The organism is Streptomyces pinistramenti (assembly GCF_020564935.1).
Classification (GTDB): domain Bacteria; phylum Actinomycetota; class Actinomycetes; order Streptomycetales; family Streptomycetaceae; genus Streptomyces; species Streptomyces pinistramenti.
In genome coordinates, this window is the sequence record NZ_JAJCXB010000038.1 from 1 (window position 1) to 55,704 (window position 55,704).

55 protein-coding genes, 3 tRNA genes and 1 riboswitch (1 of these 59 only partly in view) are annotated in these 55,704 nt (G+C 72.7%); of the genes, 37 read left to right on the plus strand and 21 right to left on the minus strand.

Going from position 1 to position 55,704, the window contains the following annotated elements:
• Positions 1-108: 108 nt before the first annotated feature.
• Positions 109-576, minus strand: a complete 468-nt coding sequence (bcp, locus tag LIU39_RS23300) for a thioredoxin-dependent thiol peroxidase (protein WP_227048805.1) — start codon at positions 574-576, stop codon at positions 109-111.
• 230 nt (positions 577-806) lie between these two features.
• Between bcp and LIU39_RS23305 the strand changes: the two genes are divergently transcribed.
• The 3 genes from LIU39_RS23305 to LIU39_RS23315 all read left to right on the plus strand — a co-directional run bounded on the left by LIU39_RS23305 (position 807) and on the right by LIU39_RS23315 (position 2,033).
• Positions 807-1,127, plus strand: a complete 321-nt coding sequence (locus tag LIU39_RS23305) for a DUF3618 domain-containing protein (RefSeq protein ID WP_227048806.1) — start codon at positions 807-809, stop codon at positions 1,125-1,127.
• A gap of 97 nt (positions 1,128-1,224) precedes the next feature.
• Positions 1,225-1,527 carry a GroES family chaperonin gene (locus LIU39_RS23310; protein ID WP_227048872.1) on the plus strand — a complete coding sequence of 101 codons (303 nt, stop codon included), beginning with the start codon at positions 1,225-1,227 and terminating at the stop codon, positions 1,525-1,527.
• Between the two features lie 86 nt (positions 1,528-1,613).
• Positions 1,614-1,681, plus strand: a riboswitch (guanidine-III (ykkC-III) riboswitch).
• Between the two features lie 31 nt (positions 1,682-1,712).
• A complete protein-coding gene (locus LIU39_RS23315; RefSeq protein WP_227048807.1) occupies positions 1,713-2,033 on the plus strand; it encodes a DMT family transporter in 321 nt (106 codons plus the stop codon).
• A 20-nt stretch (positions 2,034-2,053) separates the two neighbouring features.
• Here the strand turns inward: LIU39_RS23315 and LIU39_RS23320 are convergent, their stop codons facing one another.
• A complete protein-coding gene (locus LIU39_RS23320; RefSeq protein WP_227048808.1) occupies positions 2,054-4,270 on the minus strand; it encodes a transglycosylase domain-containing protein in 2,217 nt (738 codons plus the stop codon).
• Between the two features lie 345 nt (positions 4,271-4,615).
• On the opposite strand from LIU39_RS23320, the gene LIU39_RS23325 reads away from it, so the two are divergent.
• The 3 genes from LIU39_RS23325 to LIU39_RS23335 all read left to right on the plus strand — a co-directional run bounded on the left by LIU39_RS23325 (position 4,616) and on the right by LIU39_RS23335 (position 7,332).
• Positions 4,616-5,413, plus strand: a complete 798-nt coding sequence (locus tag LIU39_RS23325; protein WP_227048809.1) for an ABC transporter permease — start codon at positions 4,616-4,618, stop codon at positions 5,411-5,413.
• 115 nt (positions 5,414-5,528) lie between these two features.
• Entirely contained in the window at positions 5,529-6,293 is a 765-nt protein-coding gene (locus LIU39_RS23330; RefSeq protein ID WP_227048873.1) for an ABC transporter permease, read from the plus strand.
• A gap of 55 nt (positions 6,294-6,348) precedes the next feature.
• Positions 6,349-7,332 (plus strand): ABC transporter ATP-binding protein, encoded by a 984-nt coding sequence (locus LIU39_RS23335; RefSeq protein ID WP_264483157.1) that lies wholly within the window; start codon positions 6,349-6,351, stop codon positions 7,330-7,332.
• A gap of 198 nt (positions 7,333-7,530) precedes the next feature.
• Here the strand turns inward: LIU39_RS23335 and LIU39_RS23340 are convergent, their stop codons facing one another.
• Positions 7,531-7,734 carry a hypothetical protein gene (locus tag LIU39_RS23340; RefSeq protein WP_227048877.1) on the minus strand — a complete coding sequence of 68 codons (204 nt, stop codon included), beginning with the start codon at positions 7,732-7,734 and terminating at the stop codon, positions 7,531-7,533.
• Between LIU39_RS23340 and LIU39_RS23345 the strand changes: the two genes are divergently transcribed.
• Positions 7,715-8,233, plus strand: coding sequence for a DUF5753 domain-containing protein (locus LIU39_RS23345; protein WP_264483158.1), 519 nt, complete (start codon positions 7,715-7,717; stop codon positions 8,231-8,233). The genes LIU39_RS23340 and LIU39_RS23345 overlap by 20 nt on opposite strands.
• Positions 8,230-8,436 (plus strand): DUF397 domain-containing protein, encoded by a 207-nt coding sequence (locus tag LIU39_RS23350; RefSeq protein WP_227048811.1) that lies wholly within the window; start codon positions 8,230-8,232, stop codon positions 8,434-8,436. The genes LIU39_RS23345 and LIU39_RS23350 overlap by 4 nt, the downstream gene beginning before the upstream one ends.
• Before the next feature lie 95 nt (positions 8,437-8,531).
• On the opposite strand, the gene LIU39_RS23355 is transcribed toward LIU39_RS23350, so the two are convergent.
• A complete protein-coding gene (locus tag LIU39_RS23355; RefSeq protein ID WP_227048812.1) occupies positions 8,532-9,842 on the minus strand; it encodes an SGNH/GDSL hydrolase family protein in 1,311 nt (436 codons plus the stop codon).
• Between the two features lie 341 nt (positions 9,843-10,183).
• Between LIU39_RS23355 and LIU39_RS23360 the strand changes: the two genes are divergently transcribed.
• The 8 genes from LIU39_RS23360 (at position 10,184) to LIU39_RS23395 (ending at position 18,380) form a co-directional block, all read left to right on the plus strand.
• Positions 10,184-11,500, plus strand: a complete 1,317-nt coding sequence (locus LIU39_RS23360; protein WP_227048813.1) for a DUF445 domain-containing protein — start codon at positions 10,184-10,186, stop codon at positions 11,498-11,500.
• A 69-nt stretch (positions 11,501-11,569) separates the two neighbouring features.
• Positions 11,570-12,346, plus strand: a complete 777-nt coding sequence (locus LIU39_RS23365; protein ID WP_227048814.1) for a class E sortase — start codon at positions 11,570-11,572, stop codon at positions 12,344-12,346.
• 46 nt (positions 12,347-12,392) lie between these two features.
• Positions 12,393-12,626, plus strand: coding sequence for a DUF3311 domain-containing protein (locus LIU39_RS23370; RefSeq protein ID WP_227048815.1), 234 nt, complete (start codon positions 12,393-12,395; stop codon positions 12,624-12,626).
• Complete coding sequence (locus tag LIU39_RS23375) at positions 12,623-14,155, plus strand: sodium:solute symporter family protein (protein ID WP_227048816.1); 1,533 nt, start codon at positions 12,623-12,625, stop codon at positions 14,153-14,155. Before LIU39_RS23370 ends, LIU39_RS23375 begins: the two co-directional genes overlap by 4 nt.
• 208 nt (positions 14,156-14,363) lie before the next feature.
• Positions 14,364-14,669 (plus strand): DUF6412 domain-containing protein, encoded by a 306-nt coding sequence (locus LIU39_RS23380; RefSeq protein ID WP_227048817.1) that lies wholly within the window; start codon positions 14,364-14,366, stop codon positions 14,667-14,669.
• Positions 14,670-14,793: 124 nt separating this feature from the next.
• Positions 14,794-15,567 (plus strand): YidC/Oxa1 family membrane protein insertase, encoded by a 774-nt coding sequence (locus LIU39_RS23385; RefSeq protein WP_227048818.1) that lies wholly within the window; start codon positions 14,794-14,796, stop codon positions 15,565-15,567.
• A 152-nt stretch (positions 15,568-15,719) separates the two neighbouring features.
• Positions 15,720-16,577, plus strand: coding sequence for a fumarylacetoacetate hydrolase family protein (locus LIU39_RS23390; protein WP_227048819.1), 858 nt, complete (start codon positions 15,720-15,722; stop codon positions 16,575-16,577).
• Between the two features lie 144 nt (positions 16,578-16,721).
• On the plus strand, positions 16,722-18,380 hold the full coding sequence (locus LIU39_RS23395) for a choice-of-anchor A family protein (RefSeq protein WP_227048820.1): 1,659 nt from the start codon (positions 16,722-16,724) through the stop codon (positions 18,378-18,380).
• A 108-nt stretch (positions 18,381-18,488) separates the two neighbouring features.
• Here LIU39_RS23395 and LIU39_RS23400 read toward each other — a convergent pair whose 3' ends face one another.
• Positions 18,489-19,613: a Gfo/Idh/MocA family oxidoreductase gene (locus LIU39_RS23400; RefSeq protein ID WP_227048821.1), complete on the minus strand. Its 1,125-nt coding sequence runs from the start codon at positions 19,611-19,613 to the stop codon at positions 18,489-18,491.
• 55 nt (positions 19,614-19,668) lie between these two features.
• On the opposite strand from LIU39_RS23400, the gene LIU39_RS23405 reads away from it, so the two are divergent.
• From LIU39_RS23405 to LIU39_RS23460, 12 genes are all read left to right on the plus strand, one after another.
• The gene (locus LIU39_RS23405) at positions 19,669-20,841 is read left to right on the plus strand and encodes an ROK family transcriptional regulator (protein WP_227048822.1); all 1,173 of its coding nucleotides are present in this window, start codon (positions 19,669-19,671) and stop codon (positions 20,839-20,841) included.
• A 169-nt stretch (positions 20,842-21,010) separates the two neighbouring features.
• Positions 21,011-22,069, plus strand: coding sequence for a hypothetical protein (locus LIU39_RS23410; RefSeq protein WP_227048823.1), 1,059 nt, complete (start codon positions 21,011-21,013; stop codon positions 22,067-22,069).
• A gap of 34 nt (positions 22,070-22,103) precedes the next feature.
• A complete protein-coding gene (locus LIU39_RS23415) occupies positions 22,104-22,874 on the plus strand; it encodes a GntR family transcriptional regulator (RefSeq protein WP_227048824.1) in 771 nt (256 codons plus the stop codon).
• Positions 22,875-23,011: 137 nt separating this feature from the next.
• Positions 23,012-24,133: a TIGR03364 family FAD-dependent oxidoreductase gene (locus LIU39_RS23420; protein ID WP_227048825.1), complete on the plus strand. Its 1,122-nt coding sequence runs from the start codon at positions 23,012-23,014 to the stop codon at positions 24,131-24,133.
• Positions 24,134-24,138: 5 nt separating this feature from the next.
• Positions 24,139-24,843 (plus strand): phosphonatase-like hydrolase, encoded by a 705-nt coding sequence (locus LIU39_RS23425; RefSeq protein ID WP_227048826.1) that lies wholly within the window; start codon positions 24,139-24,141, stop codon positions 24,841-24,843.
• 1 nt (position 24,844) lies between these two features.
• Positions 24,845-25,957: an ABC transporter ATP-binding protein gene (locus tag LIU39_RS23430; protein ID WP_227048827.1), complete on the plus strand. Its 1,113-nt coding sequence runs from the start codon at positions 24,845-24,847 to the stop codon at positions 25,955-25,957.
• Positions 25,950-26,816 (plus strand): 2-aminoethylphosphonate ABC transporter permease subunit, encoded by an 867-nt coding sequence (locus LIU39_RS23435; RefSeq protein WP_227048828.1) that lies wholly within the window; start codon positions 25,950-25,952, stop codon positions 26,814-26,816. The genes LIU39_RS23430 and LIU39_RS23435 overlap by 8 nt, the downstream gene beginning before the upstream one ends.
• Entirely contained in the window at positions 26,803-27,600 is a 798-nt protein-coding gene (locus LIU39_RS23440; RefSeq protein WP_227048829.1) for an ABC transporter permease, read from the plus strand. The genes LIU39_RS23435 and LIU39_RS23440 overlap by 14 nt, the downstream gene beginning before the upstream one ends.
• A gap of 41 nt (positions 27,601-27,641) precedes the next feature.
• Positions 27,642-28,706: a 2-aminoethylphosphonate ABC transporter substrate-binding protein gene (locus LIU39_RS23445; RefSeq protein ID WP_227048830.1), complete on the plus strand. Its 1,065-nt coding sequence runs from the start codon at positions 27,642-27,644 to the stop codon at positions 28,704-28,706.
• Between the two features lie 184 nt (positions 28,707-28,890).
• Positions 28,891-29,670, plus strand: coding sequence for an HAD-IIA family hydrolase (locus LIU39_RS23450; protein WP_227048831.1), 780 nt, complete (start codon positions 28,891-28,893; stop codon positions 29,668-29,670).
• 148 nt (positions 29,671-29,818) lie between these two features.
• Positions 29,819-30,154: a hypothetical protein gene (locus tag LIU39_RS23455; RefSeq protein WP_227048832.1), complete on the plus strand. Its 336-nt coding sequence runs from the start codon at positions 29,819-29,821 to the stop codon at positions 30,152-30,154.
• Entirely contained in the window at positions 30,144-30,836 is a 693-nt protein-coding gene (locus tag LIU39_RS23460; RefSeq protein WP_227048833.1) for a sortase domain-containing protein, read from the plus strand. The genes LIU39_RS23455 and LIU39_RS23460 overlap by 11 nt, the downstream gene beginning before the upstream one ends.
• A 69-nt stretch (positions 30,837-30,905) precedes the next feature.
• Here the strand turns inward: LIU39_RS23460 and LIU39_RS23465 are convergent.
• Positions 30,906-30,979, minus strand: a tRNA-Lys gene (locus LIU39_RS23465).
• 640 nt (positions 30,980-31,619) lie between these two features.
• Between LIU39_RS23465 and LIU39_RS23470 the strand changes: the two genes are divergently transcribed.
• From LIU39_RS23470 to LIU39_RS23485, 4 genes are all read left to right on the plus strand, one after another.
• Entirely contained in the window at positions 31,620-32,039 is a 420-nt protein-coding gene (locus LIU39_RS23470) for an SsgA family sporulation/cell division regulator (RefSeq protein WP_227048834.1), read from the plus strand.
• The gene (locus LIU39_RS23475) at positions 32,039-33,325 is read left to right on the plus strand and encodes a hypothetical protein (RefSeq protein WP_227048835.1); all 1,287 of its coding nucleotides are present in this window, start codon (positions 32,039-32,041) and stop codon (positions 33,323-33,325) included. Before LIU39_RS23470 ends, LIU39_RS23475 begins: the two co-directional genes overlap by 1 nt.
• Positions 33,326-33,525: 200 nt before the next feature.
• Positions 33,526-34,119, plus strand: a complete 594-nt coding sequence (locus LIU39_RS23480; RefSeq protein WP_227048836.1) for a lytic polysaccharide monooxygenase auxiliary activity family 9 protein — start codon at positions 33,526-33,528, stop codon at positions 34,117-34,119.
• A gap of 246 nt (positions 34,120-34,365) precedes the next feature.
• Entirely contained in the window at positions 34,366-36,126 is a 1,761-nt protein-coding gene (locus LIU39_RS23485) for an AMP-binding protein (protein WP_227048837.1), read from the plus strand.
• 67 nt (positions 36,127-36,193) lie between these two features.
• Here LIU39_RS23485 and LIU39_RS23490 read toward each other — a convergent pair.
• From LIU39_RS23490 to ehuB, 6 genes are all read right to left on the minus strand, one after another.
• Positions 36,194-36,267, minus strand: a tRNA-Lys gene (locus LIU39_RS23490).
• Positions 36,268-36,407: 140 nt separating this feature from the next.
• A complete protein-coding gene (locus tag LIU39_RS23495) occupies positions 36,408-37,166 on the minus strand; it encodes an IclR family transcriptional regulator (protein ID WP_227048838.1) in 759 nt (252 codons plus the stop codon).
• A 349-nt stretch (positions 37,167-37,515) separates the two neighbouring features.
• Positions 37,516-38,286: an ectoine/hydroxyectoine ABC transporter ATP-binding protein EhuA gene (ehuA, locus tag LIU39_RS23500; protein WP_372464025.1), complete on the minus strand. Its 771-nt coding sequence runs from the start codon at positions 38,284-38,286 to the stop codon at positions 37,516-37,518.
• Between the two features lie 34 nt (positions 38,287-38,320).
• The gene (gene ehuD / locus LIU39_RS23505; RefSeq protein ID WP_227048840.1) at positions 38,321-38,974 is read right to left on the minus strand and encodes an ectoine/hydroxyectoine ABC transporter permease subunit EhuD; all 654 of its coding nucleotides are present in this window, start codon (positions 38,972-38,974) and stop codon (positions 38,321-38,323) included.
• Complete coding sequence (gene ehuC / locus LIU39_RS23510; RefSeq protein ID WP_227048841.1) at positions 38,971-39,699, minus strand: ectoine/hydroxyectoine ABC transporter permease subunit EhuC; 729 nt, start codon at positions 39,697-39,699, stop codon at positions 38,971-38,973. The genes ehuD and ehuC overlap by 4 nt, the downstream gene beginning before the upstream one ends.
• The gene (ehuB, locus tag LIU39_RS23515; protein WP_227048875.1) at positions 39,696-40,625 is read right to left on the minus strand and encodes an ectoine/hydroxyectoine ABC transporter substrate-binding protein EhuB; all 930 of its coding nucleotides are present in this window, start codon (positions 40,623-40,625) and stop codon (positions 39,696-39,698) included. The genes ehuC and ehuB overlap by 4 nt, the downstream gene beginning before the upstream one ends.
• Before the next feature lie 342 nt (positions 40,626-40,967).
• On the opposite strand from ehuB, the gene LIU39_RS23520 reads away from it, so the two are divergent.
• The gene (locus LIU39_RS23520; RefSeq protein ID WP_227048842.1) at positions 40,968-41,468 is read left to right on the plus strand and encodes a DUF3830 family protein; all 501 of its coding nucleotides are present in this window, start codon (positions 40,968-40,970) and stop codon (positions 41,466-41,468) included.
• Here the strand turns inward: LIU39_RS23520 and LIU39_RS23525 are convergent.
• Positions 41,449-42,864 (minus strand): amidase, encoded by a 1,416-nt coding sequence (locus LIU39_RS23525; RefSeq protein WP_227048843.1) that lies wholly within the window; start codon positions 42,862-42,864, stop codon positions 41,449-41,451. The genes LIU39_RS23520 and LIU39_RS23525 overlap by 20 nt on opposite strands.
• A gap of 98 nt (positions 42,865-42,962) precedes the next feature.
• Complete coding sequence (locus LIU39_RS23530) at positions 42,963-43,928, minus strand: D-2-hydroxyacid dehydrogenase (RefSeq protein ID WP_227048844.1); 966 nt, start codon at positions 43,926-43,928, stop codon at positions 42,963-42,965.
• A gap of 207 nt (positions 43,929-44,135) precedes the next feature.
• Here LIU39_RS23530 and LIU39_RS23535 point away from each other — a divergent pair, with 207 nt between their 5' ends.
• From LIU39_RS23535 to LIU39_RS23545, 3 genes are all read left to right on the plus strand, one after another.
• Entirely contained in the window at positions 44,136-45,032 is an 897-nt protein-coding gene (locus LIU39_RS23535) for a maleate cis-trans isomerase family protein (protein ID WP_227048845.1), read from the plus strand.
• 124 nt (positions 45,033-45,156) lie between these two features.
• Positions 45,157-45,888 (plus strand): maleate cis-trans isomerase family protein, encoded by a 732-nt coding sequence (locus LIU39_RS23540; RefSeq protein ID WP_227048846.1) that lies wholly within the window; start codon positions 45,157-45,159, stop codon positions 45,886-45,888.
• Between the two features lie 140 nt (positions 45,889-46,028).
• Positions 46,029-47,144, plus strand: coding sequence for an LLM class flavin-dependent oxidoreductase (locus tag LIU39_RS23545; protein WP_227048847.1), 1,116 nt, complete (start codon positions 46,029-46,031; stop codon positions 47,142-47,144).
• 99 nt (positions 47,145-47,243) lie between these two features.
• Here LIU39_RS23545 and LIU39_RS23550 read toward each other — a convergent pair whose 3' ends face one another.
• Positions 47,244-49,088 (minus strand): putative bifunctional diguanylate cyclase/phosphodiesterase, encoded by a 1,845-nt coding sequence (locus LIU39_RS23550; RefSeq protein WP_372464024.1) that lies wholly within the window; start codon positions 49,086-49,088, stop codon positions 47,244-47,246.
• Positions 49,089-49,449: 361 nt separating this feature from the next.
• Between LIU39_RS23550 and LIU39_RS23555 the strand changes: the two genes are divergently transcribed.
• On the plus strand, positions 49,450-50,691 hold the full coding sequence (locus tag LIU39_RS23555) for a M6 family metalloprotease domain-containing protein (RefSeq protein ID WP_227048849.1): 1,242 nt from the start codon (positions 49,450-49,452) through the stop codon (positions 50,689-50,691).
• A gap of 57 nt (positions 50,692-50,748) precedes the next feature.
• Here LIU39_RS23555 and LIU39_RS23560 read toward each other — a convergent pair.
• The 6 genes from LIU39_RS23560 to LIU39_RS23585 all read right to left on the minus strand — a co-directional run.
• Positions 50,749-50,822 (minus strand) — tRNA-Lys (locus LIU39_RS23560).
• A gap of 68 nt (positions 50,823-50,890) precedes the next feature.
• On the minus strand, positions 50,891-51,601 hold the full coding sequence (locus LIU39_RS23565) for a bifunctional DNA primase/polymerase (protein WP_505016424.1): 711 nt from the start codon (positions 51,599-51,601) through the stop codon (positions 50,891-50,893).
• Positions 51,602-51,730: 129 nt separating this feature from the next.
• Positions 51,731-52,114 (minus strand): DUF8844 domain-containing protein, encoded by a 384-nt coding sequence (locus LIU39_RS23570; RefSeq protein WP_227048851.1) that lies wholly within the window; start codon positions 52,112-52,114, stop codon positions 51,731-51,733.
• Positions 52,115-52,200: 86 nt separating this feature from the next.
• Positions 52,201-53,583 carry an AAA domain-containing protein gene (locus LIU39_RS23575; RefSeq protein ID WP_227048852.1) on the minus strand — a complete coding sequence of 461 codons (1,383 nt, stop codon included), beginning with the start codon at positions 53,581-53,583 and terminating at the stop codon, positions 52,201-52,203.
• Positions 53,580-55,124, minus strand: coding sequence for a hypothetical protein (locus tag LIU39_RS23580; protein ID WP_227048853.1), 1,545 nt, complete (start codon positions 55,122-55,124; stop codon positions 53,580-53,582). Before LIU39_RS23580 ends, LIU39_RS23575 begins: the two co-directional genes overlap by 4 nt.
• On the minus strand, positions 55,115-55,704 hold the 3' end of the coding sequence (locus LIU39_RS23585) for a hypothetical protein (protein ID WP_308409408.1). 709 nt of this gene lie beyond the right edge of the window; 590 of the gene's 1,299 nt are visible here — the last part of the coding sequence; its start codon lies off the right edge, out of view; its stop codon occupies positions 55,115-55,117. The genes LIU39_RS23580 and LIU39_RS23585 overlap by 10 nt, the downstream gene beginning before the upstream one ends.

The window sequence follows — 55,704 nt, forward strand, 5'->3', positions numbered from 1 at the left end:
CTCCCCCGTAGGGGGAGAGGGGGGAGGGGGCGGGGGGAGCCGCACGGCGTCGAGAGGCTCACGGCCCAACAGGCTCGCAGCCCCAACAGCCTTACAGCCGCAACAGCCTTACAGCCCCAAGTCCTTGATGATCTTGGCGACGTGGCCGGTGGCCTTGACGTTGTAGAGCGCGCGCTCGACCTTGCCCTCCTCGTCGACGATGACGGTGGAGCGGATGACGCCGGTGACGGTCTTACCGTAGAGCTTCTTCTCGCCGAAGGCGCCGTATGCCTCCAGGACCTGCTTGTCGGGGTCGCCGACGAGGGTGACCTTGAGGTCTTCCTTCTCGCGGAACTTCGCGAGCTTCTCCGGCTTGTCGGGGGAGATGCCGATGACGTCGTAGCCGTGGCCGGCGAGGAAGTCGAGGTTGTCGGTGAAGTCGCACGCCTGCTTGGTGCAGCCGGGGGTCAGTGCGGCCGGGTAGAAGTAGACGATGACCTTGCGGCCCTTGTGGTCGGCGAGCGAGATCTCGTTGCCGTCCGCGTCGGGGAGGGTGAAGGCGGGGGCGGTGTCACCGGTCTGCAGTCGCTCGCTCATGTCTCTCCTTCGGATGGTTCGTACGCCCCCGAGATTACGGCTTCCGGAGGGCCGGCGGTGCGGTGCGGTGGAAGCCGCGGCTGCGCGGAACGGGGGTGCTGTGGGGCGCGGGCGGGTGCGAGCTGACAGACTGTCCTTCACGAATCGGCACGGACAGGATCTTGGCCGGTTCCGTACGGGGCTCGTGCCCGGTCCTGTACGCATCGGCCCGAGACGACGGAGGCAGCGCGGTGTCGGAAGCCAGGACCCCTGCGCAGATCGAGGCGGACATCGTCCGCCGGCGGCAGGATCTCGCCGTGACGCTGGACGAGATCGGTGTGCGGCTGCACCCGAAGACGATCATCGGTGAGGCGAAGGCGAAGACCGCCGAGGTGGTGGACCGGACGGCGGGGCGTGCGTATGTGGCCGCCAACCGCGCGGTCTCGGACGTGCGGGCCCAGCTGGTGTCGGAGGACGGCGCACCGCGGCTGGAGCGGATCGTTCCGGTTGCCATGGTCGGGGTGGGCGTGGTGGGCCTGCTGGTGATGCGCGCCAAGCGGCGTCGCGCCTGAACGGCGCCCGGCGGCCCGGCCGCTGTCCGGGTGCGGGTACGGTCGTGCCGTGAGCCCGAATAACACCAAGGACACCCACGACAAGCTGCCGATCCGGATGCTGCACGACCGCGTGCTGGTGCGGACGGACATTCCCGAGGGCGAGCGGCGCTCGACCGGGGGCATCGTCATTCCGGCGACCGCTGCCGTCGGCCGCCGTCTGGCCTGGGCGGAAGTGGTCGCCGTGGGCCAGAACGTGCGGACCGTCGAGGTGGGCGACCGGGTGCTGTACGACCCGGAGGACCGGGCCGAGGTCGAGGTGCGCGGCGTGGCGTATGTGCTGATGCGGGAGCGGGATCTGCATGCGGTGGCCGCGGAGCGTCTTGAGGGCTCGGACGATGCGACCGGGCTGTATCTGTAGTCGTCCGCAATCTGCGTCCGCAATCTGTAGGCATCCGTAGTTCTCGTTGACGATCGGGCGGTGACCGAGGTCACCGCCCGTTGTGCTGGGCTTTTGCTAGCCTCGAAGACACCCGACGAGACGCGCCGTACCGGGCAGGACAAGACGACGCACCCCTGTTGAAGGTCTTTCACGGAGGTGCCGTCATGGCATGGATTCTGCTGCTCGTCGCCGGCCTGCTGGAGGTCGGCTGGTCGATCGGGATGAAGTTCACCGAGGGGTTCACGCGCCTGTGGCCCAGTGTGTTCACAGGCGCGGGCATCATCGCGAGCATGCTGCTGCTGTCGATCGCCGCGCGGTCCCTGCCGATCGGCACGGCGTACGGCGTGTGGGTCGGTATCGGCGCCGCGGGTGCGGCGGTCGTCGGCATGCTGGTGCTCGGTGAGCCGGCCACCGCGGCGCGGATCTTCTTCATCTGTCTGCTGCTGGTGTCGGTGGTGGGGCTCAAGGCGACGTCAGGTCACTGAGCCGACGGCCAGGTCCTCGTTCAACGGCGGCCCGGCGGGCCTTCGTTGCCGCCGTACGGGCCCACGGTCGGGAAGTCTTCGGTGGGTGCGCCGGTCGGCGGTGCGGTGTCGGTCGGGAGGGTGCCGGTGGGTTCGGGCTCGCCGGGGCCGGTGTCCGTGGGCTCGCCTTCGCCCGGCTGCGGGGTGGTGGATCCGGAGTCCGATGGGTTGGGTTCCTGGGCGCCTGGCTCCAGTTGGAGGTCGAAGTCGCGGACCGGCTGTCCGTCGAGGACGGTCGCGGTGTAGTCGGCCCAGATCTCGGCGGGGAAGCCGCCGCCGTTGACCCGTGGCAGCCCGGCGGCGCCGTAGAGCGGTTCCTGGGCGGCGGTCTTGGGGTTCTGGCCCAACACGGCGACGACGGTGGCGAGTTCGGGCGTGTAGCCGGCGAACCAGGCGGCCTTGTCCCCTTCCGCTGTGCCGGTCTTGCCCGCCGCCGGGCGGCCCGCTGACTGCGCCGCGGTGGCGGTGCCGCCCTCGACGACGCTGCGCAGGATGGACGTGGTGGTGTCGGCCGCCGCCCGCCCGATGGCGGTGGCCTGGGGGCGTTCGGGGAGCGGGACGTCCGCGCCGGCCTTGGTGAGCTTGTCGACGAGGGTGTACGGGCGCTGTCGGCCGTGGTTGGCGAGGGTGGCGTACACCTGCGTCATGTCGAGGACGCTGGGGGTGGCGGTGCCCAGTGAGATGGCGCCCTGGGAGGTGGCGAGGCTGGGGGTGCCGGGCGGGATTCCCAGGCCGACGGCGGTGCTCTTGACCTTGTCGGGGCCGACGTCGATGCCCATCTGTGCGTAAACGGCGTTGACGGACTTGTCCATGGCCTCGGTGACGGTGATCGGGCCGTAGGAGCGGTCGTCCTCGTTGGCGGGGGCGAAGCCGGTGGGGCGGCCGTTGCTGAGGGTCATGCGTTTGTTGGTGCCGTCGTAGACGGTCTGGGGGGTGATGGGGCTGCCGTCCTGGGTGGTGGAGCCGTTCTGCACAGCGGAGGCGAAGACGATCGGCTTGAAGACGGAGCCCACTTGGTAGTCACGCCGGGTGGCGCCGTTGACGTACTGCTCGGCGTAGTCGATGCCGCCGTACATGGCGACGACCCGGCCGGTTTCCGGGGCGATGGAGGCGCCGCCGGCCCGGACGTAGGAGTCGGCCTTCCGGGTGTCGCTCAGCCGGTCCATCAGCCGGGTGTCGACGGCGTCGGTGAACGCCTCCTGGCGGTCCTTGTCGAGGGTGGTGGTGATGCGGTAGCCGCCGGAGCGCAGGGTGTCCTCGTCGACGATCTTGTGGTCGGTCAGGTAGTCGGTGACGGCCTTGACGACGTAGCCGCGCTGGCCGCTGAGTCCGGTGGGGGCCTTGGTGCGGCTGGGCGGGGGGAAGGTCATGGTGGCCCGGTCGGCGCGGCTGAGCCATTTCTTCTTCACCATGCCGTCCAGGACGTAGTTCCAGCGCGCCAGGACCCGTGCCTTGTTCTCGGGATGGGCGGTGATGTCGAAGGCGCTGGGGGAGTTGAGGAGGGTGGCCAGGTAGGCGCCCTGGGAGGTGGTGAGTTCGTCGGAGTTCTTGCCGTAGTACGCCTGGGCCGCGGCTTGGATGCCGTAGGCGTTGCGGCCGTAGTAGCTGGTGTTGAGGTAGCCCTGGAGGATCTTTTCCTTGCTCACCTCGCGGTCCAGCTTGATGGCGATGAAGAACTCCTTGGCCTTGCGGGTGACGGTCTGTTCCTGGCCGAGGTAGTAGTTCTTGACGTACTGCTGGGTGATGGTCGAGCCGGACTGTTTGCCCTTGCCGGTGGCGGTGTTCCAGGCGGCGCGGAGCATCGCGCCGGGGTCGACGGCCGATTCGGAGTAGAAGTCGCGGTCCTCGGCGGCGAGCACGGCCCGCTGGACGGTCCTGGGGATCTGGCTGAGCGGGACGTTCTCGCGGTTGACGTCGCCGTCGCGGGCCAGTTCCGTGCCGTCGGAGTAGAGGTAGACGTTGCTCTGGGCCTTGGCGGCGCTGTTGGCGGGCGGGATGTCGACGAGGAGGTAGCCGGCGATCAGGCCACCGCCGCCGACCAGCAGGATCACCAGCAGCGTGCCGAGGAGCAGCCGCCAGCCGGGGAGGAGGCGACGCCAGCCGGTGCGCCGCGGGCGGCGGCGGGGGCGCTCGGCCCAGGCGGCCGCCGGGTCGGAGGGCCCGTCGTGCTCCGGGCCGTGCTGCGGCTCTTCGCTCATGTCTGGTGGGACTCCTCTGCCGCCGCCGGGAGTGGTGCTGCGGCGGATCGGTGCCGTGTGGGGGATGCGCGCTACGTCGTGACAAGGCTTACCCGCCCCGGGACGTACTGTCGCATCATCTGTTCCTGTCCCGAGGGGTGGCACGCGCCCGGGACCGCTCCGCGCCCGGCCGGATGGGCCCCCTGTCTCGCCCGTACGGGTGATAAATCGATGGTGGTCGCTCCGGTTGCCGCAGTACGCTCCGGTGCTTTGCCGCCGTCCGCCGGCCGGTGCCGCGTTCGTCGGCCGGCCGACGGGCCCGCCGCTCGGGCGGCCGCGGCACCGAGAAGGAGAGGGAGCGCGCCGATGCTGTACACGGCCGTGGCGGCCGGCGGCTTCCGGCGGTACGCCACGTACCGGGTCGCCACCGCGGCCGGGGTGTTCACCAACACCGTCTTCGGCTTCATCGTCGCCTACTCGTACATCGCGCTGTGGAACGAGCGGCCGCACCTGGGCGGCTATGACCAGGCGCAGGCGCTGACCTTCGCCTGGACGGGGCAGGCGTTGCTGGCCGCCACCGCGATGATGGCGGGCGGCGGGATCGCCGAACTTCAGGAGCGGATCCGCAACGGGGACATCGCGGTGGATCTGCACCGGCCTGCCGACCTCCAGTCGTGGTGGCTTGCGGCGGATCTGGGGCGGGCGGGGTTCCAGCTGATCGGCCGCGGGGTGGTGCCGATGGCGGTGGGCGCCTGCTTCTTCGACCTGGCGCTGCCCGGGGAGGCGTGGACGTGGGGGCTGTTCCTGCTGTCGGCCGGGCTGGCCGTGGTGGTGAGTTTCGCGTTGCGCTATCTCGTCGCGGTGGCGTCGTTCTGGCTGCTGGACGGCTCGGGGCTGGCGGTGATCAGCGGGCTCGCGGCGATGTTCTTCTCCGGGATGGTGCTGCCGCTGCGGATCTTCCCGGACGGGTTCGGCCAGGTGGCGCAGTTGCTGCCGTGGGCGGCGCTGCTCCAGGTTCCGGCGGATGTGCTGCTCGGCGCGCGGACCGGGGGCGCGGTGGTGCGGGGGCTGGTGTTCCAGGCGGGCTGGGCGGTGGTGCTGCTGGCGCTGGGGCGGCTGATGCAGTCGGCGGCCACCAGGAAGGTGGTGGTGCACGGTGGTTGACGTCGACCCGGTACAGGCCGCCGTGACGGGGGAGTCGGCCGCTGCTCCGGGACGCGGCGGCGGGCGGGCCGCCGTGGTGGCGCAGGGGCTGCGGGTTTACGGGCTGATCGTGTGGATGTGGGTGCGTTCGACGCTCGCCTACCGGGCGTCGTTCGTGATGGCGGCGCTGGGCAACTTCGCGGCCAGCGCCCTGGACTTCGTCGCGCTCGTGCTGATGTTCTCCCGTATCGACGCGCTCGGCGGTTTCTCGCTGGCGGAGGTCGCCTTCCTGTACGGCACGGCCAGCACCTCGCTCGGGCTGGCCGATCTGCTGCTGGGCAGCATGGACCGGCTCGGCAGCCGGATCCGTGACGGCACCCTCGACATCTTGCTGCTGCGTCCGGTGCCGGTCTTCGCGCAGCTCGCGGCGGACCGTTTCGCGCTGCGCAGGCTGGGCCGGATCTCCCAGGCGCTGCTGGTGCTGGGGTGGTCGCTGGGCCGTCTTGACGTGGACTGGACGGCCGGCCGGGTGCTGATGGTGCCGCTGACGGTGGTGTGCGGCGCGGCCATTTTCGGGGCGGTCTTCACGCTGGGGGCCGCGTTCCAGTTCTGGGCCCAGGATGCCGCCGAGGTGCAGAACTCGTTCACGTACGGCGGCAACGCCATGCTGCAGTTCCCGCCGACGGTGTTCGCCAAGGATCTGGTGCGCGGGGTGACGTTCATCGTGCCGCTGGCGTTCGTGAACTGGCTGCCTGCGCTGTGGCTGCTGGGGCATGACGACCCGTTGGGGCTGCCGGGGTGGGTGGACTTCCTGGGGCCCGCGGTGGCCGTGGTGCTGTGGATGGTGGCGGGGCTTGCCTGGCGGTACGGGGTGCGCGCGTACCGGAGCACGGGGAGCTGAGGTGGTGCGGGAGACGACAGGAGGAGGAGCGGTGAGTGGTGCCGTAGGGGAAGCGCTGATCGAGGTGGCGGACGTCGAGAAGGTCTTCTCGGTGCGCCGCAAGGCGGGGCGGCTGCGGCGGGTGCGGCAGGAGGTGCGGGCGGTGGAGGGGCTGACGTTCACCGTGCCGCGTGGCGAGATGGTCGGCTACATCGGGCCGAACGGCGCGGGCAAGTCGACCACGATCAAGATGCTGACGGGCATTCTGACGCCCAGCGGCGGCCGCCTGCGGGTGGCAGGACTCGACCCCTCGCGCGAGCGCACCCGGCTCGCCCGCCGGATCGGGGTGGTGTTCGGACAGCGCACCACCCTGTGGTGGGACCTGCCGCTGAAGGACTCCTACGAGCTGGTGCGCCGGATGTACCGCGTCCCGGACGCCGCCTACCGGGCGAATCGCGAGCGGTGCGTGGAGCTGCTGGATCTGGGGCCGCTGCTCGATGTGCCGGTGCGGCAGCTGTCGTTGGGGCAGCGGATGCGCGGCGACATCGCGGCGGCACTGCTGCACGACCCCGAGGTGCTGTATCTGGACGAGCCGACGATCGGGCTCGACGTGATCAGCAAGGCGAAGGTGCGGGAGTTCCTGCGTGAGGTGAACACGGAGCGCGGCACCACCGTCCTGCTGACCACCCACGACCTGACCGACATCGAGCAGCTGTGCCGCCGGGTGATGGTCATCGACCACGGGCGGCTGGTGTACGACGGGCGGCTCGACGGGCTGCGGGCGGCCGGTGAGGGGGAGCGGACGCTGGTGGTCGACCTGGAGCGGGAACTGCCGCCGATCGACGGGCTGCCGGGGGCCCGTACGGTCAAGGTGGCCGGGCCGCGGCAGTGGCTGGCGTTCCCCGCGGGGCAGAGCGCGGCGCCGCTGGTCGCGGCGGTCGCCGCGCGCTATCCGCTGGTGGATCTCTCGATCCGCGAGCCGGACATCGAGGACGTCATCGCGCGGCTGTACGCGGGCGGTGTGCCGGGCGTGGCCGCCCCGCCCGCGGCCGGACGGTGAGGCACCGGGCCCGCCGCCCGGCCCGGCATTGCGGCGAGGTGGGGGCCGCCCGCTACCGGCAGTCCTGGCAGTTCACCGCACGCAGCTACCGCACGGCCGGCACGGGGGAGATCGTCCAGAGGGTGCCGAGGATGTGCGCGGCCACGTCGTCGGACCCGAATGGCCTTCTGCCGACCCGCACTTCCGCGAGGTAGCCCGTCACAGCACCTCACCCCGGCTCCGCGCGTTCACGAGGGCGATACCGGCGATCAGGTCGACGGCCTTCGGCTTCACGGGGGCCGCGGAGCCGTTCGAGCGCGCGTGGGGGGAGATCAGAAACGGGAGCTTGCTGGAGGGGTTTCCGGAGTACGTCACGCACGAGGCGCGGGCGGTCGAAATCCGGATGTTCCAGATCGGGGTCATCCCCGGCCTTCTTCAGACGCCCGCGTACGCAAGCGCTCTGGCGGGAGGTGGCGTACGTCGAGGGCCATCACACACGAACAGGATGCTGGACGCGTCTCGGTGCTGGCGGAGCGGCAGGCGACGCTGGTGCGCGCCAGGTCCCCCCACGATGCTTGTGGTGATGGATGAGAGTTGCATCCGTCGCCCGGTCGTCGGAGCCGAGGTCATGGACGAGCAGCTTCAACGCCTCGTGGAGTTCGCCGGGTTGCCGAACTCGATGCTTCAAGTTGCCCCGTACGACATAGGTGAGCGGCGCTCCTTCAACCTGTCGATCAATCTATTGACGTTGCCGGACCGGTCCGTGATCGCGTATGCGGAGTCCCGAGCCCAGGGGCACTTGGACCGCGAAGCGACCTTCGTACTGTCCGCGCTGTCCGCCTACCGTCAGTTGCAGGCCGAGTCGCTGTCCCAGGCGGAATCCGTGGCCGTGATAAGGCAGTTGAGAAAGGGCCCCTCGTGACGACCGAATCCCCCCGTTGGTTCAAGTCCTCCTACAGTGGTAACGGCGGCGAGTGCATCGAGATCGCTGCCAACCTCGTCGCCTCACGCGGCGTGGTCCCCGTCCGTGACTCCAAGGCCCCGCACGGCCCCGCGCTGAGCGTCCCGGCCACCGCTTTCACGTCCTTCGTCGCGGGTGTCAAGGCCGGGGAGTTCCGCGCCTGAGGCAGGTCGCGTGCGGTGCAAAGCCCCGTCGGGTCTCCAACTCCGGAGACCCGACGGGGCTTTCGTCCGCGCCGTCCGGAGCTGCCCGCCCGGCGTCAGAGCGAGGCGGGCGCCGGGCGCCTGAGGTGGTCGAGGTCGAGTGCGTCGGCCATCGCGCGGTAGCCCTGGTCGCTCGGGTGGAGGTGGTCGCCGGAGTCGTAGGAGGGCCGCAGCCGCAGGGGGTGGGCCGGGTCGCGGAGTGCCTTGTCGAAGTCCACGACCTCGTCGAAGACGGTGCCGGACCTGATGATCTTGTTGACCTGTTCGCGCACCTCGTTCAGCTTCGGTGAGTAGCCGCGGTGGCCGCCGAACGGGCTGAGCGTGCCGCCGGTGACCCGCAGCCCGCGGGCGTGCGCCTCGTCGACGATCTCCCGCATACCCGCGACGATCTTCTGCGGGTCGAGCTGCCGCGGCGACTTGAACAGGTCGTTCAGGCCGATCTCGACGACCACCGCCTTCACACCGGTGCGGGAGAGCGCGTCGCGCTCCAGCCGGGACAGCACACTGGGGCCGTTGTTCGGCGAGAAGCGGCTGCCGTTGACCAGCAGGCGGTTGCCGCTGATGCCCTGGTTGAGCACGCCGAGGCGGGGGGCGCCCGGCTCGTTGCGCAGCCGCTCGGCGAGGAAGTCCGTCCAGCGGTGGTTGGCGCCGACGGTGGAGGTGATGCCGTCGGTGATCGAGTCGCCGATGGCCACCACGGAGCCGTGCGCCTCCCGGCTCCAGACGTCCACGCCGGTCAGATAGCGCCAGTACGGGCTCTGCTCGGTGTAGGCGGCGCCGGTGTCGTCCTCCGTGCGGTCGCCGCGTGCCAGGTAGGAGGTCTGGCGGGCGTACGGGTGGTAGGTGGCGGGGCCCGAGGGGGACGGGGAGTAGGTGGTGACCAGGAGGTCGGTGTCGTGCGGCACGTTCAGCCTGACCGGGTCGCTGGTGACCGCGCCGCCCGCCGGGATGGTCACCGCCTGTCGGCCGCCGAAGGAGAGCCTGCGCATGCTGCCGGTCGCTGCGGTCGGATTGCTGGGGGTCGCGGCGAGCGCAAGTGAGGCGTGGCTGACCGGCAGCGGGCGGGTGCCGTAGAGGTTCGACAGCTGGATGCGGGCGCTGGAGCCGCCGACGCTGGTGTGCACGACGTTGCGGATCGACATGCCCGCGTAGCCGTCCAGGGTGCCCGGCTCGGCGGCCGCCGCTGCCGCCGACCAGGTGCCGACCCACTGGCCGGCCGTGGCGGGCGCCGCCGGGTCGCGGGGCGGGTTCGGCGAGGTGCCCAGGCCGCCGCCGTGGCCGCCGAAGCCGACGAAAATGGCGGTCGAGACGAGCACCACCACGGCCGCCAGGCCGGCGAGCAGGGCGTAGCCCACACTTTTGTTCATGCGGGACGGATCTCCTGGGACGGCGGAGCGGCAGGCTCCGGGCGGGCAGGGCGGCCGGATGCGGGAGCCCTCCGCGCCTTCGTGCGGGCGAAGTGCGGAGATCTCGCTCGTCCGGCGATCAGCGGCACCGTTGCGGTCCGATCGGTCCCCCATGGTCCCACGGAGAATCCGGGGGCGGCCCGGCGCCCTGACCGGCCCCCACGACGGGACGCGGGGAACTCGTGGTTCGTTCCGTGAAGAGGGCACAGTTGGGCATATGACGCCTCGCCCGGACGGGTGACGGCGCTCGCGGGTCCGGCATGATCCGAACGAGAGAGACCCTAGGCGGACGGGTGGAGTGGATGGAACGCACGCAGACGGACACGGCGCCGCAGCCGGACGTGGCGCCGGCCGGCGGTTTCGGCTACAGCGCCGCCGACGAGGAGAAGCGTCGCGCCGTACGGCGGATGAAGACGCTGGCCACCGGCCTGTTGCTGGGGGTCGCGCTGGTCTACGTCCTGGCGAAGTGGGCGGGATCGGCCGGGGCGGGCGGCTGGACGGGGTTCGTCGCGGCGGCCGCCGAGGCCGGGATGGTCGGCGCGCTGGCCGACTGGTTCGCGGTCACGGCACTGTTCAAGCGGCCGATGGGCCTGCCGATCCCGCACACCGCCATCATCCCCACCAAGAAGGACCAACTGGGGCAGAGTCTCGGTGACTTCGTCGGCGAGAACTTCCTCTCCGGCGAGGTCGTACGCCGCCGGCTGCGCTCCGTCGGCATCGGCCGCAGGCTCGGCGGCTGGCTGGCCGACGCGCACAACGCCGACCGGGTCACCGCCGAACTGTCCACCGCCCTGCGCGGCGCGCTCACCGTCCTGCGCGACTCCGACGTGCAGGCGGTGGTGGGCGAGGCGATCACCCGGCGGGCCGACGCGCAGGAGATCGCGCCCGGCATCGGCTCGATGCTGGAGAAGATCGTCGCGGACGGCGGCCACCGGCGGGTGGTGGACCTGGTGTGCGTCCGCGCCCACGACTGGCTGGTCGAGCACGGCGACTCCGTCATGACGGCGGTCTCCGGCGGCGCGCCCGGATGGACCCCGCGGTTCGTCGACCGCAAGGTGGGCGACCGGGTCTACAAGGAGCTGCTGCGGTTCGTCACCGAGATGCGTGACATGCCCGAGCACCCGGCGCGCGGCGCGGTGGACCGCTTCCTGACGGACTTCGCCGACGACCTCCGGCACGACCCGGAGACCAGGGCCCGCATCGAGCGCCTCAAGTCGGAGGTGCTGGGCCGCGGCGAGGTACAGGACCTGATCGCCTCCGCGTGGGGCGCGGTCCGCGCCATGATCGTGGCGGCCGCCGAGGACGAGCGCAGCGAACTGCGGCTGCGGGTACGGGCCGCCCTGCTCTCCCTCGGGCAGCGGCTCTCCCGCGACGGGCGGCTCCAGGACAAGGTCGACGGCTGGCTGGAGGGCGCCGTGGTCTACGTCGTGACGACGTATCAGGGCGAGATCACCTCCCTGATCACCGAGACCGTCGCCTCCTGGGACGCCGAGCACACCTCGAAGAAGATCGAGGCGCACATCGGCCGCGACCTCCAGTTCATCCGGATCAACGGCACGGTCGTCGGCGCGCTCGCCGGGCTGTGCATCTACGCCGTCTCGCGGGCGTTCGGCGGCTGACCAGGCCCCCGCGGGACGGGCCGCGTCCGCACTCTGGCGGCCTGTGCCCGCAGGGCCTACGGTGCCCGCGTGCGGGAGCGAAGAGCGGTCGGAGCGCGGGGGCGGCGCACGCGGCGGCCGCCGGCGGCGCGGGCCCTGTGGGGCTGCGGCGAGCTGGCGGTGACGCTCGGCGCGGTCCTGCTGCTGCTCGTCGTGCATCAGCTGTGGTGGACCAACTTTCAGGCGCAGCACGCCGCGCAGGACCGCGTCGGGCAGCTGGAGAGCGGGTGGGCGCGCGGGGCGGCGCCGGGAGCCGGAGCCACGGCGGACGGCCCGCAGGCGTCCGGTGCCGCTCCGGCCGCCACCGCGCAGCCCGGATCCACCGCCCGCCCCGCCGCCGATCCGCCGCCCCGTCCCGGCCTCGGATACGCCGTGCTGCGCATCCCGCGCATCGGCCTGCGCGCGCCGGTCGCCGAGGGGGTCGGCAGGGCGGCGGTCCTCAACCACGGCTACGTCGGGCACTATTCGCACACCGCGCAGCCCGGCGACGCGGGCAACGTCGCGCTGGCCGGGCACCGCAACACGCACGGCGAGCCGTTCCGCCGCCTCGACCGGCTGCGGCCCGGCGACACCGTCCGCATCGACACCGCGCGGGCGCGCTACCGCTACGTCGTCCGCAGCGTCCTGCCGCGGACCTCCCCCTCCGACACCGCCGTCATCGCCGCCGTGCCGCACAGCTCCGTGCACCCCTCGTACGGCTTCACCGCACCGGGCTCCTATCTGACGCTGACGACCTGCACACCAGAATTCACCTCCACCTACCGGCTGGTGGTCTGGGCCGAACTGCGGTCGGCGAGCCCCCGGTGACGGCCGCCGAGCCGCCGGCGTCCGGCACGCCCTAAGCTCTCGCCCCGTGCGAAACCAGACCCCCGGCGGCCGGCCCCCGGGTTCCCGCAAGCGCCCCGCGCTGCTGTGGCTGCTGCTGCCCTACGTCCTGTTCCTGGGGGTGCTGCCGCTCGTGAACCGGCTGACCCCCACCGTGTTCGGGTTGCCCTTCCTGATCTTCTGGATGCTGCTCGCGACGCTGCTGACGCCGCTCGCGGTGGGCCTTGCGTGGCGCGGTGACCTCCGAAGGCGGCGCCCGTGAAGGCCGCCGTCTCCACCTCGGTCTTCGGCGCCTTCATGGTGCTGACCGTCGTCCTCGGCCTGCTCGCGGTGCGCGGCCGGAAAAAGGGGCGGCGGGACACCGGGCTCGCCGAGTGGTCGGTGGGCGGCCGCAGCCTGGGCACCGCGTTCATCTGGGTGCTGATGGCCGGCGAGAGCTATACGAGCTTCAGCTACCTCGGCGCGGCCGGCTGGGGCTACAGGTTCGGCGCCCCGGTCCTCTACGTCATCGCCTACATGTCCTGCGGCTACGCGCTCGGCTACGTCGTCGGCCCGATGCTGTGGTCCTACGCGCGCCGCCACCAGCTGGTCGGCATCACCGACATCATCGCCCACCGCTACGGCAGGCCCTGGCTCGGCACCGCCGTCGCCCTGCTGGCCACCGTCTGCCTGCTGCCCTACATCCAGTTGCAGATCACCGGCATGGGCGTGGTCGTCTCGACGATCTCGTACGGCGCGATCAGCCTCAACTGGGCGTCTTTCCTGGGCTTTGCGATCACCACCGTGTTCGTCGTGGTCAGCGGGCTGCGCGGCAGTGCCTGGGTGTCGGTGCTCAAGGACGTCCTCGTCATCGTCACCCTCGCCTTCCTCGTGATCTACGTGCCGCTGCACTACTTCGGCGGCTACGGGCACTTCCTGGACCGGATCGTCCACGAGAAGCCGCAGTGGCTGACCTTCCCCGGGCACGAGTCCGGCGGCCTCGGCCAGGGCTGGTTCATCAGCACCACCCTCGTCAACTCGCTGACCGTGGTGATCTTCCCGACGACCGTGGCCGGCTACCTCGGCGCCCGCAGCGCCGACACCCTGCGCCGCAACGCCGTCTACCTGCCGGCCTACAACGTGCTGCTGTTCGTGCCGATGCTGCTCGGCATGGCCGCCCTGTTCGTGGTGCCGGGACTGACCGGCACGGACTCCGATCTCGCGCTGTTCCAACTGGTCGTGGACTCCCTGCCGGCCTGGGCGGTCGGCGTGATCGGAGTGGCGGCCGCGCTGTCGTCGATCGTGCCGATGGCCGTGTTCATGCTGGTCATCGGCACGATGTGGGGCAGGAGCGTGCTCGGCGCGATCCCCCGGCTCAACCGCGGGGACGACCGGTCGGCCGACCGGCGCCAGAAGCTGTGGTCGCAGGCGGTCGTGGTGGCCGCCGGATCGCTCGCCCTGCTGCTGACCTACACCGCCCCGAACACCCTCGTCCGGCTGTCCCTGATCTCGTACGAGGGCATGGCGCAGCTCGTGCCGATGCTGCTGCTGGGGCTGGTGTGGCGCCGGCTGACGCTGTACGGGGCGGTCGGCGGGCTTGCGGCCGGGGTCACCGTCGTCTGCGTGCTGGTCTTCAGCGGGCACGACCCGCTGTGGGGCGTCAACGCCGGGCTCATCGGGCTCGCGGTGAACCTGGCGGTCGCGCTGGCCGTCACCTGGCTCGGGCCGCGCCCCGCCGACCCGCGTCCGGACGCCGAAGTGCTGGCGCCGGCCGAGGAGTTCCCGCGCGCGGGACCGGCGCCGGCGGCCTGACCCGCCCGCCGCCTCGGCCCCACCGTTCCCCACCGCTCCGCCCGCCACCCGATGCGGGCGGAGCGGCGCGAAGATCACCCGCCGGTGTCCCGGCCGCCCGGACGTATGGCTACCCTGGGGCGGAACACGACAGTTCCTGCGGCCGCACGGCGCAGGGCACCGAACGCCGCCCGGTCCGCCCGGCGGCAGCGGCCACAGGAGGCGCCCGATGCACCGCATCGCCGATGCCTGGCGGCTCTACACCTCCACCCTGTTCTTCCTCCTCGCCGGCCTGCTGCTGACCCAGTCGGGCCTGACGTCCGCGCTCACCGCGGCCGCCACCACCGCCGCCGTCCTGCTGCTGTGCCGCGCCTTCCTGATCGCCGCCTGCGCCCGCCCGATGCCACCGGGCCGGGTCCGTACGGCGATCCGCGACCGCGAGCGGCGCACCGCCTTCCTGCCGCAACGCGATCCCGACGCGGCGGGCCGCCCCCGCCCCCGAGCACCCGGCCGCCGTCTCCCGACGGCCGCGTAGGCGCTCCGGCAGGCATTCCGCTTTCTGCTCTCGTCCCCCGAGACCCGCATGCCCCGCGCCCCGCGCGGCTCGTCACGCCGATTCCGCATTCCGGCACGACGAGACCCGTGGAGGGCTCCCACCCATGTCCGTATTCGGTTTTCTCGGCGATCTTCTGGGGCGCGGTGCCCAGGCGATCGACCCGCTCTTCGGCGCCTCGGCCACGGCCGTCGCCATCGTCCTGTTCACCCTCGCGGTACGCGCCGCCCTGCACCCGCTCGCCCGCGCCGCGGCCCGTGGCGAGAAGGCGCGCAGCGCGCTCGCCCCGCAGCTCGCCGCCCTCCAGCGCAAGCACAAGGGCAACCCCGAACGCCTCCAGAAGGCGACCGCCGCGCTGTACGCAGAGACCGGCGCATCGCCGCTGGCCGGCTGCCTGCCGACGCTGCTCCAGCTGCCGGTCTTCTTCGTCATGTACCACCTGTTCTCCACCGGCGGAGGCAGCCTGCTCGACCACACCCTGTTCGGCGCGCCGCTCGGCGGCAGCTGGCGTCAGGCGCTCGGCGACGGCGGGGTCTTCGGGCCGCACGGGCTGGTCTATCTCGGCCTGTTCGTCCTGATCGCCGCCGTCGCCACCTGGAACTTCCGCCGCGCGCGGGCCGCGGTGGCCGGCGCCCCGCAGCCGGACGCCGGGGGCGCCGCGCTGCCCGGCATGGCGGGGATGGCGAAGGTGATGCCGCTGCTGTCGTTCGGCACGCTGATCACGGTGGCCGTGGTGCCCCTCGCCGCCGGCCTCTACATGGTCACGACCACGACCTGGACGGCCTGCGAACGGGCCCTGCTGCACCGCGACCGCACCCGCGCCGAACCGGCACCCGCGGCCCGCGGCGGCGCGGCGCAACCCGCCGCCACCCCGCGGTGACTACCCAGTGGTAACGGTCCAGTCGGTGAACGCCGTCTTGCGGACTGCACCGCCTTCTTGGACGATCGGCCGAATCGCTCGATGGCCGTCCCCCATCGGCCGGCCCGGAAGTCCCTTCCAGGGCCGACCCTTCGACCACGGGAGTTGTACCGATGAAGCTGCTGCGTGTCGGAACGGCAGGGGCCGAACGCCCGGCGCTGCTCGACGCATCGGGGGTGCTGCGGGACCTGTCGGGCCTGGTGCCCGACATCGACGGCGCACTGCTCCGCGACGACGAAGCGCTGGCACGCATCCGTGCCGCGGACGCCTCGGGCACGCTGCCCGCGATCGAGGCCGCGGGGCTGCGCACCGGCCCGCCGGTCGCCGGGATCGGCAAGATCGTGTGCATCGGGCTGAACTACCACGATCACGCCCGGGAGACGGGGGCGGCCGCCCCCGCGGAGCCGATCCTCTTCATGAAGGCCCCGGACACCGTCGTCGGGCCCGACGACACCGTGCTGGTGCCCCGGGGCAGCGTGAAGACGGACTGGGAGGTCGAGCTGGCGGTCGTCATCGGCCGCACCGCCCGCTACCTGGAGACGGACGAGCAGGCGCTGGCCGCCGTCGCCGGCTACGCGGTGGCGCACGACGTCTCCGAGCGCGCGTTCCAGATCGAGCGCGGCGGCCAGTGGGACAAGGGCAAGAACTGCGAGACCTTCAACCCGCTCGGCCCCTGGCTGGTCACCGCGGACGAGGTCCCCGACCCGCAGGCGCTCGGCGTCCGGCTGTGGGTCAACGGCGAGCTGAAGCAGGACGGCACCACCGCCGAGCAGATCTTCCCGGTGGCCGAAGTGGTCCGCTACGTCAGCCAGTTCATGACCCTGTACCCGGGCGACGTCATCAACACCGGCACGCCGGCGGGGGTGGCGATGGGGCAGCCTGAGCCCAAGCCGTATCTCCGGGCGGGGGACGTCGTCGAGCTGGAGATCGACGGTCTGGGCCGACAGCGCCAGCCGCTCAAGGACGCCTGACCGCGCGCCCGGCGCGCTCCCGGGCATCCGGAGTATTCGGCACTACGGCAGATGGCCCCGGGCGGGGTCATCTGCCGGTCGTTTTCGGGCGACGCGCCCGAGCGGTCGGCCACGCGCGCGGGCGCTATCCGCATAGTGCCGGATATGCCAAGAAAGAAGACAAAATGGTTTAGGGCGGCGCTGGCCGCGCTGGTCGGTACGGCGCTCGCGGCGCTGCTCGGACTGGGCGCCGCCGTGGTGTTCGCCGAGCCACTGCCCGGCGGGCTCGGCCCCTGCCTGGGCAGCGCGTGCCCCGGCTCCTACAACGACCCGAACAACGGCCCGATCGCCGGTCGTGACGAGAACATCAACATCTACGTCGGCGGCGACTACCGCGTCGGCGGCTCGGCGGCCGAGGCCGAGGGCAAGATCGTCACGCTCGGCAACTTCTCGATGAACAAGACCAGCGGGTCGAGCGTCTACAACGTCGGTGTGGTCGGCGTCGGTTCACGGGTGCCGCCGCCCAACGGCTCCGACTTCCTCACCGTCGGCGGCGACCTCACCGTCGCCGAAGGCCAGCGGCTGCTCGCCGAGGAGGGCTCCACGTCCGGCGTGGTGAAGTACGGCGGGACGCTGCGCGGCACGGTCATCCCGGCCCCCGTCCACGACCCGGCCGCCGCCGAGCCCTACCGTGGCCTGCGGCAGGAGCTGACCGAGTCCAGCAGCTGCTACGCGTACGAGAACGGCGCCTCCAGGCCGGCCACCGGCACGGCGGTCAACCAGGGGTACCAGACCCTGTTCCGCGGCGACGGCACCTCCCGACTCCAGGTCTTCAACGTCGACTTCGACATCGCGTCGGCGAACGGCGGCGACCAGGGCATCGCCTTCGAGAACATCCCCGCCGGCGCGACCGTCCTGGTCAACATGCTCGGCGACAGCCGCACGATCAGCTCGTACATCGGGCACGACCTCCGGCCGGCCGGCCTCCGCGAGCGGCTGCTGTGGAACTTCCCGGACGCGAACACCGTGACCTTCAAGGGCAGCGCGCAGTTCCAGGGCGCCGTACTCGTCGGCCCGCAGTCCAGCCGTACGTCGGTGAGCATGCCGGGCATGAACGGCCGCTTCTTCACCGCCGGTTCCCTGGACCACATCGGCACCGCCGGCACGGAGATGCACAGCTACCCCTTCACCGGCGACCTCCCGGACTGCGGCCCCGAACCCACCACCAGCCCGACGGAACCGACGGTCGCCCCCACGGAGCCGACGGCCACGCCGACGGAGCCCACGGAGACCCCGACGGAGCCGACCGAGACCCCGACGGAGCCCACGGCCACGCCGACGGAGCCGACTTCGCGTCCGACCGAGCCGACTTCGCGTCCCACGGAGCCGACTTCGCGTCCGACGGAGCCGACCTCGCACCCGACCGAGCCGACCTCGCGTCCCACGGAGCCGACTTCGCGGCCCACCGAGCCGACCTCGCACCCCACCTGGCCCACCGGGCACCCGACGCATCCGACCTGGCAGCCGACCGATCACTGGACGGGGCACCCGACCGGACATCCGACCGGGCACTCCACCGACGAACCGTGGCCGGGCCACAGTTCCGGCGGCTGGGGTGACGGCGACGGTGACGGCGACGGACACGGGCACGGCGGCGGTCACGGTCACGGCCACGGCGGCGGGCACAAGGGTGACAGCGCTGACAACGGCCAGCTGGCCTCCAGCGGTGCGCTCGGCAACCCGTGGATCATCGGCGCATCCGGTGGCGCGCTGATCGCAGGACTGGCACTGACCCTGCTGGTCAGGAGCCGCCGTACCAGCTGACGGCACCCCAGGCCGGACGGGGGAACAGCCGGCCGGATAGCGCTCCAGGGCTTCGACCGCCGAGGTGTGGTCGAAGCCCTGGAGCATGTCGGGACGTTGCGACCGCGCTCAGGCGACCGCCGCGATCCGGACCGTGCGGCCCTCGGCGGCGGACAGCTTGGCGGCCTCCAGGACCCGCAGCGCCGCCGCGGCCTCGCCCGCCGTGACCGGTGGCCTGCCGCCCTCGCGCAGCGCCCGTGCGACGGCGGCGTAGTAGGCGGGGTAGTCGCCTGGCAGCGTCGGCACCGCCTCGCCGCCCCCGGTCCGCGGGGACTCGCCGGCTCCGAGCCGGCCCCAGGAGGACTCCGGCTCCACGCCCCACACCGCGCCGTCCACGCCGGGCCGCAGCCCCTCGCGCAGCGCGGCCTCCTGCGGGTCGAGCCCGTACTTCACGTAGCCTGCCCGGCTGCCCAATACCCGGAAGCGCGGCCCGAGTTGGGCGGTGGTGGCGCTCATCCACAGGTGGGAGCGGACACCGGAGGTGTGGGTGAGCGCGATGAAGGTGTCGTCGTCGGCCTCCGCGCCGGGACGCCGTACGTCGGACTCGGCGTAGACGGACGCGGCCGGGCCGAAGAGGGTGAGCGCCTGGTCGGCGAGGTGGCTGCCGAGGTCGTAGAGCAGGCCGCCGACCTCCACCGGGTCGCCGGACTCGCGCCAGCCGCCCTTGGGCCGCGGCCGCCACCGCTCGAAGCGCGACTCGAAGCGCTGCACCTCGCCGAACGCGCCCTCGTCCAGCAGCCCGCGCACGGTGCGGAAGTCGTTGTCCCAGCGGCGGTTCTGGAAGACGGAGAGCAGCAGCCCGCGGGAGTCGGCGAGTGCGGCGAGCTGCTCGGCCTCGGCGGCCGTCGCGGCCAGCGGCTTGTCGACGACGACCGGCAGACCGGCCTCCAACGCGGCCGTGGCGAGCGGCACATGGGTCTTGTTGGGCGAGGCCAGCACGATCAGGTCGAGATCGCCGGCGCGGCCGATGACCGCCTCGGGCGTCTCGACCGTACGGACCCGGGGGTGCTCGGCGCGGGCCTGCGCCTGCCGCTGCGGGCTGCGGGTCGAGACGGTGTCGAGGACCAGGCCGTCGGTCGCGGCGATCAGCGGGGCGTGGAAGACCGAGCCCGCCAGGCCGTAGCCGATCAGGCCGACGCGGAGCGGGCCGCCGGTGGCGGCCGGGGAGTCGGGGGTGCCGGTGGAGTCGCTCATGGAACCACTTAAGCAACGCTGTTGCCAAAGTGCAAGACGTGCCGACAATGGAGGGGTGACCAGCAACGATCCCATCCCGCACGGCACCGAACGCGCCCTGTGCGCCTCCTCCGGCTTCAACCTGCCGGCCCTGCGCGGGCACAACACCGCCCTGCTGCTCGGCCTGCTGCGAGCGGCGGGCGCGGACGGGGTCAGCCGGCTGGAACTGGCCGAGCGCAGCGGGCTGACCCCGCAGGCGGTCAGCAAGATCACCGCACGGCTGCGGGCCGAAGGGCTCGCGGCCGATGCGGGCCGCCGCGCCTCCACCGGCGGCAAACCCCGTACGGTCTGGCGCCTCGTGCCCGGCGCCCGGCACGCCGTCGGACTGCACCTGGACCGCGACGAGATCATCGCCGTTCTCGCCGACCTCGCGGGCACCCCGGTCGCCGTCCGCCGCGCCCCGCTCGCCTTCGGCGCGGGGGCAGGGGCGGTGCTGGAGAGGGTGGCGGAAGAGGTCGCGGCGGTGCGGACGCGGTCCTCCGCCCCGCAGGTGCTCGGCGTCGGCGTCGCCTGCCCCGGGCCGCTGGACCACGCGTCCGGGGTGCTGCACCGGGTGACCGGAGCCCCGCATTGGGACGGCTTCCCGCTGCGGGACGCGCTCGCGGAGCGTCTCGGCCTGCCGGTCGTCGTCGACAAGGACACCAACGCGGCAGCGCTCGGCCTGGTGGGGAGCGCGGCGGACGGCGGTGCCGGGTCGTTCGCCTATCTGCATCTGGGCACGGGTCTCGGCGCCGGTCTTGTGCTGGACGGCGGCCTCTACCGCGGGCCGCGCACCGGGGCGGGCGAGTTCGGGCACCAGGTCGTGCAGTGGAACGGGCCGCCCTGCGGCTGCGGGCGGCGCGGCTGCGTGGAGGCGCTGTGCCTGGCGGCGGTGGCGCGCGGCGATCTGCCGGGCGCGGCCCGGGTGCTGGGAGTGGGCGCGGCCAATCTCGTGGAACTGCTCGACGTCGACCGGGTGCTGCTCGGCGGCCGCACGGTGCGGGAGCGGCCGGACGTCTTCGTGGCCGGGGTGGCGGACGAACTGGCGGCGCAGGCCGCCGCCCGCGGACGGACGGGCCCTCCGGTGCGGGTGACGACGGCCGCAGGTGGCGCGCGGGCGGTGGCGGACGGGGCGGCGCAGCTGGTGCTCGGGCCACTGTTCGGCCCGCGCCGCCAGGCCGCGGGGACGCCGCCGGGCGGACCGGCGTGAAAGTCATCTGATAGGGCGGGATTCGGCCGCCGGACGGGTGCATGCGATGCGGGTCTCCCGGGGCGTGCCGGTGCCCGTGGCAGGGTCTGGCCAGGCCGTGCGCGGCGGGCAGGGGGCACCGCGGAGACGCACCGCCTGACGACCCGAGCAACTCAAGCGGAGGACCGCCATGCACCCGTCCGGCAGGCATCCGTCCGGCGCGGCCACACCCAGCGCAGGCCGGCAAGGAAGAGGCGTCAGAGGCCGCGAGGGCCGCGACACCCGTTTAGGACACGCCCCACGGCACGGCGGCTGCCGCGCGCACTCCGGGCGGCGGGCGGCGCGGGCGCTGCTCACCGCGGGACTGCTGTCCGCAGCGTTCGGCGTCGCGCTGCCGGTCGCGCTGCCCGACGGCCTGTCCGCCGCGGCGGGCGCGTACGCCGCCCCTTCGGGCCCGGCCCGGTACCGCCAGGCCGCCGCGACGGCCCCGCACGGCCCGGCCGGATGCGGCCGTCACGACCGCCGGGGCGACCCGCTCACCGCGCGGGTCGGCGGCGCCCCGCGGGAGTACGCGGCCGGTGACGGCTGGCGCGGCTGGCGGCTGGAGATCCGCAACGCCACCGACGTGGCCTGCACGGACGTGCACCCGGCCGTGGTGCTGGCCGCGGAACGCCACGGCCTGCAACCGGGCATGGTCCGGCTGGAGTTCCGGGACCAGACGACCGGTGACTGGCTGCCGGTGGCCTTCGCGCCCGCCGACCGGCACGAGCAGATCGGCGTACTCGGCGGGGGCGGCGCCGGGCCGAACGGCGGTGCGGGAGGCGGGAGTCGGGGCGGCCACGGCCTGACGGTTCCGGCACACGGCACCACGGACGTGCCGGTACGGATGCGGTTCGCCCGGCAGACCCCGCGGGACCGGGTCACCGCCGCAGTCACCACCGGCCGCCGCCACGACGGCACCGCCGCCGGGACCGGCCGGCACCGCGGCTACGCCTTCACCGTCCACTCCGAGACCGGGCCCACGATCCCGTACGACCCCTCGTCCCCGGTGGCGCCCGCAGGCGCCGACGCACCCGCGTCCCTCTTGGCCAGGCCGTCCCGCGCGCCCTACGGGTCTCAAGCGCCTGGCATGCCGCCGGAGTTGGCGGCCACCGGGCAGGGTCCGATGCTCGGGCTCGGCGCCGCAGCCGCGGCCCTGCTGATGAGCGGCGGCGTGCTGAAGGCGGGGGCCAGGCGCCTGCGCCGCTGAGCCCCCGGCCGTGCCGGGGTGCGAGGATCACGCCGTGGAGTTCCCGTACGGCCAGGAACCTGGCGCACCCATCCGGTCCGGCATCCCCGAGCACGGACGCATTCCGAAGTACTACGCGGCCAAGGTCGGCATTGCCGCGCTGCTCGCCGAGTCGGCCGAGGGCGAGCCACTGCCGCCGGAGCGCGACCTGGCGCAGCGGTTCGAGGTGTCGCGCGAGACGCTGCGCCAGGCGCTGCGCGAACTGATCCTGGAGGGGCGGCTGCGCCGGATGGGCCGCGGGACCGTCGTCGCCGGGCCCAAGCTGGCGCAGCCGCTGTCCCTGGCCAGCTACACCGAAGGCGTCCGCGACCAGGGGCGGCGCCCCGGCCGGCACCTCGTCGGCCTGGACCGCTTCCCGTGCTCGCCCGCGATCGCCGCCGACCTGGGGCTCGCGGCCGGCGACGCCGTATGGCACATGGAGCGGGTGCTGCTCGCCGACGATGAACGGGTGGGGCTGGAGAGCACCTACGTCGCGGTGGCCCGGGTGCCGGATCTCGACACCGCCTTCGAGCCCGACTCGTCCTTCTACGCCTATCTCCGCGAGCGGCTCGGCATCGGCTTCGGCGACGCCGACGAGCGGCTGGAGACGGTGCTCGCCACCCCGCGCGAGGCGCTCCTCATCGGTACGCCCGGCGCCCTGCCGATGCTGCTGATCCACCGGCGCTCGCGCGACACCCGGGGCCGCCCGCTGGAGCGGGTGCGCTCGCTGTACCGCGGCGACCGGTTCTCCTTCACCACGCATCTGGGGACGCCGGCCCGCACCTGACCATCGTCCGGTGCGCTCTTTGCCCGGGAATCGGATCACGAAAAGGTAACGGGTCCAGACCAAGTTTGGAGCCGTGTTCACCCGCGCGACGCCCGGCCGACCGCGGCGGGTCACCCGTCGCCGCGAGCGTCTGCGGCATGCGAGTCATAGTTGTCGGAGCCGGCGTGCTGGGAACCCTGCACGCCTGGCATGCAGTCGAGCGGGGCCACGAGGTCCTGCACATCGAGCGGGAGGCCGAGGCCCGCGGCGCCTCGGTCCGTAACTTCGGGCAGATCTGGGTCAGCGGACGGGCCGGCGGCGAGGAGCTGGCGACCGCGCTGCGCGCCCGCGAGCTGTGGGAGGGCATCGGCGCCCGCGTCCCCGGCATCGGCTTCCGGGCCACCGGATCGCTGAGCATCGTCAAGAACGCCGCGGAACGGGCCGTCGCCGAGGCCGCCACCCGCCGCCCGGACGCCGCGGCCCGCGGGTACCAGTTGCTGGACGCCGAAGCGGCCCGCGCGCTCAACCCCGCGCTGCGTGGCGAATTCGCCGGCGCCCTGTGGTGCGAGCGGGACGCCGCCGTCGAGCCCCGGGTCGCCCAACGCGCCCTGAAGGAAGCCCTGTTGGCGTCCGGACGGTACCGCTACCTCGGCGGCCGCGAGGTCCGCGAGGTGCTCGGCGAGCGCGCCGTGCGCGACGACCACGGCGCGGTCCACCACGGCGACAGCGTCGTCCTGTGCACCGGCGCCTGGCTCGGCGGCCTGGTCCGCGAGCTGGCCCCCGCCCTGCCGGTGCGCCGGGTGCGGCTCCAGATGATGCAGACCGATCCGCTCGGCGAGCCGCTGACCACCTCCGTCGCCGACGCCGACAGCTTCCGCTACTACCCCGCCTACGCGAGCGAAGCCCTGGACGCGATGGCCGCGGCCCAGGCGCAGACACCGACCGCCGCCGCGCACAAGATGCAGCTGCTGATGGTCCAGCGCGCCGACGGCGGCCTGACCATCGGCGACACCCACGCATACGAGACGCCCTTCGGCTTCGACGTCGTCGAGGACCCGTACGCGCACCTCACCGGCGTCGTCGAGTCGATAATCGGCCGCCCGCTGCCGGCCGTGCGGCGCCGCTGGGCCGGCGTCTACGCCCAGTGCACCGACACCTCCCGCGTCGTCCACCGCGAGCAGGTGCGGGACGGCGTCTGGCTGGTCACCGGGCCCGGCGGCCGCGGCATGACCTGCGCCCCTGCCATCGCCGAAACCACCGCGAACGACCTGGGCTGGTGACCTCCATGACACCGCACACCCCGCACGACCCCCGCAGCACCGAACTGGTCGTCCTCGACATGGCCGGCACCACCGTCGCCGACGGCGGCCTCGTCGAGCGGGCCTTCGACGCCGCGGCCCGCGCGCTCGGCGTCGAACCCGGCAGCCCCGACCACGAAGCGAAGCTCCGCCACGTCCGCGCCACCATGGGCGAGTCCAAGATCTCCGTCTTCCGGCACCTCTTCGGCGACGAGGCGAGCGCCCGACGCGCCAACACCGCCTTCGAGGAGGCGTACCGGGAACTGATCGACGGCGGCCTCGTCACCCCGTTGCCCGGCGCCCGCGACACCATCGAAACCCTCCGTGCCGCCGGCCTGACCACCGCCTTGACCACCGGCTTCGCCCGCGCCACCCAGGACGCCATCCTGCACGCGCTCGGCTGGCAGGACCTGGCATCGCTCACCCTCTGCCCCGAAGACGCCGGCCGCGGGCGCCCCTACCCGGACATGGTGCTCACCGCCCTGCTGCGCACCGGCGCCACCGACCGCGTGCAGCGGATCGCGGTGGCCGGCGACACCTCGTACGACATGCTCTCCGGGCGCCGCGCCGGCGCCGCCGTCGTCGCCGGCGTCCTCACCGGCGCGCACGACGCGGCGCAGCTGGAGGCGGCCGGCGCCACCCACGTACTCGGCTCGGTCGCCGAACTCCCCGCGCTGCTCGGGGTGGTGTGAGATGCCGCCCGCACCGCAGGCGGACACCCCGGCGGGCATCCGCTTCGACGGGGTGAGCGTCGCCCACGGCCGCAACGTCGTCCTGGACGGCCTCGATCTGACCGTCGAGCCGGGCGAGGCGATGGCGCTGCTCGGCCCGTCCGGATCGGGGAAGACCACCGCGCTGCGGGCGGTCGCCGGATTCGTCCGGCCGGTGTCCGGGCGGGTGCTGATCGGCGGCCGTGACGTCACCGACCTGCCGCCGTACCGCCGCGGCATCGGCATGGTCGTCCAGCAGTACGCCCTGTTCCCGCACATGAAGGTCGCCGAGAACGTCGCCTTCGGCCTCAGGGCGCAGAAGGTGCCGCGCGCCGGGATCGGCCCCCGGGTGACCGAGGCGCTGGAGATGACCGGCATGGCCGGGTACGCGGACCGGCACCCCAGGGAGCTGTCCGGCGGGCAGCAGCAGCGGGTGGCCATCGCGCGGGCCCTCGCCATCCGCCCCGGCGTGCTGCTCCTGGACGAGCCGCTGTCCGCGCTCGACACCCGGCTGCGCTCCGGTATGCTCGCCGAACTCGCCCGGCTGCACCGCGAGTTGCCCGACGTCTCGATCCTCTACGTCACCCACGACCAGGTCGAGGCGCTGACCCTGGCCGACCGGATCGCCGTGCTGGACCGGGCCAGGCTGCGTGACTGCGGCACACCCCAGGACCTCTACCGCCGCCCGCGCACCGAGTTCACCGCCTCCTTCGTCGGCACCGCGAACCTGCTGCCGGTGACGGTGGCCGGCGGCACGGTCCGCTTCGCCGGCCGGACGCTGCCGCTCCCCGCGGGCGGCGCGGCCGGTGCGGCCGATGGCGCGGCCGCCACCCTGTGCGTACGCCCGCACCTCGTCGGCCTCGGCGAGAGCCCGACGGGGGACGGCGCCACCCTGCGCGGCACGGTCACGGAGATCCAGTGGCGCGGCGCCACCCACCGGCTGTACGCGGACGTGGCCGGCCACCGCGTCCTGGCCGACGTCCGCGAACTGCGCGAAACCCCGGTGCCCGGCGACGACATCGCCCTCCACTTCGCCCCCGACGACGCGGTCCTCATCCCCGCCGGGCTCACCGACGGCGGCGCGGCCGATGGCTAGCGCGGCCCCGGCCGCCCGCCGCGCGCACACCCTCTGGGCGCTGCCGCCCGTCGCCGCGCTGGCCCTCGTCTTCCTCTACCCGCTCGCCCTGGTGGTGTGGCAGTCCTTCACCTCCGAGGACGGCGGCCACTCCACCGCTCCCTATGCGGCGGTGCTCGCTCAGGCGTCGTTCCGCGACGCGCTGGCCAACACCGTCCTGATCGCCGTCGGCGCCACCGCCGGCGCCCTCGTACTGGGCTGCGCCCTCGCGCTGGTCATCGCCTTCGTGCCGTTCCCCGGCGGCCGGGCGCTCGGCCGCTTCATCGACGTCTTCCTCGCCTTCCCCTCCTTCCTCATCACCCTCGCGCTGCTTTTCCTCTACGGCACCGTCGGCATCGCCAACGGCCTGTGGACCCAGGCGACCGGCGCCGCCAGCGGCCCCTTCGACTTCCTGCACACCCCCTGGGGCGTCCTGCTCGCCGAGGTCACCTACTTCACGCCCTTCGTGATGCGCCCGCTGCTGGCCGCCTTCGCCCAGGTGGAGACCGGTCAGCTGGAGGCCGCCTCGTCCCTCGGCGCCCGGCCCCGGCAGGTCGTGCGGAAGGTGATCCTGCCCGAGGCGCTGCCCTCGCTCGCGGCGGGCGGCGCGCTGGTGCTGGTGATGTGCCTGAACGAGTTCGGCATCGTGCTCTTCACCGGCGCCAAGGACGTCGTGACCCTGCCGGTCCTCGTCTACACCAAGGCCATCCTCGACGGCGACTACACCGGGGCCTGCGTCGTCGCCGTCGTCAACATCGCCCTGTCCGTCGCGCTGTACGCGCTCTACCGGTGCGTCGCGGCCCGCACCGCCGCGGGAGGTGTCCGCAGTGCTCGTGCATAGCCGACGCGCCCGGTGGGCGGTCTGGACCGTCTTCTTCGCGCTCTTCCTGCCGCTCTTCGCGTTGCCCCTGCTGGTGATCGTGGCCGCGTCCTTCGCCACCGGCTGGAGCGGCGTCCTCCCCTCCGGCGCGACCCTGGCGCACTACCAGGACCTGGCCCGCGGCGACTCCCTGGACGCCCTGATCACGAGCCTGCTGACCGCGCTGGCGGCGAGCGTCCTCGCGCTGGTGGCCGGGACCTGGGCGGCGCTCGCGGCCGAGCGGCTGCCGCGCCGCGTACGGCGGATCGTCGACGGCCTGTTCCTGCTGCCCGTCGCCGTGCCGTCGGTCGCCGTCGGACTGTCCCTGCTGGTCGCCTTCTCGCAGCCGCCGGTCCTGCTCAACGGCACCCGGCAGATCGTGATCGTCGCGCACACGGTGCTGGTCACCGCCTTCGCCCACCAGTCGGTGAGCGCCGCGCTCGCCCGCCTCGACCCGGCGTACGAACAGAGCGCGGCCGGGCTCGGCGCGCGCCCCGGCTACGTCCTGCGGCGGGTGAAACTGCCGCTGCTGCTGCCGTCCCTCACCGCGGCCGCCGGGCTCTGCTTCGCCCTGTCCATGGGCGAGTTGAGCGCCACGATGATGATTTACCCGCCCGACTGGATGCCGCTGCCGGTGCAGATCTTCGCCACCACCGACCGGGGAGCGCTCTTCGCGGGCGCCGCCCTCGCCGTCGTCCTGATGGCCGCCACCCTCCTCGTCCTGCTCGCCGTCTCCCGCATCCGCACCAGGGCCTCGTACCGCTGAGCCCGGCCGGCCGCCCCCACCCACCAGGAGCCTCACACGCCATGCGCACGTCCCCCCGCCCCACCTCGCTCGCCGCCTGCGGCGCCGCCCTCGTCCTCGCCGCTTCCCTGACCGCCTGCGGCACCGGCGCCGACCCCGACGCCAAGGAGATCACCGTCTACAGCGCCGACGGCCTCCGCGGCGAGAAGGGCGACGGTTTCTACGACACGGTCTTCAAGGGCTTCGAGAAGAAGACCGGCATCAAGGTCAACTACGTCGAGAGCGGATCGGGCGCCGCCGTCCAGCGGCTGGCGCGCGAACGGTCCAACACCCAGGCCGACGTGCTCGTCACCCTCCCGCCCTTCATCCAACAGGCCGACGGCAAGGGCCTGCTGGACACCTACCGCCCCCTGGGCTCCGACCGCGTCGCCGCCAAGGACAAGGACCCCGGCGGCAGGTGGACATCGGTCGTCAACAACTACTTCTGCTTCATCTACAACAAGAAGGAGCTGAAGCGGGCCCCGGAGAGCTGGCAGGACCTGCTCGACGCCAAGTACCGGGGCAAACTCCAGTACTCCACGCCGGGGGTCGCGGGCGACGGGACGGCCGTAGTCGTCAAGGCCATGCACGACCTCGGCGGGCAGGCACCGGCCATGGCCTACTTCAGGAAGCTCCAGGCCAACAACGTCGGCCCGTCCTCCTCCACCGGCCAGCTCGCCCCCAAGACCGACAAGGGCGAACTCCTGGTCGCCAACGGCGATGTGCAGATGAACTACGCGAACATGCCCGCCATGCCGCACCAGGGCATCTTCTTCCCCGCCGCGAAGCCCGGCGGCAAGCCCTCCACCTTCGCCCTGCCCTACGCCGCCGGGCTGGTCAAGAACGCCCCGCACACCGCCCAGGCCAAGAAGTTCCTCGACTACCTGCTCTCCGAGCCCGTCCAGCGCCAGGTCTCCGCGGCCGGCGGCGGCTTCACGGCCCGCCAGGACGTCAACGCGAAGGACCCCCGCGCCACCGAACTCGCCGCCCTCATGAAGGGAGTCGAGATCTTCGAGCCGGACTGGAACGACATCGACAAGAACCTGGACACCTACGTCGGCGCCTGGCGCACGGCGACCGGTGGCTGAGACCGCGGCCCGGCGGACCCCGCGGCCCGGAACCCGGATGATCGGCGGCGCCACCCCGGGCCCGCACTGACTTAGGCTGGCCGTGTCGGCTGTACGTACGAGTCCGCGGCACGTTGGTGTGCGCCGTGGGACGTACGGGACGCGGCCGGCGCCCCTGGTCAACACGTACGGCAGGAGTCCGGCAGTGGCAGAGCGCAAGCCGATCGAGTCATGGCTCACCGACATGGACGGCGTCCTGATGCACGAGGGCATCCCCGTTCCCGGCGCGGACGCCTTCATCAAGCGGCTCCGCGAATCGGGCAAGCCCTTCCTCGTGCTGACCAACAACTCCATCTACACCCCGCGCGACCTGCACGCCCGGCTGTCCCGGATCGGACTCGACGTGCCGTGGGAGTCGATCTGGACCTCCGCGCTCGCCACCGCCCAGTTCCTCGACGACCAGCGCCCCGGCGGCACCGCCTACGTCATCGGCGAGGCGGGCCTGACCACCGCCCTGCACGACATCGGCTACGTCCTGACCGACCACGCCCCCGACTACGTCGTACTCGGCGAAACGCGAACTTACTCGTTCGAGGCGCTGACGAAGGCGATCCGGCTGATCAACGACGGCGCCCGCTTCATCGCCACCAACCCGGACGAGACAGGACCGTCGGCCGAGGGCGCGCTGCCCGCGACGGGATCGGTCGCCGCGCTGATCACCAAGGCGACGGGTGTCGACCCGTACTTCGTCGGCAAGCCCAACCCGCTGATGATGCGGCACGGCCTCAACGTCATCGGCGCGCACTCCGAGACCTCCGCCATGATCGGCGACCGGATGGACACCGACGTGGTGGCCGGCCTGGAGGCGGGCATGGAGACCTTCCTCGTCCTCACCGGCCTGACCCGCCCGGAGGAGGTCGAGCGGCACCCCTTCCGCCCCTCCCGCGTCGTCGACTCGATCGCGGACCTCGTCGACCTGATCTGACGCCCGCGGGCGGCCCGCTCACCCGAACAGGGCACCGCGGAGCCGCCCCGGATGCGGGCGGTCGGGCGCGGGCGGACCTTCGAGACATCGGAGGTTCACCATGCGCTCCCCACTCTTCACTCTCTGTGCCGCACTTGCCGTCTGCGCGGTGACGGCTTTACCGGCGCACGCCGGGGACGGGCGCGGCGCCGGGACCGGCACGGCGCTCGTCGCCCCGGCCGCCGCCCCGAGCGGCTCGGCGGCCCTGCCCGGGACCGGCGCGTCCTTCCGCGCCGCCCCGGCAGAGGCCCGGCCCCGCCCGGAGCCGGCTCCGCGGCCCGAGCCCGCCCACGTCACCGGCGCCGCGACCGACGCCGAGATGAACGACGCCGAAGCCGTCGGCCTCGTCCTGGCCGGCGGCGCGGTCCTGATCATCGCCGGACAACTGCTCAGGCTCCGCCTGCGCATCCGCCGCGAACGGCAGGGCGGTGGCGATGAGGGCTGAGCACCACGGAGCCGGTTACGGGCGGCTGTTCATCGGGGTGGGCTGGCTGGTGCTGCTGCTCGGTCTGTGGCTGTGGGGGAGCGGGGTGGCCGGAAATGCCGCACTGTCCCAGCTGACCGCCACCGGAGACGTCGCAGCCGTCGGTCGCCCCCTGGGGGCCGAGCCCCCACGCACCCACGCTCCGATCGCCGCACCCGGCACCGTACGCCCCAGCAGCCTCACCATCCCCGCCCTCGGGATACGCGCCGGCCTCATCGCGCGGGGCCTGGACGCCGACGGCGCGGTGATCGCGCCCCCGGCCGGCGCGCCCGGCAGGGCCGGCTGGTACGCCGACGGGCCGCAACCCGGCGCGGCCGGTGCGGCGGTGCTCGCCGGCCGGTCCGCAGGAGGCAGGGGGCGGGCCGCGTTCGCCGGCCTGACCACGCTCAGGCCGGGTGCAGAGGTGGACGTACGCCGCTCGGACGGCAGCACCGCACGGTTCACCGTCGAGGACGTCCAGGTCTTCCCGCACCGGGACTTCGACCCGCGGAAGGTCTACGGCGCCCACGAGCCGGGCCGGGCCGAACTCCGGCTGGTGACCCGCGGCGCGAGCGCCGGCTCCGCGCGGGACGGCGGCCCGGCGGACGTGGTGGTCTCCGCCTACCTGAGCGGGTACGCACCGGGCCGCCCGGCAGCGGGCTGAGCGCCCGCGCACCGGGATCGCCCGGGAACGACTGAGGCCCCCCGCATGGCGAGGGGCCTCAGTCCTACGTGCGCCGCCAGGGACTCGAACCCCGGACCCGCTGATTAAGAGTCAGCTGCTCTAACCAACTGAGCTAGCGGCGCGCGCTGACCTGAAGAACTTTACACGAATGCCCGGAGTGCTTCCGACCGCCTTTGGTCGTCCGGCCGCCGCTTCACGCACAGAAGGCCGGTGATACGTGTCACACGGTCGGTCTTTGCGGGTTTCCGTACGCGAGGAAGTGGCGTGAAGGAGTGGCGTGAGGAAGCGGTCCGGGGGAGGGGCGCGGGATTCGGCGCGAGGGGTGGCGCCGGGAAATGGCGTCGTCTCCTAGCGCACGGAATTCCCGTCCGATGCGGGCGAAAGTCCTGTGATCTCGGGACCTTCGACTGATGGGTTGCCCCGAATTGGTCTGTGAAGATCGAGTTCGGTGCGCTAGATCATCAGTTGCCCCGTCAACATGCGATATCGCCCGCCAGTTGCGAGGCTGAAGCGAGTGCCGAGGCGAGAGAAGAGCGGAACGCGGACGGAGGGAAGCGGGAATGCCAGTGCAGGGCCGCGCCGCAGGCGCCCGCGGGCCGGCGGGGGCCGTGGCCGCCGTGCCGGTAAGGACCGCGTTCGCGATGGTGTCCGTCACTCCTGCCCCGACTGTTGCAACCCTGCCCCTCTGGGTCACGTCTGCTAAGACGCGCACCCCGAACTCGGGTCCGCCGGGACCGTCCCCCCTCGGAAAGGTTGATCGTCATGGTGTCGACAGCCAAGCGCACCCTTGAGATGCAGCTCGTCCTCGGCCCGGAAGACGCCCTTCCGGTGACCGGCACGTTCAGCTACCGCAGTGACCGGCCCTACGAGGTCGAGGTCGCGTTCCTCAGCCGCGGCGCCACGGTCGCGACGTGGCTGTTCGGCCGTGAGCTGCTGCTGGGCGGGCTGCGCGGCGAGGAAGGCGAGGGGGACGTACGGGTGTGGCCCTTCCGTGAGACGGACGGGCAGCGCCGGATCCACATCGAGCTGTTCACCGACGACGCCGTCTGTGAACTGTCGGTGCGCACGGGGGAACTGGCCGCATGGCTGGAACAGACGGTTGCGATCGTGCCACCCGGCCACGAGCACCGCTATCTGGATATGGACACCCACCTGGCTCGGCTGTTCGCGGGGAAGTGCTGATGACGACCATGACCACCACGACCGACCCCGGCCCCGGCACGCGGGCGGCGCAGCGCAGGCTGCCGACGCCGCCCGCGCAGCGCACGGCCCCGCAATCGCCAGCCACGCGCGAAGGAGGCCATGCGTACGTGCCCGAGCAGCGGCAGGCCGGGCACGAGGGCGTGAGCGGCCACCCGGGGCAGCAGTCCGATTCCGGCCACCCGGATCTGCCGGACGCGGCCGCGGACCAACGGGCCGCCGACGCACGGGCGCACGACCCGCGGGCGCACGGCTTCCTGCCGGAGCGGCCGCCGGTGCGCAGCATGATCGGCACCTGGACGCGGCTGGACGCGACGGCGCGCGCGGTGGCCGTCGCCCCCGGCCGCGAGGCGGCCGTCGCGGTTGTCGAACGGGCCGGCCACACCGGTGAACTGGCCGCCCTGCGGCAGCGCGTCTCGCGTCTGTCGCCGCGCAACGCCGAGGCCGCGGCGATGCGGATCGCGGTGATCGCGGTGGCCTGCGGCTGGAACGGGCTCGACCCGCAGGCGCCGGCCGCGCGGCAGGCCGCCGACGGGGCGTTTCTCGACCTGTGGGCCGCGATTGCGCACCGCATCGACCACGACCAGTTCGTCGCGCTGCCCACCCTGTCGCTGCACAACTGGGCCCCGGAGCGCAAGCCGCGCCGGCACCTGCCGATCGATCAACTGGCCCGTACCGAACAGCTGGTGCCGATCGTCCGCTGGGCGCCGGAAGGCCAGCCGCTCTGCCGTCTCGACCGGCTGATGCTGGCCGTGACGCGGCTCGAAGCGCACGGCATCTGGCTCTTCCGGCTCGCCGAAACCCTCGCAGGCCGGTCGCCCGACGACTCCTCCACCCCGACCGCGCTCCGCCGCCTGGTCCGCATCCAGCATGCGCTTCGGGCCCAACTCCAGGAGGAAATCGTGGAGTTGGCGGCGGCTCCGGCGACCGCGCAGCAGAGCGCGGTGCTCGGCGCGCTGGCCGCCCAGGGTGCCCTGGAGCCGCCCGTGCTCCAGGCGGCGGACGCGGTGCTCGGCGTCGGCGGGCGGCGTACCGGCGAGGGCGGGCGGCAGTCGGTCCGCCGTCACCTGCCCACCCATCACCGCGCCTGGCTCGGCGCCATGGACCGGCACTGCGCACCGGTCCGCACCCTTGCCCACCGTGGCGGCCCGGATGCCGCCGTCTACCGCGAGGCGCAGGAGTCGCTGATCGCGCTGCGGCGCACGTACACGACCCTGGTGCACACGGCCGCCCGGCCCGGTTCGGGAGACCTCGCCGCCGCTGCCTGATGAGGGCGTGAGGCGGCCAGGGGGGAAAGACGCGGGTCGCCGGCGGACTGCCGGTGGCCCGCCCATGCCTCGTTCCGGAAGCCGGAAGTCCGGTTGTTATTGGTCTGGACATGTCCAGCACCCGTAGTTAGTCTCCCGTTGGTCTAGACCGCACTTCCCCCCCCGCTGATGAAACACCCCACGTTCGTCAGGAGCGAAGCATGCGCAAAAGGATCAGTGCTGCCGTGATCGGGCTCGGCGTTGTCGGCGCCTCCCTGTTGGCCACCACCAGCGCGTCCAGCCACGGCTACAGCGATGCACCCCCCAGCCGCCAGGCGCTCTGCGCCAATGGCACGGTCAAGGACTGCGGCGCGATTGCCTACGAACCCCAGAGCGTCGAGGGCCCCAAGGGCTTCCCCGCCGCCGGTCCCGCCGACGGCAAGATCTGCTCCGGCGGCAACGAAGGATTCGGCGAGCTGGACGACCCGCGCGGCGGCAAGTGGCCGGCGACCAAGCTGTCCGCCGGGCAGGGATACACCTTCACCTGGCGGCTGACCGCCCGTCATGCCACCACGGACTTCGAGTACTTCATCACCAAGGACAGCTACGACCCGAGCAAGCCGCTGACCCGCGCCGACCTGGAGCCCCAGCCGTTCATGACGGTGCCGATGGGCGGCAAGCAGCCGGACGCGACGGTGCAGCACCAGGGCACCGTCCCGACGCAGAAGGCCGGCCACCACATCATCCTGGGCGTCTGGAACATCGCCGACACGGGCAACGCGTTCTACGCCTGCTCGGACGTCGACCTCACCTGACCCGGGCCCGGCCGGCAGGCGCGCGTACCCTGCCCGCCCACGGCCCCTGACCGCCTGGCCTCCGGAACCGCCGGCCCCGCGCCCGGCCCCGTGCGTCCCCGGCCCGCAAGTCCTCACCTTGCGGGTTCGCGGGCCGGGCCGGTCCGAGCATCCGGAGGCCAGGCACCCACGCGCCGCGGGCGGACCTGAGCGCGGACACCCGGCACCCCTCCACATCTGACGCACAGTCAACTATCCTCCGGCCGCATGGCAGCCAACGGCACCGAGGACAACGGGGAGTTCGGCCGCACCGCGGACACCGCAACGGCCCCCGCCACCGTGGCCGCGCTCGTGACGGCACAGTGGGGCGACCACCGTGTCGGAGTGCGCTCGGCGGAAGGCGACCTCACGCATCACCAGCTCGCCGCCGGGGCCGCCGCGCGGGCGGCGCTGCTGTGCGACCTGCTGCCGCGCGGCGCGGAGCCGCACGTCGGGGTGCTGCTCGACAACGTCCCCGAATACCCGCTCTGGATCAGCGCGGCGGCGCTCGCCGGGGCCGCGGTCGTCGGCATCAACCCCACCCGCCGCGGGCCCGAACTGGCCCGCGACATCGTCCACACCGGCTGCGCGCTGCTGATCACCGAGCGCGCCCACCTCCCACTGCTCGACGGCCTGGAACTGCCCCTTCCGCCGGAGCGGATCCTGGTCGTCGACGACCCGGCCTACCGGTCCCGGCTGGAGCCGTACGCCGCCGCCCGCCCCGGAGAGGCGCGGATCGGCGTGCCGGCGCCCGCGTCCCGGCTGCTGCTCTCCTTCACCTCGGGATCGACCGGCGCCCCCAAGGCCGCCCTGTGCACCCAAGGCAGGCTGGCCGCCGCGGGGCACGCGCTCGCCCGGTACTTCACGGTGTGCCGGGACGACGTGCACTACCTCTGCATGCCGATGTTCCACGGGAACGCGGTGTTCGCCGGCTGGGCACCGGCGCTCGCGGGCGGGGCGGCCGTCGCCCTGCGCCGACGGTTTTCGGCCTCCGCCTTCCTCCCCGACGTCCGCCGCTACCGCGCCACCTACTTCACCTACGTCGGCCGCGCCGTCCAGTACCTCCTCGCCACCCCGCCGGGCCCCGACGACCGCGACCACACGCTCCGGGCCGGCTTCGGTACGGAGGCGGGCGCCGTCGACGCGGCCCGCTTCGCCGAGCGGTTCGGCGTCCGGCTCGTCGAGGGATACGGCTCGTCCGAGGGCGGCGCCGCGCTCCAGCGCTCGCCCGGCACCCCGCCCGGCGCGATCGGACGGGCCGCGCCCGGGGACGATCTCGCCGTCGTCGACCGGGAAACCGGCGCCGAGCTGCCGCGCGCCCGGCTGGACCGGGACGGCCGGCTGCTGAACGGCGAGGCGGCCATCGGCGAACTCGTCAACCGCGGCCGCAGCGCCTTCGAGGGCTACTGGCGCAACCCCGAGGCCACCGCCGCCCGCACCCGCGCCGGATCCGGTACGCGTCCCGGCGCCGGCTGGTACTGGACCGGCGACCTCTTCTTCCGGGACGCTGCGGGCTTCTTCCACTTCGCGGGCCGCACGGACGACCGGCTGCGCGTCGACAGCGAGAATCTGGCCGCCGCGATGATCGAGAACATCCTGTCCCGGTACGAGCCGGCCCGCGGCGTCGCGGTCTACGCCGTGCCCGACCCGGTCGCCGGGGACCAGGTGATGGCCGCCGTCGCGCTGCCCGCCCCCGCAGCATTCGACCCGGAGGACTTCGCGGCATTCCTCGCCGCCCAGCCCGACCTGGGCACGAAGATGGCGCCGCGCTTCGTCCGCGCCATGGCGGAGCTGCCGGTCACCGCGACCGGCAAGGTGCACCGGGTAGTGCTCCGGCGGTCCGGTTTCCGCTGCGTGGACCCGGTGTGGTGGACGCCACTGGAGGCGGGGCCGGCCGGGTCCGGATACCGGCCGTTCGACACGGCGGACCGGGCCGCACTGCTGGCGCTCTACCGGGACCGCGAGCGGAACCACCTGCTGGACGGCTGAGCGCTCCGGCCGTGCCGGAACGCCGAAGTGGGCGCTCCCGGAAAACCGAGAACGCCCACTTCACAGGTGCGCCGCCAGGGACTCGAACCCCGGACCCGCTGATTAAGAGTCAGCTGCTCTAACCAACTGAGCTAGCGGCGCGCGCTGACGAAAGAAATACTACCCGGTCCCGGCGGGTGCTCCGAACCATCTGCGGACCGGGGGCCGGATGCGTACGGGGTGCGAGCGGCACGAAGCCGCCCGCCCCGTGGCCGGGCGGCGTCGTGACCGGGCCCGCGGGATCAGAGCGCGAGCGAGAGCAGCACCGGGGCGGCCCTGCGGTTGAGGGCATCGGCGGCCTGCCGCAGGCGGTGCGCGTGCTCCAGCGGCATCGACAGGGCGAGGCAGCCGACGGTCGATCCGGCGGTGATCGGCACGGCGGCGCAGACCGTGCCGACGGCGTATTCCTGGAGGTCGAGGACGGGGACCGTCGGCGGCTGGCTGTCGAGCTTGTGCAGCAGGATCCGCTCGTTGGTGATCGTCCGGGAGGTGAGCCGGGCGGTCTTGTGTCGGGAGAGGTGGTCCTTGCGGCCGTCGTGGTCCAGCTGCGCCAGCAGGCACTTGCCGACCGCGCTGGCGTGCGCCGTGCGCCGGAACTCCGCCCACTCGTTGACCTTGGGAGCGAGCGGTCCGTCGGCGTAGTGCAGGATCCGGACCTCGCCGTCGATGTAGCGGCTGATGTAGACCGCGGCACCGACCGAGTCCCGCAGCTCGTCGAGGGTGATCTGCAGCTTGTCCCGGAGTGCCTGGTCGCGGTCGCCGCCGGTACCCAGCAGAAGGAGCGATTCGCCGACGACGTACGCCCCGTCGGCGACCTGCTCGATGTAGCGCTCGCGCTGCAGCATCGACAGCAGGTGGGCGAGATGGCCGGTGGGCAGGCCGGTCTCGCGGGCGATCTGGACGTCGGTCACGCCACTGGCGTGCCGGGAGATGGTTTCGAGCACGCGAAGGGCGTATTGCACCGAATGGAACGGCGCGGTCGGCTCGGGCTTCAGCGCCACGGTGTCCCCCTAGCAGGTTGGTACCGCTTGCGTAGTGACCGTCGTCCGCAGGCGCGAACGGCGGGGACCGAACGCTCCCGGACAGCGGGGCTCGTACCACGATAGCGGCCAACGGCCCTCGGTGGAGGGGGTCTTGACCGAAAAGCATGGGCCGGCATGCGCCTGTCCAGGGCCGCACCGCGCTGGCATATGCCGCAGGCACAGTAATGCGCCCCGGTGCACGCCCGCGCGCCAGTGCACGTACGGCATCGGCACCCCCGGGCACGGGCCCCTCGCGCGCCCCGGTGCACGCGGCGGAGCCCGGCCCGGGAAGGGCCGGGCTCCGTGGGACGTCCGTTACCGCACCGCTTCAGAGCACCGCGCTCAGGAACTCCCGGGTGCGCTCGTGCTCCGGTTCGGTGAAGATCTTCTCCGGTGTACCGGATTCGATGACCCGGCCCGCGTCGAACATCAGCACGTCGTCCGAGATGTCCCGCGCGAAGTTCATCTCGTGGGTGACGCAGAGCATCGTGATGTCCGTGGTGTGGGCGATGTCCCGCAGCACGTCCAGTACGCCTGCCACCAACTCCGGGTCCAGCGCCGACGTCACCTCGTCCAGCAGCAGCACCTGCGGGCGCATCGCCAGGGCCCGCGCGATGGCCACCCGCTGCTGCTGGCCGCCGGAGAGCTGCGTCGGGTACTTGTCGACGTGGTCGGTGAGGCCGACGAGGTCGAGGAGGCCGCGGGCCCGCTCCTCGGCCGCCTCCTTGCCGAGCCCCAGCACGTGCACCGGGGCTTCGGTGATGTTGCGCAGCACCTTCATGTTGGGAAAGAGGTTGAACTGCTGGAAGACCATGCCGATGTTCTTGCGCACCTCGCGGGTGTGCTTCTCGCCGGCCGGCACGAGCCTGCCGCCCTTCTCCTCGTGCGTGAGGTAGTCGCCGCCGACCTTGATGGTGCCCTCGTCCGGCGTCAGCAGGGTCATCAGCAGCCGCAGGATCGTCGTCTTGCCGGATCCGGACGGGCCTATCAGCGTCACGTGCTTGCCCGACGAGACCGTGAAGTCCAGCGAGTCCAGGACCGTGTGGGCCCCGAACCGCTTGGTGACGTGGTCGAAGCGGATCAACTCGGTACCGTCCACCGCCGGGTTGGCGGTCTCTTCGGGGAGGTTCGGGTCAGCGGACAAGACGGCGCTCCAGGGCTCGCAGGAGGAGGGAAGTGGGGTACGAGATCACGATGAACAGGACGCCGACGACGGTGATCGGCTCCATGTAGTCGAAGGTGGCGGCGCTGATGCTGTTGGCCTGGAAGAGCATGTCGCCCACCGTGATGGCGGCCAGCATCGGCGTGTCCTTGAACATGGCGATGACGTAGTTGCCGAGCACGGGGACCACCCGGCGGAACGCCTGCGGCAGGATCACCGCGCTCCAGGTGCGCCGGCGCGGCAGGCTCAGCGCGGTCGCCGCCTCCCACTGGCCGGCGGGCACGCCGTCGATGCCGGCCCGGTAGACCTCCGCGGTGAACGTCGAGTAGTGCAGGCCGAGTCCGATGACGCCGGTGGCCAGCGGAGGGAAGGTGAGCCCCCATCCGGGCAGCACGAAGAACAGGAAGAACAGCTGCACCAACAGCGGGGTGTTGCGGATGAATTCGACGACGATGCTGACCGGCCAGGTCAGCCGGCGGCTCGGCGAACGCAGGGCCAGCGCCCACACGAGACCGAGCGCGAAGGACACCAGCGAGCCGTACAGGGTCGCCTGGACGGTGATCCACAGCCCCTTGAGCAGGTCGGGCAGGATGTCGCCGACGTACCCCCATGACCAGGTGTTCACGGCCTTCCCCCTCCGGTGGTCAGCGCCTCACGGCCGGCGGCGGACGGCTTGCGGAAGAGCCGGCCGGCGGACGGCTCCGGAGCGCGGCCGACGGACGCCTTGGCCCGCCGCTCCAGCAGGCGCATGATCCGGGTCACCGCGAAGGCGATGACGAAGTAGAGGACGAGGATGATGCCGTAGACCTGGGCACTCTGGCCGGTGGACAGCCGCGCCAGCTTCGCCTGGAACGTCAGCTCGCCGATGGACAGCAGCGACGCCAGCGCGGTGCACTTGAGCAGCTCGATCAGCAGGTTGTTGAACGGCGGCAGCATCTCGGGCACGGCCTGCGGGAGGATCACCTTCCGCATCCGCTGCCAGGGCGAGAAGCTCAGGGCGATGGCCGCCTCGCGCTGCGCGGGGGCGACGGCCTGCAGGGCGCCGCGCACGACCTCCGAACCGTACGCGCCGTAGGACAGGCCGAGGGCGAGGGTGCCCGCCCAGACGCCGGCCAGCTGCCAGCCGAGCAGCGGCAGGGCGAAGAACAGCCAGAACATCAGGACCAGCGCCGACGTGCCGCGGAAGATCTCCATGTAGGTGCCGGAGAGGAAGCGGACGATCCAGAAGCGCGAGGTGCGCGCCATGCCGATGCCGAACGCAACGGCGGCGGCCAGCGCCGCGCTGTAGACCATCAACTGGACGGTGATCCACACGCCTTGGAAGAAGAGTTCCCACAGTGCTCCGGTCACCGGCTGCACAGCTCCTTCGCGGTCAGATCGGTCATGAACTCCTTGGTGAAGCCGAACGGCTCGGCGATACGCAGGAGTTCGCCGCTCCTCTTCATCGCGTGCAGCTCGCGGTTGAACGCGTCGCGCAGGTTCGTCTCGCCGGTCCGGAAGCCGTAACCGCCGCCGTCCCGCTTCCGTTCGCCCTTGACCTCCGGGGTGAACGGCTCCGTCATGTCCACCTTCGGGTGGTGCCCGGCCTTCAGCGCCTCGATCATCGTCAGCGCGGTGCCCGCGAAGCAGTCGATCCGGTCGGCCTCCAGCGCCTCCATGCCGGCGATCTGGTCGCCGTAGGTCTGAATGGCGCTTTTCTGCACGCCGTTGCCGATCGCGTACTCGATCTCCGCGTAGCCGATTCCGGAGCCCATGCGGAAGCCGCCCTCGGCGACGTCCCGGTAGGAAGTGATGCGGTGCGGATTTCCCTTGGGAACCAGGAATCCGTCCTTCGATTCGTAGTCCGGATCGGAGAAGAGGACGGCCTGGCAGCGGGCTTTGTTGATGAACATTCCCGCGACGATCACGTCGTACTGGAAGGAATGCAGCCCCGGCACGAGCGCGCCGAATTCGACCGGCACCGGTTCGAAATGGGCAATACCCAGCTTTTTGAAGATCGCGCCGGCCACCGCCGGTGCCTCGCCGGTCAGTTCGCCCTTTTTGTTGATGGACGCATAGGGCGGCTCACTGGCAATCCCCATGCGTACGGTGTTCTTTTCCCGCAGCTCGTCGAGCAGATGTCCCCCGTCCGTCGCGCCGGTGACGTCGACGCGGGAGCACCCCGCGGTCGCACCCAACGCGCCTGCCGCACCCAGAATCGCCGCTCCTGTCAGCAGTGAGCGGCGGCTGATTCCTCTGACACTCTTGCCTGAATCGTTCCCCTGTGGTGGTGCCATGGGCGCGCGGCTACCCGGAGTTGACGAAAATATGCAGATCATTTCCGGCCCCGCGGAAAGCGTTGCGGAAGTGTGGCGGAAGTCCGGCATGAGTGCTTACGGTGCGGGTGCCGGATGTGTAACCCCTGGAACGCCATGGGGGGTTGGCGCATATGTGTGACGGTGGGGCCCAGTGGTGATGCTGTTCCGTACGGGTGTCACGGAATTCACCGTTTCGGGCGGCCCGCCGGTACCGGCCCGGAGCCCCACACCGGGATACCCAGGAACCGGACACGCAGGGCGCTCACGGCGCGCGCCCGGAAAAGACCGGCAAGAGACCGCAGAGGACCGACAGGAGGCCACATGGCCGACCGATTCATCGAAATCTCGCTGGACAAGCGGGGCGTGAGCTGCACCGCGAAGCTGCTCGACGCGCAGGCGCCGATCACCTGCAAAGCCGTCTGGGACGCCCTGCCGCTCGGCGGCGACGTCTACCACGCCAAGTACGCCCGCAACGAGATCTACGCCCTGGTCCCGCCGTTCGCCCCGCAGGAGCCGCCGCTGGAGAACCCCACCATCACGCCGATCCCCGGCGACCTGTGCTACTTCACCTTCAGCGACACCCAGTTGGGCACCGCCTCCTACGGCTACGAGTCCGAGGCCGGGCACCAGGGCCGCGCCACCGTCGTCGACCTCGCGCTCTTCTACGAGCGCAACAACCTCCTGATCAACGGCGACGCGGGCTGGGTGCCCGGCATCGTCTGGGGCTCCGTCGTGGAAGGTCTCGACCGGATGGCCGACGCCTGCCAGGACCTCTGGCGGGCCGGCGCGCTCGGCGAGACCCTCAACTTCCGCCGGGCCTAGGGATGTCGGCCACTCCCGCCGTGTAGAGGGCGTGCGCGGCGCGCAGCACCAGCGCGTCCGCGTGCCGCGCGCCGACCAGCTGCACCCCGATCGGCAGCCCGTCGCCGTCCAGACCGCAGGGCACGGTCGCGGCGGGCTGCTGCGTCATGTTGAACGGGTAGGTGAACGGCGTCCAGCCGGTCCAGCGGGTGTGCCCCGAACCCGCGGGCACCTCGGCCCCCGCCTCGAACGCCGTGATCGGCTCGGTCGGCGTCACCAGCAGGTCGTAGGCGCTGTGGAAGCGGCCCATCGCCTTGCCGAGCGCCATCCTGGTGTCCACCGCCGCCAGATAGTCCAGCGCGCTGTACCGCTCGCCCTGCGCGCAGATCTCCCGCAGCCCCGGATCCAGCAGCTCACGGGCCGCCGCGTCCAGGTGCTCCACCACCCGCGCCGCGCCGCTGAACCACAGCGTGTGGAACGCCTCCACCGGATCCTCGATCCCCGGATCGATCTCCTCGACGTACGCGCCGAGCGCCGACAGCGTCTCCACCGCCGACCGCACCGCCGCCGCGACGTCCGGCGCCACCGGCACGTCCCAGCCGAGCGCCGGACTGTACGCCACCCGCAGCCCGGAGACCGGACCGGCCAGCGCCTCCCGGAAGGAGCCGGCGGCCGGTCCGAGCTGCGACCAGTCGCGCCAGTCCGGGCCGCTGATCACGTCCATCAGCAGCGCCGCGTCCGCCGCGTCCCGCGCCATCGGCCCGACGTGCGACAGCGTCCCGAACGGGCTCGCCGGATACAGCGGCACCCGCCCGTACGTCGCCTTGAGCGCGAAGATCCCGCAGAACGACGCCGGGATACGGACCGATCCGCCGCCGTCCGTCCCCAGGCTGAGCGGCCCCGCGCCCAGCGCGACCGCCGCCGCGCTGCCGCCGCTGGAGCCGCCCGAGGTGCGCCCCGGGTCGTACGGATTGCCTGTCACCCCGTGCCGCGGACTGTCCGTCACACCCTTCCAGCCGAACTCCGGCGTGGTCGTCTTGCCGAGGAACACCGCGCCCGACTCGCGCATCCGGGCCACCGCGGGCGCGTCCTCGTCCCAGGCCGCGTCCTCGGGCCTGATGGTCAGCGAGCCGCGGAGCGTGGGGCGGCCGTGGGTCAGGAGCAGGTCCTTGACGGTCGTCGGCACCCCGTCCACCGGACCGGCCGGCTGCCCGGACCGCCAGCGTTCCTCCGACGCCCTGGCCTCGGCCAGCGCCTCGTCGCCGTCGATCCGGGTGAACGCGTTCGTCCGGGACCGGGCGGCCTCGGCCCGCTCCAGCGCCTCCCGGGTGGCGTCGACGGGGGAGAACTCGCCGGCGGCGTAACCGGCCGTGAGCCGCTGGGCGGAGAGGTCGGCGAGCTGGGTCGGTTCGGTCATGGCGTCCTCCGTGCGATGGGCCGCCCCGAGGCGGGGCGGCGGCCGGGTGCGGGGCTAGCGGTGGGGACGGGGCGGGGAGGGGGGAGGCGCCGGAGCGGCTATCGCACCGGGACGTAACCGAGCCGCTTGTCGACGAGATTGCGCAGCGGTTCGCCGGCCGACCACCGGTCGAAATTGTCCTGGAACTGCTCGGCGAGCGCGTCCCGCCAGCCCAGGGTGTCACCGCTCATGTGCGGCGAGACGATCAGGTGCGGCACGTCCCACAGCGGGCTGTCGGACGCCAGCGGCTCCTCCTCGAAGACGTCCAGCGCGGCCGCCGCGATCCGCCACTCGCGCAGCGCGGCGATCAACGCGTCCTCGACCACCAGCGGGCCGCGCCCGACGTTGATGAAGCGGGTCTGCGGCCGCATCAGGGCGAACGCCCGCCGGTCGAAGAGGCCGCGGGTGGCGTCGGTCAGCGGCGCCGCGCACACCACCCAGTCCGCCTGGCCCAGCAGCGGATGCAGCGCGTCGGACGCGTACACCGTGCCGAACTCCGGATCGCCGGTCCGCTCCCTGCGGCCCACCAGATCGACGTGGACACCCAGTGCCATGAGCGTGCTGCCGATGGCCCGGCCGATCGGGCCCGAACCCACCACGACGGCCCGGCTGCCGGCCAGCCGCAGCGTCTCGCGGTGCCGCCAGCGCCGCTGCCGCTGGAGCTCCCAACTTCCGTAGAAATCTTTGGCCATGGCCAGGACGAGGCCGGCGACGTATTCGGCGATCGGCTGCTCGAAGACGCCGCGGGCATTGGTCACGAGGGTGTCGTCGGCGATCAGCGCGGGGCACAGCAGCCGGTCCACGCCGGCGCTAGCGGTGTGGACCCAGCGGGGGTGCGGGCCCTGTTCCGGCCACGCCTTGCGGATCGCGTCGGAAGTGAAATCCCAGGCCAACAGCACGTCGGCGGAAGGGAGTAGGTCCGCGAGAGTGGTCTCGTCGGCGTGGATCACCCGGGCCCGGCCGGTGAGCCGGTCCAGCTTCGGCGGCGGGTCAGAACCTAGGACAAGGACGGTGTTTTCGGACATGGGCCTGCAACCGTTCTGAAACGTGAGTCCCCTTTACTGAAGGGGGCGCCGACAGATGCCTGAGATGCGAGGATTGACCACGCTAAGAAGTCGTATCTACCGTGTCAACAACGGCTCTGTTCCGACGTCCCGGCTTATACCGGCTGCTCCAAAACCCCCCTGGTCATGGCCTGGCCAATCCAGCCCTTCGTTCTTCTAGGGGCCTTCATGGACGTCTCATTTCTCGGTGGCCCACAGCCCCAGCTCGGCGTGGGTGTCGTAGCGCCCTTCGACTTCGCACTCGACCGCGAGCTGTGGCGCTGGGTGCCCGACGACGTGTCCCTCCACCTCACCCGTACTCCTTTCGTGCCCGTCGAGGTCAGCCTCGACCTGGCCCGTCTGGTCAGCGAGCACGAAACGCTGCGCTCCGCCGTGCAGGCGCTGTGCGCGGTGTCCCCGCAGGTCATCTCCTATGCCTGCACTTCCGGCAGCTTCGTCGGAGGAATGGCGGGCGAGCGGGCCATGACGACCGCCATGGCCCAGGCGGGGGAGGTCCCCTCCCTCACCACATCGGGCGCGCTCATCGAAGCGCTGCACGAGATCGGCGCGTGGCGCATTGCCGTGGTGACGCCCTACACGAAATCGGTCACCGACTCTCTGGAGGACTTCCTCGGCGAGGCCGGTGTCACGGTCACCGGCCGCGCCTACCTCGGGCTGACCCGGCACATCTGGAAAGTGCCGTACCGCGACGTCGTCGACATGGCCCGAGCGGCCGTGGTGGGCGCAGCCGACGCACTGTTCATCAGCTGCACGAACCTGCCGACCTACGACGTCATCCCGCAGCTGGAGGCCGAGCTGCGGATGCCGGTGCTGTCCGCCAACCAGGTCACGATGTGGGCCGCCCTGCGGGCCATCGGCGCCCAAGCGGTAGGCCCCTACCAGGCACTGCTGGATCCGGTGGCGCGGAGCGGTCCCGCCGCGATGTCCGGATCCGACGTGCCGCCCGATCGGCGCCCGGCGGGCACGCCCGAAGCCGCCTTCGCGGGCCCGCCGCTCGCCCCCGAGACCGACCCGGGCGAGACCGGCGAACCACCGGACGAACTCAGGCCGAAGCCGCCGGTCTGAGCAGCCGGTGCCCGGCGACCGCCGGGCACCACCCGGCGGCACCCCCGGCGCGGCCGGTCCCCGCACTTCGCGGGCGGCGGCCGCGCCTCCTGTACCCGCATCCGTACGCGCAAGGGAGAGCTGCATGGCATCGGTTGGCTTCCTCTACCCCGGCCACTCCGCCGAGGACGACTATCCCCGGCTCGCTTCGTTGCTCGGGGGCGGCATCCGGCTGCCGCTGGTGCACACCGACATCGGCGAGGACGCCCACCGGGTGGACGCGCTGCTGGAGATGGGCTCGGCGGCCCGGCTCGCCGCCGGGGTGGCCGAGCTGAAGGAGCGCGGCGCCGAAGCCGTCGTCTGGGCCTGTACGAGCGCCAGCTTCGTCTTCGGCTGGGAAGGCGCCCACGAACAGGTCCGCGAGCTGTCGGTGGCCGCCCAGCTGCCCGCGTCCAGCACCTCCTTCGCCTTCGCGCACGCCGTCCGTGCGCTCGGCGCCCGTCGCGTCGCGATTGCCGCCACCTATCCGGCCGACGTGGCCGACCACTTCCACGCCTTTCTGAAATCCGCCGGCACGGAGGTCGTCTCGACCCGCGGCAGCGGCATCATCACGGCCGCCGAGGTCGGCACCTGGGGCCGGGACGAGGTGCTGGCACTGGCCAGGGCGGGCGACCATCCCGACGCCGAAGCGGTACTGCTGCCGGACACCGCCCTGCACACCGCCGCCCACCTGCCGGCCCTCGAAGCCGAGCTGGGCAAGCCGGTGCTCACCGCCAATCAGGTCACCGTCTGGGAGGGCCTGCGCCTCCTCGACCGCCCGCTCGCCCGCCCCGCCCTCGGCACCCTTTTCGCCCGCAGCGCGCCGCAGGAGCTGTAGGGCGTGTCCGGTGGGTCGCCGTGGCGTCGCGGCCACCCACCGGACGCATCCTGGCGCATCCCGTACGACCGCACGGGAATAACCGGAGAACTGCTCCGGTTATCCTTCCCGCAGACCAGCGACGCGAGGAGGATCCGCCCGTGAGCGGCACCAACGACGAGATCCGGGACACCGGTGATGAGATCCGTGGCGCGGCCAGGGGCACCGCGCCGGTCCCCCTGTCCGTACTCGACCTGGTGACGGTCGGCGCGGGCAACACCGCGGCCGATGCCGTACGGACCGCCGTCGGCATCGCCCGTACGGCCGAACGCCGCGGCTTCCACCGGTACTGGGTCGCCGAGCACCACTCCATGCCCGGCGTCGCGTCCTCCTCGCCCGCCGTGCTGCTGGCCCACCTCGCCGCGCACACCGCGTCCATCCGGCTCGGCTCCGGCGGCGTCATGCTGCCCAACCACGCGCCGCTGGTCATCGCCGAGCAGTTCGGCACCCTGGAGGCGATGGCCCCGGGCCGCGTCGACCTCGGACTCGGGCGGGCCCCTGGCACCGACGGCGCCACCGCCGCGGCCCTGCGCCGCACCGAGCGACTGCACGAGGGCGCGGACGACTTCCCCCAGCAGCTCGCCGAGTTGACCCGCTTCCTGGACGACAGCTTCCCCGACGGGCATCCGTACGCGCGCATCCACGCGGTGCCGGGACCGGTCCAGGCCACCTCGCCCGGCGGCGTGCAGTCGCCGCACCGGCCGCCGCTGTGGCTGCTCGGCTCCTCCGGCTTCAGCGCCCGCCTGGCCGGTTCGCTCGGCCTGCCGTTCGCCTTCGCGCACCACTTCTCGGCCGCCAACACCGTCCCCGCGCTCGACCTCTACCGTGCCTCGTTCCGCCCGTCGGACGTGCTGTCCGAGCCGTACGCCCTGATCGGTGTCGCCGCGCTGGCCGCCGACGACGAGCGGGAGGCCCGCCGGCAGGTGATGACCGGCGCGCTGTCCATGCTCCGGCTGCGCACCGGCCAGCCCGGCCTGGTGCCGAGCCCGGATGAGGCGGCGGCGTACCCGTTCAGCGCGCCGGAACGGGACTTCGTCGACAACTGGCTCGGCAACGTCATCCACGGCACTCCGGACACCGTCAGGCAGGGCCTGGACGACCTCGCGAAGCGGACCGGCGCCGACGAGCTGATGATCACCGCCAATGCGCACGGCGGCCCCGAACGGCTGCGCTCCTACGAACTGATCGCCGACGCCTACGGCCTGCCGCAGGGCTGACCGCCGGCTTTCGGGGCGATCCGCGTGCGGGCCGCGGCGGGCGCGGGGAGGCGCCGGCCGCGACCCGTACGCGGGCCGCCCCGAAGGACTGTGGGCGGGTCAGCCGGCGGTGCGGCCGCCGGCGTCGAGCAGCGCGTCGATCCGCTCGGGCGGCACCGGCCGGGAGTAGAGCCAGCCCTGGCCGGTGTCGCAGCCGATCCGCCGCAGCCGCGCCGCCTGTTCGGCGCTCTCCACGCACTCCGCGGTGACCGTCAGGCCGAGCCGGTGCGCCAGCGCGACCAGCGCCTCCACGATCGTTTCGTCCGCCGGGTTGGGATGCTCCTGCGAGCGGAATCCGCGGACGAAGGAACCGTCGAGCTTGAGGACCGAGACGGGGAGGCGGCTGAGGTAGGCGAGGTTGGAGTAGCCGGTCCCGAAGTCGTCGATGGCGATCCGCACGCCCATGTCGCTGAGCGCTTGGAGGGCCTGCAGCGGGCGCCCGGCGGAGCCCATCACCGCCGACTCGGTCAGCTCCAGCTGGAGCAGCTCGGGCGGCAGCCCGGTCGCGGCGAGGATGCCGGCCACGTCCGCGACCAGATCGGAGTCCCACACCTGGCGTACGGCGACGTTGACGCTGACGAACAGCGGCCGGGCACCGGGCCGCTCCAGCTGCCAGGAACGGGCCTGCCGGCACGCCTGTTCCAGCACCCAGCGGCCCAGTTCGACGATCGCGCCGTTCTCCTCGGCCAGCGCGATGAACCGATTCGGCGACAGCATCCCGAACTGCGGATGCCGCCAGCGCACCAGCGCCTCGACGCCCTCGGCGCGGCCGTCGTCCAGGCCGACCAGCGGCTGGTACTCCAGGGTGAACTCGCCGCGGTCGACGGCCGGCCGCAGGGTGCTGGAGAGCGCCTGCCGGGTCATCCGGTGGGCGTTGCGCTCCGGGTCGAACAGCGTCCAGCGGGCCTTGCCGTCCTCCTTGGCCCAGTACAGCGTGGTGTCCGCGGCCTGCATCAGGCCGGTGGCGGTCGTGCCGGCCGCGGCCCGCTCCACGACGCCGATGCTCGCCGACACCGAAAGCCGCTGCCCCGCCAGGTCGAACGGCCGCTGCAGCGCGTCGAGCGTGCACTGGGCCAGCTCGGACAGCTGGTCGGTTCCCGTCGAGTCCTCCACCAGGAGGGCGAATTCGTCCCCGCCCAGCCGGGCCACCAGATGGCCGCGGCCGGCCCCCAGGCCGCGGTCCGCCGCGCGCTCGGCGCAGTGGGTCAGCCGCTGCGCCACCGCACTCAGCAGCCGGTCACCCACGCGGTGCCCCAGTGTGTCGTTGACGGCCTTGAACCCGTCGAGGTCCAGGTAGCAGAGGCCGATGCGGCCGGTGCCCGTCGGCGCGACCGAGGCCGATTCCAGTGCCGATGACAGTCGCTCGAAGAACAGCGCGCGGTTGGGCAGCCGGGTGACCGGGTCGTGCATCTGAAGGTGCCGCAGCCGGGCGAGCAGGTCGTGCCGGTCGCTGCTGTCGGCGACGGACAGCAGCAGCCGCTCGCCGCCGGGCAGCGGCTCGACGCTGATCTCCACCCAAAGGGTGTGCCCCGAGGGGTGCTTGAGGCGGCGGGTGCAGCGCAGCCGGTCGCTGCGGCCGCTCAGCACCTCGCGGTAGGTGGCCCGCACCCGCGGGTCGGAGCCGAGGTCGGCGAGGTCGGCCGCGGGGGCCGCGATGAGTCGTCCGGGGTCGGTGCCGAGGAGTTCACCGAAGGCGGGATTGGCGGTGAGGATCCGTCCCTCGCGGTCGAGTACGGCCATCGGGAGGCGGGCGGCGTGGAAGGCGGTGCGGTAGTCGCCGAACGAGGCGGCCGGGCTCTCGTGGGCCGGTTCGGGGACGTCGCGGGCGCCGGTGGCCTCGCGGGCGACGGCCTGCAGGTCGGCGCATACTCCGGATTCTTTGGTCGTACCGTTACGCTCCGTCACGGAGGGCAGTGTCGCTCCGGGCGTGCGGCCCGTCCTGTCGGGGTGTCCGCTCACTGCTCGCTCCCGCATGGCGCATGTCTCGTGATGGAGGGGGGATCTCGCGCTGGAAAGTGTGGCGATCATAGAGGCTGCCGCAGCGGCCGATCCAGCGACACTGCCGTGATCATCGGCACGTGTGACGGAAGTTCGGCCAATTCTGCTCGCGTCTGTTCGCGCACATTGCCCCAATGGTCGATTGTTACGTTCTGTTACGTTCCGGCGGCGACGCGCCGCTCACTCCGCTGGCTCTTGAAACATGACGAATAGCGTTAAATCACCACAGGGTGGGTGAGGTGTTCCCCTTCCTTCCCTGGAGGCTGATGTGCCGTCCGCCCGGACACCCGACGGGGTGGACCACCGACGACTGCGACGCCTCGCCGCCGTCGTCACCTCCCTGAGCGCACTGATAGCGACCTCGATCGTGGCCGGTCCGGCCACCGCATCCGAAGCCACCCTCTCGTGTGCCCTGGGGCGCACCGACGCGCACCATTCCGAAGGCGTCGACACCTGGAACGACGCCTACCCCCGCCCCCGCGGCACGCTCGACGCGGTGATGATCTTCCTCTCCTTCCCGGACTCCCGGCCCGTCACCGACGTCGGCGAACTCTCCCGGGACTACTTCCCGGAGACCTCCCGCTTCTTCGACCGCGCCTCCTACGGCAAGTTCCGGCTGCGCCCGCACGTCCACAAGAAGTGGATCCGGATGCCGCACCCCTCCAGCAGTTACGGCATACAGCGGGACTGGGTGGACGGCAAGCGTTCGGCCTACCTCCGTGACGCGGTCGCCGCCGCTGACCCCTCCATCGACTTCAGCCGCTACGACATCGTCTACTTCGTCGCGGACCCCGATGCGCCGGGAGTCGACTCGGACGCCACCAAGGTCGTCAACCTCGAACAGCCGATGCGGGCGGACAACGCGGACCTGCGGCGGTTCGTCACCGTCTTCGAGCAGAGCCCGCCGGACCGCAACGTCCTCGCCCACGAGACCGGGCACGTCTTCGACCTGCCGGACCTCTATCACCGGCCGCAGGACAACAAGGGCAACTGGGACACCTACGTCGGCGACTGGGACCTCATGGGCAGCCAGTTCGGCCTGGCTCCCGACCCCTTCGGCTGGCACAAGTGGAAGCTCGGCTGGCTGACCGACAAGCAGATCGACTGTGCCGGGCTGACCCGGCACGCCCTGCACACCCTGCGGCCGCTGTCCGCGCCCATGGAGCCCGGCGACGAGCGTCGGCCACGGCTCCTGGTGGTCCGTACCGGCCCCGGCAGCGCACTGGTCATGGAGGTCCGCGACGCGAGCGGCAATGACAGATCGGTGTGCCGCGAGGGCCTCCTCGTCTACCGCGTACGCAATGAGACCGCGTCCGGCTCAGGGCCCGTGCAGGTCATCGACGGACACCCGGGCACCTCCGCCTGCCGCGGCACGTCCGTCCACCCGCCGCTCGCCGATGCGCCGCTGGGCGTGGGGGAGAGCCTGCGCGACCGCGAGGACGGGGTGCGCGTGGAGGTCACAGGACGTACGGCGGCGGGGGACTGGACGGTCAAGCTGACCCGCGGCTGACCGGCGCTGACGGATACGACGAAGGCCCCCACCGGAGTGGGGGCCTTCGTCTGTCTGTGCGCCGCCAGGGACTCGAACCCCGGACCCGCTGATTAAGAGTCAGCTGCTCTAACCAACTGAGCTAGCGGCGCCTGCTGACGGGGAAAACCTTAGCACCCGGATCGGGGAGGGCGAAAATCGATCCGGGGCTGCGGAGGCTTCAGCGGGAGGTCAGGGCGGTGACCGGGTGTCCCGGGGACCGGTGGCCGACGGCGCCGGCCGGTTCCGCCGTGGCCTGGGCGCCCACCGCGTCCGCGGAGCCGGTCTCCGCGCGGGCGGCGCGTACGCAGGCCCAGAGCAGGACGTCGGGCCCCGGCAGCCACGGGGAGCGGACGTCGGGCGCCACCAGCCAGCGGGCGGCGGGCGGCGTCGTGTCGGCTCCGTGGCCGTGGCAGGGGTGCAGCGGCGGGATGGTCACCGCGTCGCCGCTGCCGTGGCACAGCAGCGGCGGCACCGCCCGTACCCACTCCTCCCAGCCGAGGAGCGCGGGCAGCCGGTGGGCGGTGCCGGGGGCGGCGAAGAGCAGGATCCTGCCGTGGTGGGTGGCCACCGGGCCCGAGCCGGGACCGTCGGTCCACAGGCGGTCGACCATCCGGCGTCCGAAGAGGGCCGGGGCGTTGATCACGTCGAAGGCGGTGCCGCAGGGCAGCACGCTCGGAGCGGTCGGCCGCTGCGCCCACAGCGTGTGCAGGCTGTGAGGATGCGGGCTGGCGGAGGCGAGCCAGTCGGCTCCGGCGAGCGTGACGTAGGAGGCGGTCGGGAAAGGCGGGGATAACGGGATACGGGAAGGTTCGGGCAGCCGGTCGCTCATGGGAACAGGTCTACCGAGCCGCGGGGGACTGCCACCGGAGGTTGGCGGAAAACGGGACACTACGGGTCGGTAAGGAGTATGTTCCCTCCCCGCATATGCCAACGGCCCATGGTCGAGGACCACGGGCCGCCGGTACGTGCGGAACGGGAGCGGGCGCGGCCGGGCCTGAACTGGGCGGCCCGACGCCGGTCAGTCCCCGCCGTCCGGACGCGAGCCGCCGTCCCGCATCAGCGTCCGGCCGAACTCGACCATCTTGCGGGCGTAGTCCTCGGTCCACTCCGCGCGCTCGGCGAGCGCCGAGAGCGGCAGCCGGTCGAAGCGCTTGGGGTCGGCGAGCTGGGCGGCGGCCAGCGCCTGGTACTCCGTCGCACGGTCGGCCGCGGCGCGGAAGGCCAGGGCCAGCTCGGTGGAGCGGCCGAGCAGTTCCCGCGGGTCCTCCATCGACTCCAGGTCGAAGAAGTGCTCGGGATCCGCCGTCGCCTCGGGCGGCTCGAAGAGCAGGGGCGCGGGCTTCAGGCGCCGGGGAGCGGGTGCCGTACCGCGTGGGTCGGGAGCCGGTCGCGGCTCGGACATGAACGTACCTCCAGGGTCGAGTGCCGCATTCCATTGTCCCGCGCCGCGCAAGAGGGCCCCATGGCGTACCCGCGCAGGCACTCGGGTCAGCCGCGCCAGGGCACCCGGTGCTCCGCGAGGTGCGAGAGCACGGCGTGGTGGGCCTCCCAGCCGTCCGGGAACTTGACCGTGACGCCCAGCCGTACCGGCTCCGTCGACGGGTGCTCGTCGAGCAGCTCGGCGACACCGGCCCGGCACACCACGACGCAGGCGTGACGGTGGCGGGAGGCGAGCACGCACAGCCGGCCGGTCTCCAGGTGGAACGCGGTGGCGTCGGGCCGGCCCGAGAGCGGGTGCAGCACGACCGTGACGTCGAACTCGCGGCCCTGGAGGCGGTTGGCGGTATCCACGGCGACGCCGGTCACGCCCAGCCCTGCGAGCGCGGTACGGACCGCGGCCGCCTGGTCGCGGTGGGCGGTGCCGACCGCGATCCGGTCCGCGGTGAGCGGCTCGGGATCCGGGCCGCGCTCGCTGGTGGCCGCGCCGCCGCGGTCCAGCAGCCGGCGCACCACCTGCGCCACCGCGCCGACGGCTTCCGGGTCCGTGCGCGGGGTGTGCCGGGCGGGCAGCTCCAGCAGGCCCCAGCCGGACTCGGCGGCCTCGTCCAGGACGCGGTCCACACCGGAGCCGTCACCCGGAACGCCGAACGCGAGCCGGCGGTCGCCGTGCTCCGTGCCGCTGCGGAACCGGGTGAAGGGGTAGAACGCGTCGGAGACCAGCCGGGCGGCCGAAGCGGGCAGCCGCCAGGAGACCGGCAGGCGGTGCTGCGGCAGATCGGGATTGTGCGCCAGCAGGGTGGACACCGCGCTCGATGACGGGTCGTAGGAAAGCCCTGCCCACTGCTCGGCGCCGACCACGCTGAACGGGTCCAGCTGGCCCGGGTCGCCGACGAACAGCGCCCGCTCGAAGAGGCCGGCGACGGACAGCAGTGCGTCGGAGCGCATTTGGTACGCCTCGTCCACGATGGCGTGCCGCCACGGCTCGTCGACCTTGGTGTAGGCCCACTTCGCGGCGGTGGACACGACGACGTCCATCCCCGCCAGGTCGGCGATCTTCGTGGACGTACGGACCTCGGGCAGCTCGGCGAGCGCCGGGTCGAAGGAACCGGCCTCGCTGCTGTGCAGCCGGCCGACGGGCAGCGCGGGGTCCTTCTCGGCGAGCCGCAGCACCAGGTCGTCGACCTGCGCGTTGGTCTGTGCGACGACCATCAACGGGCGGCCCGCAGCGGCGAGTTCGCGGGCCGCGCGGACCACGAGGGTGGACTTCCCGGCGCCCGGAGGCGAGTCCACGACCACGCCGGGCCGGGGGCTGTGCAGGGTGTCCTGAAGGATTTCGGCGGTCGCCCGTGCCGCTGCCGCCGCCGGGCCGGACGGCTCCGCGCCGCCTGCTTGCCGGGGCTTCTTCGTGCCGTGGTGCGGGGGGCGGGTCACAGGAAGTCCTCCGCGGTCATCGGGTCGGGCGCGTCGCCGGACGGCTCGGTGGCGGGCGGGCCGCCGTGTGTCCAGGGGGTGTCCTCGGGCTCGGGACGCTCGGGGCCGCCGCGCGGAGCGTGCTCGAACAGGGTCCAGCACACGGCCTCGCCCGGCTCCGGGACCGAACCGGGCTCCGGCACCTTGCCGCGCCCCATGCCGCCGGTGAGACGCACCGTCAGGCTGCCCGATGCCGGGTCGTCGTACGCCACGAACGCGGCGGGCTGGGTCTTTCCGCCGGGCAGCGGGCGATGGACCTTGGCTCCTTCGGAGAGCTGCGGCCGGTCGTCCGTGCGCAGGGTGACCAGCGGGCGGGGCATCGGCCGCGCGCCCTCGGAGTAGGCCATCCCGACGCCGGTGACCGTGCCCGCGAACGCCTCGCCCGCCAGCCGGCGGGCCGCCATCACCAGCGGGTCGTCCAGGGCCTCCTGGGCGTCGAGCTGGGTCTGAGCGGCCTCCCGGGAGGACAGTTTCCGGGCCGCGGTGACCGCGTCGTCCCGCTTGGGCTGCGGGGGCTCGCCCGCGCGCACCCGGTCGCGGTGCGCGGTGTACGACCAGCGGTCACGCTTCCAGCGGTCGGCGACCCGGGCGCCGGGCGGCAGGGCGCGCAGCAGGTCGTTGCCCTGCCAGACGGCGTCCCACGTCGGCCGGAGCTGTCCCTCGACGAGCCGGCGCAGCTCCTCGTGGGCGCCCGGCAGTGCGGCGTCGTAACGGGCCATGGCCGGGGCGAGCAGGCGGTTGTCGAACGCCGGGTCGGTGGCGGGGCCCGCGGGCGGGCACAGCAGCTGGCCTTCGGCGTCCCGCGCGGACTCCGCACGCTCGGCGGCCGCCCGTCCCGACACGCCGGGGGGCGGGTCGATCCAGGACAGCAGGGCGCCCAGGTGCTGGTCCTCCAGCGCGCTCTGGCCGGTGGCCCAATGACGGGTCAGCAGGCCCGTCATGGAGAGCAGCAGACAGGATCCCGGCACCTGGGCACGCTCACCGAAATGAGTGAACCAGCGTCCCAGCAGCGGCACATGGGGCGGCGCGGGATACGGCGTCTCCGGATCCTGCTCGGCCGTCCGCCGGAACCGCATCGACCGTCCCATCAGCCGGACGAATTCGATGCCCGCCCCGCTCGGGACGATCAACTGCGGGGCGTCCGCGCACAGTTCGACCTGCACCGGGACCTTCTTGCCGGTCTCCGGGTCGGTCTCCTTGCGCTCCTCCCACTCGATGCCGTCGGCGAAGCCGTCGACGTACGGCAGTACGGCATCGGCCAGCTCGGCCAGGAAGGCGAACCGCAGGTCACGGTCGCGCGGCTGCGGCACGGCCAGCAGCAGCGGTTTCTCCCGGTCCGTGCCGACCAGGGCGCCCAGGGGCGCGCCGGCCTCGCCCGATGTGGTCAACGGCACGAAGACCAGCGGGTGTTCGGACAGGTGGCGGTGCCGGACCGTGGCCAGCGGGCGGGCCGCTCCGGCGGCCGCCGCCTCCATCCGGGCCAGCGTCTCGATCAGCGGCATCCCGGCTCCTGTCGTCCGTGCGCCGCGCCGGCGCCGTCGGTATCGCGCACCGGGCCCGCCGCCGGCCCGCCCGCCACGGGGGCGGCGGCCAGCGCCTCGGCACGGAGTGCCGCCGCCCGGCGCAGGGCGGCCGCCGCGGGGTCTTCGGGGGCGCCGCCGGGGGACGGGGTGCACGGGGCGGCCGCGGTGAGCACCTCGCCGATCGTGTGCAGCGCGCCCAACTCGCCCCGCACGCTGCGCCCCAGCGACTCCACCGCGCCGTCCTCGCGGGAGCGCTTGCGGCAGTGGAAGGCCAGCTCGCAGGCGGCCAGGCACTCCGGTGCGTAGGCCGCGCCGACCGACTCGACGGCCGCGGCGAGTTCTTCGGCGGGGCGGGTCGCGGTCGTCCCGTCGTCGGCGAGCCGCAGGTCGAAGGTGGTCCGTGGCGGCAGGGCGGCGGCGATGTCCTCGATGCGGGTGAGCCGGGCCAGCTGCCGCCTGGTGGTGGCGAGTTGCTTGCGGATGTCGACGGCGGCCGCCGTCGGGAGGTTGGAGAAGTCCTTGGGACACACCAGCAGGACGCGGTCGCGGACCTCGGCCG

Bases quoted from the DNA above. Each gene is read 5' to 3' on its own strand.
- LIU39_RS23315 (WP_227048807.1), top strand. From the start codon at position 1,713: ATGGCATGGATTCTGCTGCTCGTCGCCGGCCTGCTGGAGGTCGGCTGG.
- bcp (WP_227048805.1), bottom strand. From the start codon at position 576: ATGAGCGAGCGACTGCAGACCGGTGACACCGCCCCCGCCTTCACCCTC.
- LIU39_RS23330 (WP_227048873.1), top strand. From the start codon at position 5,529: ATGTGGGTGCGTTCGACGCTCGCCTACCGGGCGTCGTTCGTGATGGCG.
- LIU39_RS23485 (WP_227048837.1), top strand. From the start codon at position 34,366: ATGGCAGCCAACGGCACCGAGGACAACGGGGAGTTCGGCCGCACCGCG.
- LIU39_RS23400 (WP_227048821.1), bottom strand. From the start codon at position 19,613: ATGAGCGACTCCACCGGCACCCCCGACTCCCCGGCCGCCACCGGCGGC.
- LIU39_RS23530 (WP_227048844.1), bottom strand. From the start codon at position 43,928: ATGTCCGAAAACACCGTCCTTGTCCTAGGTTCTGACCCGCCGCCGAAG.
- LIU39_RS23355 (WP_227048812.1), bottom strand. From the start codon at position 9,842: ATGAACAAAAGTGTGGGCTACGCCCTGCTCGCCGGCCTGGCGGCCGTG.
- LIU39_RS23410 (WP_227048823.1), top strand. From the start codon at position 21,011: ATGCACCCGTCCGGCAGGCATCCGTCCGGCGCGGCCACACCCAGCGCA.
- LIU39_RS23360 (WP_227048813.1), top strand. From the start codon at position 10,184: ATGGAACGCACGCAGACGGACACGGCGCCGCAGCCGGACGTGGCGCCG.
- LIU39_RS23460 (WP_227048833.1), top strand. From the start codon at position 30,144: ATGAGGGCTGAGCACCACGGAGCCGGTTACGGGCGGCTGTTCATCGGG.
- LIU39_RS23425 (WP_227048826.1), top strand. From the start codon at position 24,139: ATGACACCGCACACCCCGCACGACCCCCGCAGCACCGAACTGGTCGTC.
- LIU39_RS23540 (WP_227048846.1), top strand. From the start codon at position 45,157: ATGGCATCGGTTGGCTTCCTCTACCCCGGCCACTCCGCCGAGGACGAC.
- LIU39_RS23395 (WP_227048820.1), top strand. From the start codon at position 16,722: ATGCCAAGAAAGAAGACAAAATGGTTTAGGGCGGCGCTGGCCGCGCTG.
- LIU39_RS23580 (WP_227048853.1), bottom strand. From the start codon at position 55,124: ATGCCGCTGATCGAGACGCTGGCCCGGATGGAGGCGGCGGCCGCCGGA.
- LIU39_RS23445 (WP_227048830.1), top strand. From the start codon at position 27,642: ATGCGCACGTCCCCCCGCCCCACCTCGCTCGCCGCCTGCGGCGCCGCC.
- LIU39_RS23470 (WP_227048834.1), top strand. From the start codon at position 31,620: ATGGTGTCGACAGCCAAGCGCACCCTTGAGATGCAGCTCGTCCTCGGC.
- LIU39_RS23345 (WP_264483158.1), top strand. From the start codon at position 7,715: ATGTTCCAGATCGGGGTCATCCCCGGCCTTCTTCAGACGCCCGCGTAC.
- LIU39_RS23525 (WP_227048843.1), bottom strand. From the start codon at position 42,864: ATGACCGAACCGACCCAGCTCGCCGACCTCTCCGCCCAGCGGCTCACG.
- LIU39_RS23310 (WP_227048872.1), top strand. From the start codon at position 1,225: ATGCTGCACGACCGCGTGCTGGTGCGGACGGACATTCCCGAGGGCGAG.
- LIU39_RS23340 (WP_227048877.1), bottom strand. From the start codon at position 7,734: ATGACCCCGATCTGGAACATCCGGATTTCGACCGCCCGCGCCTCGTGC.
- LIU39_RS23535 (WP_227048845.1), top strand. From the start codon at position 44,136: ATGGACGTCTCATTTCTCGGTGGCCCACAGCCCCAGCTCGGCGTGGGT.
- LIU39_RS23320 (WP_227048808.1), bottom strand. From the start codon at position 4,270: ATGAGCGAAGAGCCGCAGCACGGCCCGGAGCACGACGGGCCCTCCGAC.
- LIU39_RS23430 (WP_227048827.1), top strand. From the start codon at position 24,845: ATGCCGCCCGCACCGCAGGCGGACACCCCGGCGGGCATCCGCTTCGAC.
- LIU39_RS23435 (WP_227048828.1), top strand. From the start codon at position 25,950: ATGGCTAGCGCGGCCCCGGCCGCCCGCCGCGCGCACACCCTCTGGGCG.
- LIU39_RS23420 (WP_227048825.1), top strand. From the start codon at position 23,012: ATGCGAGTCATAGTTGTCGGAGCCGGCGTGCTGGGAACCCTGCACGCC.
- LIU39_RS23385 (WP_227048818.1), top strand. From the start codon at position 14,794: ATGTCCGTATTCGGTTTTCTCGGCGATCTTCTGGGGCGCGGTGCCCAG.
- ehuB (WP_227048875.1), bottom strand. From the start codon at position 40,625: ATGGCACCACCACAGGGGAACGATTCAGGCAAGAGTGTCAGAGGAATC.
- LIU39_RS23520 (WP_227048842.1), top strand. From the start codon at position 40,968: ATGGCCGACCGATTCATCGAAATCTCGCTGGACAAGCGGGGCGTGAGC.
- LIU39_RS23570 (WP_227048851.1), bottom strand. From the start codon at position 52,114: ATGTCCGAGCCGCGACCGGCTCCCGACCCACGCGGTACGGCACCCGCT.
- LIU39_RS23480 (WP_227048836.1), top strand. From the start codon at position 33,526: ATGCGCAAAAGGATCAGTGCTGCCGTGATCGGGCTCGGCGTTGTCGGC.
- LIU39_RS23475 (WP_227048835.1), top strand. From the start codon at position 32,039: ATGACGACCATGACCACCACGACCGACCCCGGCCCCGGCACGCGGGCG.
- LIU39_RS23380 (WP_227048817.1), top strand. From the start codon at position 14,364: ATGCACCGCATCGCCGATGCCTGGCGGCTCTACACCTCCACCCTGTTC.
- LIU39_RS23390 (WP_227048819.1), top strand. From the start codon at position 15,720: ATGAAGCTGCTGCGTGTCGGAACGGCAGGGGCCGAACGCCCGGCGCTG.
- LIU39_RS23325 (WP_227048809.1), top strand. From the start codon at position 4,616: ATGCTGTACACGGCCGTGGCGGCCGGCGGCTTCCGGCGGTACGCCACG.